Source organism: Acinetobacter sp. R933-2 (assembly GCF_030325485.1).
Taxonomy (GTDB): Bacteria; Pseudomonadota; Gammaproteobacteria; order Pseudomonadales; family Moraxellaceae; genus Acinetobacter; species Acinetobacter sichuanensis.
The window spans coordinates 1-57,671 of the sequence record NZ_JACAIJ010000006.1; the positions used below are offsets into that span (position 1 = coordinate 1).

At 36.8% G+C, this 57,671-nt stretch carries 60 protein-coding genes and 1 pseudogene (1 of these 61 running past the window's edge); 38 read left to right on the plus strand and 23 right to left on the minus strand.

All coding sequences use genetic code 11. The features are described 5' to 3' along the window. The first annotated feature begins 170 nt into the window (after positions 1–170). On the plus strand, positions 171–725 hold the full coding sequence (locus tag HX005_RS08250) for a lysozyme (protein WP_286376990.1): 555 nt from the start codon (positions 171–173) through the stop codon (positions 723–725). A gap of 18 nt (positions 726–743) precedes the next feature. Here the strand turns inward: HX005_RS08250 and HX005_RS08255 are convergent, their stop codons facing one another. After that, positions 744–1,595 (minus strand): hypothetical protein, encoded by an 852-nt coding sequence (locus HX005_RS08255; protein WP_286376991.1) that lies wholly within the window; start codon positions 1,593–1,595, stop codon positions 744–746. Between the two features lie 326 nt (positions 1,596–1,921). On the opposite strand from HX005_RS08255, the pseudogene HX005_RS08260 reads away from it, so the two are divergent. Beyond that, positions 1,922–2,029: pseudogene (locus HX005_RS08260) on the plus strand (tyrosine-type recombinase/integrase); the annotation flags it as partial. A gap of 29 nt (positions 2,030–2,058) precedes the next feature. Beyond that, the gene (locus HX005_RS08265; RefSeq protein WP_286376992.1) at positions 2,059–2,688 is read left to right on the plus strand and encodes a hypothetical protein; all 630 of its coding nucleotides are present in this window, start codon (positions 2,059–2,061) and stop codon (positions 2,686–2,688) included. Positions 2,689–2,867: 179 nt separating this feature from the next. Here HX005_RS08265 and HX005_RS08270 read toward each other — a convergent pair whose 3' ends face one another. Continuing rightward, the gene (locus HX005_RS08270) at positions 2,868–3,992 is read right to left on the minus strand and encodes an NAD(P)-dependent alcohol dehydrogenase (protein WP_286376993.1); all 1,125 of its coding nucleotides are present in this window, start codon (positions 3,990–3,992) and stop codon (positions 2,868–2,870) included. A 426-nt stretch (positions 3,993–4,418) separates the two neighbouring features. On the opposite strand from HX005_RS08270, the gene HX005_RS08275 reads away from it, so the two are divergent. From HX005_RS08275 to HX005_RS08295, 5 genes are all read left to right on the plus strand, one after another. After that, positions 4,419–6,176, plus strand: coding sequence for a sigma-54-dependent Fis family transcriptional regulator (locus HX005_RS08275; protein WP_286376994.1), 1,758 nt, complete (start codon positions 4,419–4,421; stop codon positions 6,174–6,176). A gap of 239 nt (positions 6,177–6,415) precedes the next feature. Continuing rightward, positions 6,416–7,882, plus strand: a complete 1,467-nt coding sequence (locus HX005_RS08280) for a benzaldehyde dehydrogenase (protein WP_286376995.1) — start codon at positions 6,416–6,418, stop codon at positions 7,880–7,882. Between the two features lie 34 nt (positions 7,883–7,916). Next, the gene (locus tag HX005_RS08285; protein WP_286376996.1) at positions 7,917–8,276 is read left to right on the plus strand and encodes a cupin domain-containing protein; all 360 of its coding nucleotides are present in this window, start codon (positions 7,917–7,919) and stop codon (positions 8,274–8,276) included. A gap of 459 nt (positions 8,277–8,735) precedes the next feature. Further along, a complete protein-coding gene (locus HX005_RS08290; protein ID WP_107007357.1) occupies positions 8,736–10,838 on the plus strand; it encodes a carbon starvation CstA family protein in 2,103 nt (700 codons plus the stop codon). A 22-nt stretch (positions 10,839–10,860) separates the two neighbouring features. Then, positions 10,861–11,163, plus strand: a complete 303-nt coding sequence (locus HX005_RS08295) for a YbdD/YjiX family protein (protein WP_286376997.1) — start codon at positions 10,861–10,863, stop codon at positions 11,161–11,163. A 148-nt stretch (positions 11,164–11,311) separates the two neighbouring features. Here the strand turns inward: HX005_RS08295 and HX005_RS08300 are convergent, their stop codons facing one another. Further along, positions 11,312–11,734 (minus strand): hypothetical protein, encoded by a 423-nt coding sequence (locus HX005_RS08300; protein WP_107007355.1) that lies wholly within the window; start codon positions 11,732–11,734, stop codon positions 11,312–11,314. A 382-nt stretch (positions 11,735–12,116) separates the two neighbouring features. On the opposite strand from HX005_RS08300, the gene prfA reads away from it, so the two are divergent. Then, positions 12,117–13,205 carry a peptide chain release factor 1 gene (prfA, locus tag HX005_RS08305; RefSeq protein WP_286376998.1) on the plus strand — a complete coding sequence of 363 codons (1,089 nt, stop codon included), beginning with the start codon at positions 12,117–12,119 and terminating at the stop codon, positions 13,203–13,205. After that, the gene (gene prmC / locus HX005_RS08310; protein WP_286376999.1) at positions 13,205–14,023 is read left to right on the plus strand and encodes a peptide chain release factor N(5)-glutamine methyltransferase; all 819 of its coding nucleotides are present in this window, start codon (positions 13,205–13,207) and stop codon (positions 14,021–14,023) included. The genes prfA and prmC overlap by 1 nt, the downstream gene beginning before the upstream one ends. A gap of 66 nt (positions 14,024–14,089) precedes the next feature. Here the strand turns inward: prmC and HX005_RS08315 are convergent, their stop codons facing one another. Next, complete coding sequence (locus HX005_RS08315; protein ID WP_107007426.1) at positions 14,090–14,437, minus strand: hypothetical protein; 348 nt, start codon at positions 14,435–14,437, stop codon at positions 14,090–14,092. A gap of 204 nt (positions 14,438–14,641) precedes the next feature. Continuing rightward, complete coding sequence (locus HX005_RS08320) at positions 14,642–15,658, minus strand: AraC family transcriptional regulator (protein WP_213069629.1); 1,017 nt, start codon at positions 15,656–15,658, stop codon at positions 14,642–14,644. 147 nt (positions 15,659–15,805) lie between these two features. Here HX005_RS08320 and HX005_RS08325 point away from each other — a divergent pair, with 147 nt between their 5' ends. Continuing rightward, on the plus strand, positions 15,806–16,576 hold the full coding sequence (locus tag HX005_RS08325; RefSeq protein ID WP_107007351.1) for a 3-hydroxyacyl-CoA dehydrogenase: 771 nt from the start codon (positions 15,806–15,808) through the stop codon (positions 16,574–16,576). Positions 16,577–16,756: 180 nt separating this feature from the next. Further along, positions 16,757–17,893: an acyl-CoA dehydrogenase family protein gene (locus HX005_RS08330; RefSeq protein WP_286377000.1), complete on the plus strand. Its 1,137-nt coding sequence runs from the start codon at positions 16,757–16,759 to the stop codon at positions 17,891–17,893. A 57-nt stretch (positions 17,894–17,950) separates the two neighbouring features. On the opposite strand, the gene HX005_RS08335 is transcribed toward HX005_RS08330, so the two are convergent. After that, on the minus strand, positions 17,951–19,000 hold the full coding sequence (locus tag HX005_RS08335) for an NADP(H)-dependent aldo-keto reductase (RefSeq protein ID WP_286377001.1): 1,050 nt from the start codon (positions 18,998–19,000) through the stop codon (positions 17,951–17,953). 150 nt (positions 19,001–19,150) lie between these two features. Next, positions 19,151–19,855, minus strand: coding sequence for a cAMP-activated global transcriptional regulator CRP (crp, locus tag HX005_RS08340; RefSeq protein ID WP_107007348.1), 705 nt, complete (start codon positions 19,853–19,855; stop codon positions 19,151–19,153). A 150-nt stretch (positions 19,856–20,005) separates the two neighbouring features. On the opposite strand from crp, the gene HX005_RS08345 reads away from it, so the two are divergent. Then, positions 20,006–20,428, plus strand: coding sequence for an OsmC family protein (locus HX005_RS08345; RefSeq protein ID WP_107007347.1), 423 nt, complete (start codon positions 20,006–20,008; stop codon positions 20,426–20,428). Positions 20,429–20,643: 215 nt separating this feature from the next. Here HX005_RS08345 and HX005_RS08350 read toward each other — a convergent pair whose 3' ends face one another. The 4 genes from HX005_RS08350 to HX005_RS08365 all read right to left on the minus strand — a co-directional run bounded on the left by HX005_RS08350 (position 20,644) and on the right by HX005_RS08365 (position 25,235). Continuing rightward, positions 20,644–21,444 carry a peptidoglycan DD-metalloendopeptidase family protein gene (locus HX005_RS08350; protein ID WP_286377002.1) on the minus strand — a complete coding sequence of 267 codons (801 nt, stop codon included), beginning with the start codon at positions 21,442–21,444 and terminating at the stop codon, positions 20,644–20,646. Between the two features lie 208 nt (positions 21,445–21,652). Continuing rightward, positions 21,653–23,593, minus strand: coding sequence for a family 2A encapsulin nanocompartment cargo protein cysteine desulfurase (locus HX005_RS08355; protein WP_286377003.1), 1,941 nt, complete (start codon positions 23,591–23,593; stop codon positions 21,653–21,655). Next, entirely contained in the window at positions 23,568–24,500 is a 933-nt protein-coding gene (locus tag HX005_RS08360; RefSeq protein WP_107007344.1) for a family 2A encapsulin nanocompartment shell protein, read from the minus strand. Before HX005_RS08360 ends, HX005_RS08355 begins: the two co-directional genes overlap by 26 nt. A 246-nt stretch (positions 24,501–24,746) precedes the next feature. After that, positions 24,747–25,235, minus strand: coding sequence for a rhodanese-like domain-containing protein (locus tag HX005_RS08365; RefSeq protein WP_107007343.1), 489 nt, complete (start codon positions 25,233–25,235; stop codon positions 24,747–24,749). Between the two features lie 303 nt (positions 25,236–25,538). Here HX005_RS08365 and epsC point away from each other — a divergent pair, with 303 nt between their 5' ends. Further along, a complete protein-coding gene (epsC, locus tag HX005_RS08370) occupies positions 25,539–26,447 on the plus strand; it encodes a serine O-acetyltransferase EpsC (protein WP_286377163.1) in 909 nt (302 codons plus the stop codon). Positions 26,448–26,547: 100 nt separating this feature from the next. On the opposite strand, the gene HX005_RS08375 is transcribed toward epsC, so the two are convergent. After that, a complete protein-coding gene (locus HX005_RS08375) occupies positions 26,548–27,336 on the minus strand; it encodes a hypothetical protein (protein ID WP_286377004.1) in 789 nt (262 codons plus the stop codon). A 331-nt stretch (positions 27,337–27,667) separates the two neighbouring features. Here HX005_RS08375 and clpB point away from each other — a divergent pair, with 331 nt between their 5' ends. The 4 genes from clpB to HX005_RS08395 all read left to right on the plus strand — a co-directional run bounded on the left by clpB (position 27,668) and on the right by HX005_RS08395 (position 32,257). Then, entirely contained in the window at positions 27,668–30,247 is a 2,580-nt protein-coding gene (gene clpB, locus HX005_RS08380) for an ATP-dependent chaperone ClpB (RefSeq protein ID WP_286377005.1), read from the plus strand. 294 nt (positions 30,248–30,541) lie between these two features. After that, entirely contained in the window at positions 30,542–31,153 is a 612-nt protein-coding gene (locus tag HX005_RS08385; RefSeq protein WP_286377006.1) for a glutathione binding-like protein, read from the plus strand. A gap of 166 nt (positions 31,154–31,319) precedes the next feature. Further along, positions 31,320–31,943 carry an NAD(P)H-dependent oxidoreductase gene (locus tag HX005_RS08390; RefSeq protein ID WP_286377007.1) on the plus strand — a complete coding sequence of 208 codons (624 nt, stop codon included), beginning with the start codon at positions 31,320–31,322 and terminating at the stop codon, positions 31,941–31,943. Then, complete coding sequence (locus HX005_RS08395; RefSeq protein WP_286377008.1) at positions 31,937–32,257, plus strand: putative quinol monooxygenase; 321 nt, start codon at positions 31,937–31,939, stop codon at positions 32,255–32,257. The genes HX005_RS08390 and HX005_RS08395 overlap by 7 nt, the downstream gene beginning before the upstream one ends. 78 nt (positions 32,258–32,335) lie before the next feature. On the opposite strand, the gene HX005_RS08400 is transcribed toward HX005_RS08395, so the two are convergent. The 6 genes from HX005_RS08400 to HX005_RS08425 form a co-directional block, all read right to left on the minus strand. Continuing rightward, complete coding sequence (locus HX005_RS08400; protein ID WP_286377009.1) at positions 32,336–32,992, minus strand: hypothetical protein; 657 nt, start codon at positions 32,990–32,992, stop codon at positions 32,336–32,338. 94 nt (positions 32,993–33,086) lie between these two features. After that, on the minus strand, positions 33,087–33,887 hold the full coding sequence (locus tag HX005_RS08405; protein WP_286377010.1) for a thiazole synthase: 801 nt from the start codon (positions 33,885–33,887) through the stop codon (positions 33,087–33,089). 26 nt (positions 33,888–33,913) lie between these two features. Next, entirely contained in the window at positions 33,914–34,111 is a 198-nt protein-coding gene (thiS, locus tag HX005_RS08410) for a sulfur carrier protein ThiS (protein WP_107007335.1), read from the minus strand. Positions 34,112–34,153: 42 nt separating this feature from the next. Continuing rightward, entirely contained in the window at positions 34,154–34,519 is a 366-nt protein-coding gene (locus tag HX005_RS08415) for a DUF423 domain-containing protein (protein WP_286377011.1), read from the minus strand. A gap of 142 nt (positions 34,520–34,661) precedes the next feature. Further along, positions 34,662–35,531, minus strand: a complete 870-nt coding sequence (rpoH, locus tag HX005_RS08420; RefSeq protein WP_286377012.1) for an RNA polymerase sigma factor RpoH — start codon at positions 35,529–35,531, stop codon at positions 34,662–34,664. A gap of 161 nt (positions 35,532–35,692) precedes the next feature. Next, positions 35,693–35,932, minus strand: coding sequence for a sulfurtransferase TusA family protein (locus HX005_RS08425; RefSeq protein ID WP_107007332.1), 240 nt, complete (start codon positions 35,930–35,932; stop codon positions 35,693–35,695). Positions 35,933–36,321: 389 nt separating this feature from the next. Here HX005_RS08425 and HX005_RS08430 point away from each other — a divergent pair, with 389 nt between their 5' ends. Both HX005_RS08430 and rhlB read left to right on the plus strand, forming a co-directional pair. Further along, a complete protein-coding gene (locus HX005_RS08430; protein WP_004822370.1) occupies positions 36,322–36,534 on the plus strand; it encodes a cold-shock protein in 213 nt (70 codons plus the stop codon). 123 nt (positions 36,535–36,657) lie between these two features. Continuing rightward, a complete protein-coding gene (rhlB, locus tag HX005_RS08435) occupies positions 36,658–37,809 on the plus strand; it encodes an ATP-dependent RNA helicase RhlB (RefSeq protein WP_286377013.1) in 1,152 nt (383 codons plus the stop codon). 61 nt (positions 37,810–37,870) lie between these two features. Here rhlB and HX005_RS08440 read toward each other — a convergent pair whose 3' ends face one another. After that, a complete protein-coding gene (locus HX005_RS08440; RefSeq protein WP_286377014.1) occupies positions 37,871–38,251 on the minus strand; it encodes a hypothetical protein in 381 nt (126 codons plus the stop codon). A gap of 202 nt (positions 38,252–38,453) precedes the next feature. Here HX005_RS08440 and HX005_RS08445 point away from each other — a divergent pair, with 202 nt between their 5' ends. The 13 genes from HX005_RS08445 (at position 38,454) to HX005_RS08505 (ending at position 51,467) form a co-directional block, all read left to right on the plus strand. Continuing rightward, positions 38,454–39,032 carry a nitroreductase family protein gene (locus HX005_RS08445; protein ID WP_286377015.1) on the plus strand — a complete coding sequence of 193 codons (579 nt, stop codon included), beginning with the start codon at positions 38,454–38,456 and terminating at the stop codon, positions 39,030–39,032. 58 nt (positions 39,033–39,090) lie between these two features. Continuing rightward, positions 39,091–40,164: an NAD(P)H-dependent glycerol-3-phosphate dehydrogenase gene (locus HX005_RS08450; protein WP_107007328.1), complete on the plus strand. Its 1,074-nt coding sequence runs from the start codon at positions 39,091–39,093 to the stop codon at positions 40,162–40,164. 72 nt (positions 40,165–40,236) lie between these two features. Continuing rightward, positions 40,237–40,692 carry a phosphohistidine phosphatase SixA gene (gene sixA / locus HX005_RS08455; RefSeq protein ID WP_286377016.1) on the plus strand — a complete coding sequence of 152 codons (456 nt, stop codon included), beginning with the start codon at positions 40,237–40,239 and terminating at the stop codon, positions 40,690–40,692. 38 nt (positions 40,693–40,730) lie between these two features. Further along, on the plus strand, positions 40,731–41,873 hold the full coding sequence (gene gspL / locus HX005_RS08460; protein ID WP_286377017.1) for a type II secretion system protein GspL: 1,143 nt from the start codon (positions 40,731–40,733) through the stop codon (positions 41,871–41,873). Then, positions 41,873–42,352: a type II secretion system protein M gene (locus HX005_RS08465; protein WP_107007325.1), complete on the plus strand. Its 480-nt coding sequence runs from the start codon at positions 41,873–41,875 to the stop codon at positions 42,350–42,352. The genes gspL and HX005_RS08465 overlap by 1 nt, the downstream gene beginning before the upstream one ends. A gap of 90 nt (positions 42,353–42,442) precedes the next feature. Beyond that, the gene (locus HX005_RS08470; protein WP_107007324.1) at positions 42,443–43,447 is read left to right on the plus strand and encodes a quinone-dependent dihydroorotate dehydrogenase; all 1,005 of its coding nucleotides are present in this window, start codon (positions 42,443–42,445) and stop codon (positions 43,445–43,447) included. Between the two features lies 1 nt (position 43,448). Next, positions 43,449–44,039, plus strand: a complete 591-nt coding sequence (locus tag HX005_RS08475; RefSeq protein ID WP_286377018.1) for a CvpA family protein — start codon at positions 43,449–43,451, stop codon at positions 44,037–44,039. A gap of 24 nt (positions 44,040–44,063) precedes the next feature. Next, a complete protein-coding gene (gene purF, locus HX005_RS08480; RefSeq protein ID WP_286377019.1) occupies positions 44,064–45,608 on the plus strand; it encodes an amidophosphoribosyltransferase in 1,545 nt (514 codons plus the stop codon). A gap of 130 nt (positions 45,609–45,738) precedes the next feature. Beyond that, positions 45,739–47,628: a M48 family metalloprotease gene (locus tag HX005_RS08485; RefSeq protein ID WP_107007425.1), complete on the plus strand. Its 1,890-nt coding sequence runs from the start codon at positions 45,739–45,741 to the stop codon at positions 47,626–47,628. 169 nt (positions 47,629–47,797) lie between these two features. Next, positions 47,798–48,481: a hypothetical protein gene (locus HX005_RS08490; protein WP_286377020.1), complete on the plus strand. Its 684-nt coding sequence runs from the start codon at positions 47,798–47,800 to the stop codon at positions 48,479–48,481. 15 nt (positions 48,482–48,496) lie between these two features. After that, a complete protein-coding gene (locus HX005_RS08495) occupies positions 48,497–49,468 on the plus strand; it encodes a 2-hydroxyacid dehydrogenase (RefSeq protein ID WP_286377021.1) in 972 nt (323 codons plus the stop codon). Between the two features lie 88 nt (positions 49,469–49,556). After that, a complete protein-coding gene (locus HX005_RS08500; protein ID WP_286377164.1) occupies positions 49,557–50,996 on the plus strand; it encodes a M48 family metalloprotease in 1,440 nt (479 codons plus the stop codon). 111 nt (positions 50,997–51,107) lie between these two features. Next, a complete protein-coding gene (locus tag HX005_RS08505; RefSeq protein WP_107007318.1) occupies positions 51,108–51,467 on the plus strand; it encodes a hypothetical protein in 360 nt (119 codons plus the stop codon). A 121-nt stretch (positions 51,468–51,588) separates the two neighbouring features. Here the strand turns inward: HX005_RS08505 and HX005_RS08510 are convergent, their stop codons facing one another. Beyond that, a complete protein-coding gene (locus HX005_RS08510; protein ID WP_107007317.1) occupies positions 51,589–52,035 on the minus strand; it encodes a GatB/YqeY domain-containing protein in 447 nt (148 codons plus the stop codon). A gap of 38 nt (positions 52,036–52,073) precedes the next feature. Then, positions 52,074–52,289 (minus strand): 30S ribosomal protein S21, encoded by a 216-nt coding sequence (rpsU, locus tag HX005_RS08515; RefSeq protein WP_001136722.1) that lies wholly within the window; start codon positions 52,287–52,289, stop codon positions 52,074–52,076. 146 nt (positions 52,290–52,435) lie between these two features. On the opposite strand from rpsU, the gene tsaD reads away from it, so the two are divergent. From tsaD to HX005_RS08535, 4 genes are all read left to right on the plus strand, one after another. Beyond that, the gene (tsaD, locus tag HX005_RS08520) at positions 52,436–53,461 is read left to right on the plus strand and encodes a tRNA (adenosine(37)-N6)-threonylcarbamoyltransferase complex transferase subunit TsaD (RefSeq protein WP_286377022.1); all 1,026 of its coding nucleotides are present in this window, start codon (positions 52,436–52,438) and stop codon (positions 53,459–53,461) included. A gap of 205 nt (positions 53,462–53,666) precedes the next feature. After that, complete coding sequence (locus HX005_RS08525; protein ID WP_286377023.1) at positions 53,667–54,410, plus strand: MFS transporter; 744 nt, start codon at positions 53,667–53,669, stop codon at positions 54,408–54,410. Between the two features lie 3 nt (positions 54,411–54,413). After that, a complete protein-coding gene (locus HX005_RS08530) occupies positions 54,414–55,091 on the plus strand; it encodes a hypothetical protein (protein WP_286377024.1) in 678 nt (225 codons plus the stop codon). A gap of 200 nt (positions 55,092–55,291) precedes the next feature. Beyond that, entirely contained in the window at positions 55,292–55,669 is a 378-nt protein-coding gene (locus HX005_RS08535; protein WP_286377025.1) for a winged helix-turn-helix transcriptional regulator, read from the plus strand. 211 nt (positions 55,670–55,880) lie between these two features. Here the strand turns inward: HX005_RS08535 and HX005_RS08540 are convergent, their stop codons facing one another. After that, positions 55,881–56,066: a hypothetical protein gene (locus HX005_RS08540; protein WP_286377026.1), complete on the minus strand. Its 186-nt coding sequence runs from the start codon at positions 56,064–56,066 to the stop codon at positions 55,881–55,883. Positions 56,067–56,086: 20 nt separating this feature from the next. Continuing rightward, entirely contained in the window at positions 56,087–56,677 is a 591-nt protein-coding gene (prfH, locus tag HX005_RS08545) for a peptide chain release factor H (protein WP_286377027.1), read from the minus strand. Between the two features lie 301 nt (positions 56,678–56,978). Between prfH and cgtA the strand changes: the two genes are divergently transcribed. Continuing rightward, on the plus strand, positions 56,979–57,671 hold the 5' portion of the coding sequence (gene cgtA / locus HX005_RS08550) for an Obg family GTPase CgtA (protein WP_286377028.1). Its footprint extends 522 nt past the window's final position; the window shows 693 of its 1,215 coding nt (coding positions 1–693); its start codon is at positions 56,979–56,981; its stop codon lies off the right edge, out of view.

The following is a 57,671-nucleotide window of genomic DNA, read 5'->3' on the forward strand; positions in this document are numbered from 1 at the left end:
ATGTACCAAGGTTTTATCATGTTTATCTTTGCTGTTTTTGGTTTGCTTGCAATTGGCATCGTGTATCAGTCAATTGCTCTCTTAAAAGGCAAGCCCTTATCTGAAGTTATTTCCGAAATTAAAGCTGCATTTATTTCAATCATTGGAAATGGCAAGGGAGGTCAAAGCTAATGAATAAACCATTCTTTGATGAAGCACGAAAAATCGCAGGTGGCAAACTTACTCAGTCGCAAGTTGATGAACTCAATGTGGTAGTTGATAGGTTATCACCAAAAATAATACAAACAACTAGCACCTCAGGCATTGACCTGATCTGTAGTTTCGAAGGTCTACACTTGAATGCTTATGACGACGGTGTGGGTGTATGGACCATTGGTTACGGTACAACGGTGATCAATGGTGTGGAAGTCAAAAAAGGCGACACGTGCACACTTGAACAAGCCAAATCCTACATGGCATCTGATCTTAAAAAATTTGAAGCTGCTGTAAATAAGGTTACTGTTGCTTTGAGTCACAATCAGTTCGATGCCTTGGTTTCATTGACCTATAACATCGGAATAGGTACTTTTGCAGATTCAACCTTGCTCAAAAAATTGAATGCAGGTGATTACAAAGGTGCGGCTGCTCAATTTGGTGTATGGGTGAAAGCAGGTGGTAAACAAATGAAAGGCTTAGTAAATCGAAGAGCTATTGAAAGAAAGTTGTTTGAAAAGGCAGTCTATTAAGACTGCCTTTTCATTATACTATTTATGTTGATTAATGAAGTTTACAACTGATTTAAAAGAACCTTTAGTTGTATCAAATACTGCAGGCATTTTATCGTCAGCATTTCTAGATGAGCCACTTTCCCAAAGTACTATTCCATTAGCACCTTGGGATTTTAATGAATAAAGAACCGTATTCATTTTCTCTTCAGTTACAGGAGTAACAAAAAACTTTTTATTTTGCATATCCCAATTACTTAGTGCAACAAACGGATAAATTTTTAATTGATAGCGATCAGCATATTTTTTAGCTTCTTGCATACTAAATTGTGCTTTTTTATTCCAAATATTCATGTCTTTTATTGAATAAAAATATATAGATGGTGCAAGAAAGTCTACTTTGTGTGCAATTTCTTCATACTTTTTATTGAGTGATACATAGTCAGCTTTTTGTTTCTCTGATATTAGTTTGTTAGGGGTTGATTGAGGTAATACTCCATAAACGCCTATAGGAGCTTTGCCTCCGAATTTATGATACATATTTAATGCATCAAGAATCACTGGTAAATTAGTTTCAGGTTGACTAGCAGTTCCTATTTCAATATCAAAACAAACTGGTGTGGTTGGATCTGTTTTTGTAGCGTCAGCAATTTTTTTAATTTTTTCAGGGTCAGCCTGACCATCAGTAAGAAGATATAAGGAATATATAACATTCATTTTCTTCAAACCTATAGATGCTAAAATATTATCATAGCCATCTATTTCTTTAGAATATTTCATTTCTCCATCTGGTGTTTTTAAGTAATGCCAATGTATAAACTGGTAAACATCAAAAGAATAAGTGGAAGTTGTTGTTACGCATAACAGCGTAAAAATAATTTTTTTAAGCATTTTGATGACTACTAAGTGGGGGTTTTATAAAATAATATCGCTTTACTGTGATATTAATAATGAATAAACTGTTACCTTTTTGTTTTTTGTAACAAAATAAAGGGCGAAACTTGGGCGCCAATAATATTTAACTAATTGATTTTTAAGGTTGTACTGTTCTTTGACATCGTAGAGGTCACCAGTTCGAATCTGGTTAAACCTACCAAGATACAAGCCTTACGGCATAAGGGTTTTAAGTTTAAATGATAACTTAAAGCCCTTTTTTAATGCCTACGATTTATCGGCACTTTTTGCTTATTTTTCAGGTTAATTTACTCAAATTTATATCAGAGATATTGGCGCAGGTGACAGGGCATAAAACCCTTAGTGTATTGGTGAATACTTATTACAATCCAACAGCTTCCGAGATAGCAAAAATGCTGAATGCTGCTTAAACTATGCCCCATTGAATGGGGCTTTTTATATGAATATAAAATTTTTAGTTTTGGTATTTATAGGGATATTTTTTAGTTGCTTGGGTTTGTCGAAATTAGCAAATTTTTACTTTGATATAAGCTCTGATTATTTAACAGCTACAGCGACTTTTTTCGCTGCATTTGTAGCTTTGTATTTATATAGCGATTGGAAAGATGTACATAAAATTAACACTTTAGAGAAGTATCATCAGGAACTAAAGATAGAATTTCTGAAGTTAAATTCATCTTATTTAATTGTCTCTGAAAAAGCTAGAGAAATACATGGATCAAGTTCATCTAGAGTTGATATGATTGTTTTAGAGATAAACAAGGTTTATGGCTTAAATTTTTATAATGATGTAAAAAAAATGATAATTACTATCACAGAGTATGAAATATTTATCTCAAGATTAACTAGAGTAAGTATTGTAGAACAGTATTTAAAAAATACTAAAGTTTTTAAAAATAATCTCTTAAAGACTTTAAAAGCTCTTAATTCAATACCAGTTACAGCTAATTTAGAGACTTTGGCACCAATTTATAACAATACTTTTTTAAATGGAGTAGTACCAAAAAGTATTGATGAAGGTAAAAAATTGTTGATGAAGATAATCCAGTGTTTCGTTCAGAGTTTTTAAATACTCTTTAATAAAGGACAATAATTCCTTTTTTAATTCTTACGTCCAGTACCACGCTTGGCAGCAATATTATTCCAAACATTCTATAAAAGGAAAATGTTGTTGCAAATCATCAATATTTTTGCAGATGTAATAAAAAAGCACGACTGTATGATTAAAAACAGTCGTGCCCGAAAGATTTAGTTTGAATTGGCAATACGAATAATAGGTTTTAGTGTTATGCCGTTTTGACTGTCCAATGCCGCCTGATTCATATCAGCAAAATCATAAAACTTCACTAACTTATCAAATGGAAATAAACCTTTCTGATAGAGTGTAACTAATTCAGGAATAAATGTTTTTGGAACACTACTGCCTTCAACAACACCTACAATAGTTTTTCCACCAAGTAAAAGATCATTGACATCAAACTGTGCCAACGTACCTAAAGGTGGCGCGCCAACAATTGCAATTTTTCCTAATATGCCAAGCGCATCTATACCTTGTTTTAAAATTTCAGTTCGACCTGTAGACTCAAGTGCAAAAGCTACACCACCTTGCGTAATTTCTTTAATGGCTTCGACTGGATCCGTTTCTTTACTGTTAATGACATGTGTTGCACCTAGTTCTTTGGCAAGTTCAAGTCGACTTTCAACAATATCAACTGCAATAATTGTGGTGGCACCACAAATTTTTGCAGCCAATAACGCGCTTAAACCGACTGCACCAGCACCAAAGGTGACAAAACTACTCGCTGGATTCACTTTAAGTGTATTCATCACTGCACCAGCACCCGTTTGAATACCACAACCTAATGGACCCAGTAATTCTAAAGGTACATTTGCATCGACTTTAACGGCATTATTTTCTAAACTTAAAGCGTAAGTTGCAAATGAAGACTGTGTAAAAAAGTGATCATGAACGGCTTCATGATTATGTCGGCAAATGGCGTTATGTCCCTGTGGATCTGCACCACTAAAATTACGCCCAAAAAAGTCAACACAATAGGCTGGATTACCTGAATTACATTGTTTACATGAACCGCAATAACCATAACTGAGCACGACATGATCACCGACAGCCAAGTCTTTGACTGCATCACCAATCGCAGTAATAACACCTGCACCTTCATGACCTAAAACCGCAGGCAGTGGAACAGGATAATATTGATCACGAACAATCAAGTCGGTATGACACATGCCTGTCGCAACAATTTTAACCAGTACTTCATTGTTTTTCGGAGCACGAATTTTTAACTGTTCTAATTTAAAATCGGCGCCTTTACCTGCAGTAACCGCCGCTTGAATATCGATTAAATCTGTCATTGTAATATCCTTAATTTAATAAATTCCATGTTGATCGGTGAGTGAATGTTGAAAAATAATCAGCTTCAATCACGTGTTATACACTTAATACTTTCAAAAAGTATGCCAGATTTTAACTATTTGATTTTTAATGATAATAGGCACTTTTATTGTTTTAAAAGTGTCTTGTTTATAGACGAGTGTCCAATAACTAGACACTTTAATCATGATGATATGCTATTTTCAAGTGACATCATTTTTAAAGTATAAAGTTATGATTTTATTGTTGGTTTGTTTTTACTGAGTTGCAAGGTAGAATTTTTATGATTGGCTATTTGCAAGAATAGCGAATATTTTGTTTAAGCTAAAATTGTATTTTTGTTGAAAATTACGGCATAAATATAAAATACTAAAGGCAGTTAGGCTGATATTCTTAAAGGGATTTTTATGAATAATGTAATTGAATTAAGTGCATGGGAAAGTATTAAACATCAATTTTTTGAGTCAGGTATTCGTCCTGATTTAGATCATCATCACATGCCCATCTTGGATTCATGGCAAAAGTCGAAAGATGCAGGTTTAACCCCTTATAATTCAGCAGTAAAAAATAAAAACTTTTCAATCAATGAATTAAGTGATGATGATGAGCGCTTTGCTCAGATGACTCGACCTTATTTAGAAGATATTTTTAATTTATATAAACAACAAAATATTAGTGTTTTTTTGATCAATAATGCAGGACTGATCGTTCAAGAGTTACATGATGATCGTTTTGATGATTTATATCATTTTTTACAACGTGGGCGATCTGTTGCAGAGGAAAACTTCGGAACGATTGCACCTGTGTGTAGTGTTCATGCCAGTTTACCCATGACTTTAAATGGTCATCAGCACTATTTAACGGAGTTTTCTTCATTTTCATGTGCTTCAGTGCCTATTTTTAATGGTCAAGGCGATGTCTTAGGCGCGCTCGATATTACCTCAAAAACCAAAATGGCAACGGGAAATTGGTTATATCATTTGCTTTATCAGTCTTATAAATTTGAAAATGAGTACATTCGAAAAACAGAAAGCATTACCCATTTTTTATATTTTCAAAATACGCCTGATTTAATTGAAAGTGCTTATTCGGGTCTGATCGGGATGGATCAAGAAGGGCGAATTACACATATGAATCAAGTGGCGAGTCAATTGATTGGTTGTGATGTAAAAGAAATATTAGGGCAGACCATCACAGAAGTTTTTGAAAATATTGACCATTTGATGCAAAAAGCAGATGCAATACATCTATTAAAACGAAATGATCATTCTTTTTGTTATGCCAAAGTGATTCATCAAAAGAAACCAAATAAAACCACAGATCTTAAACTACAAAAATGTATCCGAGCAATTCAAGCCAATATTCCGATTTTGATTACAGGGGAAACAGGGACAGGCAAAGAATATTTAGCCCAACAAATCCATGAAAATTTCAAAAATCTGCCTTTTATTTCAATTAACTGTGGAGCGATTCCAGAAAATTTGCTTGAGGCTGAGTTATTTGGTTATGAAGGTGGTGCATTTACAGGGGCAAAGAGCAAAGGGCAAGTCGGTTTAGTTGAACTTGCAAATGGTGGTTTTTTATTTTTAGATGAATTGGGCGACTTACCGATTCATTTACAAGTCAAAATTTTAAGAGTTTTACAAGACAATACTTTTTATCGTGTCGGTGGACGGACCGCGTTAAAATCGAACTTTAAACTGATTTGTGCGACCAATCGAAATCTAAAAGAGATGGTCGAACAAGGGCTGTTTAGAAGCGATTTATATTATCGGATTCGTGGTTATGAAATCGAACTTAGTCCTTTACGTGACCGTGATGACAAGCTATTGATTGCCAATGCGATTTTGGCTGATTTAGGACAATATCGTTATTCTGAAAAAGTGAAAGAACAAATTTTAAATTATAAATGGTCAGGAAATATTAGAGAGCTTATCAATGTATTGAAACTTTCGGCAGTTTTTTCTGATGATGAAATGATTACAGAATTAATGTTACAAGACGAAGTTAAACCGACAACTCAGACACTTACAAATATTACCAATTTGGATGATGTGACGCGCGAAACCATTAAGCGTGTTTATCAAGAGGAAAATATGAATGTATCTAAAGTGGCGAAAAGGCTGAAAATCTCACGTTCAACTGTTTATAAATATTTAAACTAAGATTGTGAAATGGCTGCAATAAAAGTGTCGTTTTATTGGACATAGAGATGGATTGATTTGACCTAAATACCGACACTTTTTTAGATTTATTTTTTATCTTTTTGAATTTTAAATATTTTATTTTTGGCATGTTAAATGCTCTATAGAAGAATCAAATTATTTTATTGAGCAATAGCTTGTTAAAGATGATTTGCACATGGTTTTGAATGGATCAATTTATAATTCGAGAGGATAAGCAAATGAGCATGTTGACAGCAGATATTTGGGAAAATCAGTTTTTTACAGGTCAATGGACAAAAGCAGAACAAACATATCAAGCCACTGAAGTTGCGACTGGAGAAGCTTTAGGTACATTTGGTTATGCTCAACCAAAAGATATTCAAACTTCAGCAGCACAAGCAAAACAAGCTCAAGCAGCATGGTGGGCATTAAGTTATCAGGAGCGTGCTCAAGTTTTTGAAAATGCGGTGCAAATTACTCAAAACCATAAAGCTGAAATCATTGAGTGGTTAGTCAAAGAAAGTGGCTCAATCTTCATGAAAGCGAGTTTTGAAGTTGAATTATGCATTCAGGCATTAAAAAATGCAGCAGCATTACCATCAAGTGAGCAAGGTTCTATTTTACCTTCACAAAATGGCAAATTAAGCCTCGCAAAACGTGTTCCTTTGGGTGTGGTTGGGGTGATTTCACCATTTAATTTTCCACTTTATTTAGCAATTCGAGCAGTGGCACCTGCTTTGGCATTGGGAAATGCTGTTGTGCTCAAACCCGATGAGCGTACTGCGGTATGTAGTGGTTTTGCAATTGCACGTATTTTTGAATTGGCAGGTTTACCGACGGGCTTATTACATGTGTTACCGGGTGGCGCTGAAGCAGGCGAAGCCTTGGTGAATGACCCTAATATTGCCAGTATTCAGTTTACAGGGTCGACTGAAGTTGGACGAATTATTGGTGCTGGTGCAGGTAGAACGCTGAAAAAAGTTTCATTAGAGTTGGGTGGTAAGAACTCATTACTGATTTTAAATGACGCAGATATTGAACTGGCGGCGCAGAATATTGCATGGGGCGTATTCTTACACTCAGGGCAAATTTGTATGACTTCGGGTAAAGTGCTGATTCATGAGTCTATTTTTGAACAAGTCAAGAACCGTTTAATTGAAAAAGTGAAACAGTTCAAAGTTGGCAACCCAATGGATCAACAGGTCAATATCGGACCTTTAATCAATCAAAAACAATGTCAGCGTGTTGAACAACTTGTACAAAATGCCATTGCTGCTGGGGCAAAGTTAGAGGTCGGTGGGCTTGCCAATGGCGTATTCTTTGAACCCACTGTGTTATCGCAAGTGAATCAAGACAACCCAATTTTCCAACAAGAAATTTTTGGTCCAGTTGCGGTGCTTATTCCATTTGCCTCAGATGAAGAAGCAATTGAACTGGCAAATGCAGGCGATTATGGACTGTCAGCAGGTATTATCACCTCAAATGTGAGTCACGGAATGCAAGTCGCACAGTCACTCAAAGTGGGTTTGTTACATATCAACGATCAAACCGTAAATGATGAAACGCTAAATCCATTTGGTGGTTTTGGTGCTTCGGGTAATGGTACACGTATTGGTGGTCCTGCCAATGCAGATGAATTTACCCAATGGCAATGGATGACAATTCAAGCACAAGCACCGAATTATCCTTTTCAAGCTTATGTTTAGTTATTTGTCTTGAATGAATAATGTAGCGTTAATTATGGAAAATACTCAAGAAGTCATCACTATAGACAGTCATCGTATGCCGTGGCAAGAACTGCCAATTCCAGAGTTGGATGCCAGTATTTTGATGAAGCCATTGTTTTTAGACAACACATCTGGAATGTCGATTTCTAAATGTTGTTATAAAGCTGGGTTTATGAATAAATCACATACACATCATTGTGCACATGGCATGTATGTGCTTGACGGCATTTTAGTTACTTCTAAAGGTTCATTTGGACCAGGGAATTTTATTTGGTTTCCTGAGGGTGAAGTAATGTTTCATGGCGCACAAGAAGACAATGATGTTACTTTTTTATTTATCACAGATAAAACCTTTGATATTCACTATAAATAAATGACAGCAATTTTATTTTTTAAAATGAAATTGTGAAAAAGGTAAAGATTGATTTGATCTTTGCCTTTTTTATTTTATTGAAGATATATTCTCAATATTTTTACCCCATTGATGGTGTGTTATTTACGGTATTTTTCAATAAGAATAAAAAATTTAAAATAGATAAAAAAGAAATAAATTTAAGACCTTTCTAAGACTAAAGTCTTAGATCGGCTGCGAAAAATAAAGAGTAGATTCAAAAGAGTTGGCAAAATTGTCACAATAAAAATAATAATCAAAATATTCTGGTCATCTTTATGTCGTGTTAATTGGTGATATTAACAACACATTTAAATCAAAAGTCTTAGATGAAAACAAAAAAATGAGGAGTAGAGTCACTAAGGAAAGAGACAAAACCGAAATGAATTATGGCAAATAACAACAATGGAACTGCTCGTTTAATCGAAATGTGAGGTATTCATGGAAAATATTGAAAAGAAATCATCGCCCTTATCCAAACTGATTTGGGTGATTGTTGCCATTATTGGTGCGGTATCGTTTGGAATTTTAGCTGTCAGTCGAGGTGAGCATGTCAATGCTGTTTGGCTCGTACTTGCTGCAATTTGCGTATATAGCATTGCTTATCGTTTTTATAGTTTATTTATTGCCAATAAAGTTTTTGAACTCAACCCACGTAGATTAACACCTGCACATCGTCTTGCAGATGGGTTGGACTATGTACCTACTAATAAGTATGTATTGTTTGGGCATCACTTTGCTGCGATTGCAGGTGCAGGACCTTTAGTTGGTCCTATTTTGGCAGCACAAATGGGATATCTCCCTGGCACGATTTGGTTATTGGTCGGTGTTGTGATTGCAGGTGCAGTACAAGATTTTTTAGTCTTGTTCATTTCAACACGACGAGATGGTCGATCTCTGGGCGAAATGGCAAAACAGGAACTTGGATCTTTTGCGGGTGTCATTGTGATGCTAGGTGCATTAGGTGTCATGATTATTATCTTGGCAGTTTTAGCACTTGTTGTCGTGAAAGCATTAACCAACAGCCCATGGGGTGTATTTAGTATTGCAGCAACAATACCAATTGCACTATTTATGGGAATTTACATGCGTTATCTGCGCCCTGGAAAAATTGCAGAAGTTTCTATCATTGGTTTTGTGTTAATGATGGCTGCCATTATTTTTGGTGGAGATATTGCAGCACATCCATATTGGGGACCATTATTTACTTTGACAGGCACTCAATTGACATGGGCATTGATTATTTATGGATTTATTGCGTCAGTTCTACCTGTCTGGTTGTTATTAGCACCACGTGATTATTTATCTACTTTCTTAAAAATTGGTGTGATTGCAGGTCTTGCTGTCGGTATTATGGTTGCAATGCCAATGCTTAAAATGCCTTCTGTTACGCATTTTGTTGATGGCACGGGTCCTGTATTTTCTGGTTCAATGTTCCCATTTTTATTTATTACTATTGCTTGTGGTGCAATTTCAGGCTTCCATGCGTTGGTTTCTTCAGGAACTACACCGAAACTTGTTGATAACGAAGTCAATATTCGTGTCATTGGCTATGGTGGTATGTTAATGGAGTCTTTTGTTGCCATTATGGCAATGATCTGTGCAACTGTACTTGAGCCAGGCGTATATTTTGCGATTAACGCACCCGCAGCCGTATTGGGTACAACTGTAGAAAGTGCAGCAGAAGCCGTGCGTAATTTAGGCTTTGTTGTGACACCAGAAGCTTTAACTTTACTGGCAAAAGAAGTTGGTGAAAGTACCATTCTGTCACGTACAGGTGGGGCGCCAACTTTTGCTATTGGTATGGCACATATTATTACAGAAATTTTCAATAATCGTTCAATGATGGCATTTTGGTATCACTTTGCGATTTTATTTGAAGCTTTATTTATTTTAACTGCGGTGGATGCGGGTACTCGTGCTTGTCGTTTTATGGTGCAGGATACTGTAGGTATTGTTGTACCTGCTTTAAAAAACTCACATAACTTTGTCGGAAACTTGATTGGTACGGCTGTGGCAGTTGCAGGTTGGGGCTTCTTCGTTTATCAAGGGGTGATTGATCCATTGGGTGGTATTAATAGTCTATGGCCACTATTTGGTATTGGTAACCAGATGTTAGCAGCAATGGCACTGACCTTGGGTACAGTGATTCTATTTAAAATGAAGAAAGAAAAATATGTTTGGGTCACTATTGTTCCAACCGTATTTTTGATCATTACGTGTATGACTGCGGGTTGGCAAAAAATCTTTCATGAAAATCCAAAAATTGGTTTCTTGGCACAGGCAGATCGTTTTTCCGCTGCGATTGCTAAAGGTGAGATTTTAAAACCTGCAAAAACACTTGAAGAGATGCAAACGATTGTATTGTCAAATCAAATTAATGCAGCTTTATGTGCATTCTTTATGATTGTGGCGATTGTGATGATTATTGCTGCGATTGGCGTGATTCGTCGTGCATTGGCAAGCCCTGTTCCAACTGTAAATGAAGCACCTGCTGTATATGCAGAGCCAGAAGATACAGTGGTAACATCAGCCAAACATTAAATCTAAAGAAGAGGTGAGTGAGATGAATTTGAAATTCGCCAAAAGTGGCAAAACGGTGATTTATAAAATCATCAAAATGACTGTGATGTCACAAAAAGATTTAATTTTTAATCCTAAAAATTGGTCAAGAATTGCAACTTTGTGGACACGCCTACAGCAAAGTTTTCGTTTAATGGTGGGTGTTCCAGATTATCAAAACTACTTGGAACATATGAAGAAGCATCATCCTGATCTAGAGGCAATGGATGAAAAAACCTTTCATCGTTATTGTGTTGATGCACGTTATCCAAGTGCAGGGGGGGCATTAAAAAAATGTCCTTGCTAATGGTGTAAATCATTTTAAGTCATAAAAAACGGTACTTAAGTGCCGTTTTTTAGTATGTATTCAAACTGAGATATCAGCGATATTTTGATAAAAAGATAGCTGTAATAAAAAAAAGCACCTAAAAATAGGTGCTTTTAATCATGATCAATTAATGGCGGTGTTTACGATATTTTCGGTTATATTTACGATCATCATAATGGCGGTCTTCAGATACTTTTTTACCTAAAACTGAACCACCTGCTGCACCTAAAGCTGAACCAATATAACCACCCGTTGACCCACCTACATTTTTACCAACAGAGTAGCCACCAACACCACCTAAGCCACCACCAATTGCAGCAGCAGTACGATCACGTTTGTTTGTTGCTACAGCAGCACCACCTGCGCCACCTAATGCTGAACCAATCATTGCACCTGTATTACCGCCCATTTGTTTACCAATAGCAGTTCCTGCAACACTACCTAAAGCTGAGGTTGCTGCAATACGGGTTGAGTTATCAGCATGGGCACTTACTGTAAAAATTGAAGTAATTGCTAAAGCAGAACTTAATAACATCGCATTTAATTTCATGTCTTGCTCCATGTCCTGATTCGGACAGCTTTCTATATCTCTATTTGATGAGCTAAATGTAACAAAAGGCGTCATCAAAAATATGGAGAAGATTTCCCTTTATTAAGGTGTTTAGTATCTGAATGTATGCTTTCTATTAAAATTGTGCTTTAAAGCAGCAAACTTATGTCAATCATGTAGGTATTGTGAATAACTGATATTGAGTTTAAAAAACTTCAGTCAGGCATCACACAAAAATCTAGTGTGAAATCTAAGGAGAAACAGATATAGCGGTGTTATTTAAAAGTCATAATCGTTAAACTAGGCACAATTTTTAAAATGTCTTGCTGTCTTTATTTTAATCTATAAATGATGGTGAGCTTGAGATTGAGATTTTATTTAAATGAAAGAATCGTTACGTTTACGATTAGACCAATTGTGTGATCGACACGAAGAACTAGAAGCACTACTTGCTGATGTAGAAGTGATTTCAGATAACAAGCGCTTTCGTAATTTGTCACGTGAGCACAGTGATTTGAGCGAAATCACCGACGTTTGGAAAAAATATAAGCAAGCTGAAGAAGATATCGTGACTGCTGAAGAAATGTCTTCTGATCCAGATTTTAAAGACATGGCGATTGAAGAAATAAAAGAAAATAAAGCCTTGCTCGAAACTTTAGAAGCTGACCTCAATATTCTGATGATTCCTAAAGATCCCAATGATGCTAACTCTGCATATTTGGAAATCCGTGCAGGAACAGGCGGCGATGAAGCAGCTATTTTCTCAGGTGATTTATTTCGTATGTATTCTAAGTACGCTGAAACACAAAATTGGCGTATTGAAATATTGTCGGAAAATGAAGGTGAACATGGTGGCTATAAAGAGATCATTTGCCTGATTAATGGTGAAGGCGTTTATGGTCGCTTAAAATTTGAAAGTGGTGCACATCGTGTGCAACGTGTTCCTGCAACAGAATCCCAAGGTCGAGTACATACTTCTGCATGTACAGTCGCAATTTTACCTGAGATTGATGTTGATACCACGGTTGAAATCAATCCATCCGAATTACGTATCGATACTTATCGTGCATCAGGTGCGGGTGGTCAGCATATTAACAAAACCGATTCTGCGGTACGTATTACACACATTCCAACAGGTACAGTGGTGGAATGTCAGGATGAACGTTCACAGCATAAAAATAAAGCCAAAGCGATGGCTTTATTAGTTTCACGTTTGGAAAATGCAAAACGTGCGGCTGCAGATGCTGCAACTTCAGAAATGCGTCGAGACTTGGTCGGTTCTGGTGACCGTTCTGAGCGTATTCGTACTTATAATTACCCACAAGGTCGTATGACCGATCATCGAATTAACCTCACTTTATATAAGTTAGATGCCGTGATGGAAGGTGATTTAACAGAGTTACTTGATAGCTTACATCGTGAATATCAAGCAGATCAGTTGGCTCTTCTTGCTCAGCAGAATGGTGGCTAATGAATATTGCACAAGCGCTTGCCTTACGTGGTGAGCCTGAAAGTTATGAGCGTCAAGAAAATGCTTGGTTGCTTGAGCATATTACCAAAATTGATGCTTTTGACTTGGTGATGAAAAAAGATCAGGAGCTGACCGCTGAGCAAGAACAACAATATGTTGAGGGTTTGGCGCGTATCCAAGCAGGTGAGCCTTTAGCTTATGTTACAGGTTCGCAGCCATTTTGGACTTTAGACTTAACAGTGACCCAAGATACTTTGGTGCCGCGTCCCGACACAGAAGTCTTGGTGGAAACAGTATTACATCTTGATGTACCTGTAGATGCGCGCATTGTTGACTTAGGAACAGGAACTGGGGCGATTGCTTTATCTTTAGCGAGTGAACGACCTGAGTGGTCTGTAACTGCAACAGATATTTACGAACCAACTTTAGAGGTTGCATTATCAAATGCGAAAAAACATGATTTAAATCATGTAAAATTTTATTTAGGTAATTGGTTTGAAGCGCTTAATCGTCAATATTTTGATGTGATTGTATCTAATCCACCTTATATTGATGTTGAAGATGTGCATATGCGTGATTTAGCATCAGAACCTGAGCGTGCTCTGGTGGCAGCGAACCAAGGCTTAGCAGATATAGAACTCATCATTAAACAGGGCAAAAATTGGTTAACCCATCAAGGGTGGATTGCTTTAGAACATGGCTATGATCAAGCTGAGGCTGTACAAGGAATTTTCCAAAAATATGGATTTAAAGAAATCCGTACAGTCAAAGACTATGGTGGAAATGACCGTGTCACTTTAGCGCAGTGGCAAAGTTAATTGTACTTAATTAAAATGTTAAAAAGGTTGCTTTAAAGCAACCTTTTTAATGCATCAAATTTCATTTTACATAGGAAAATCTTTTAAAGACTCAGCGACTTCAAGTTGAGTAAGTATATTTGTTTCTAAAGCTAAGCATAATGCAACAATTTTTGCTGTATCTGCTAAATGCTCTTTTTGCAAAGCCAGTCCATCTTGGATGGCTTGAAGATTTTCTTTTTGAATATCTAAGGCTTGTGCAAAGTTGGGTGTATCTTGATCAGCAACAAAAGATGAAATTGCCTGATGAAAATCTTGTTGTGGGGCATTTAATATGCCATCAATTAACTCATCAAGATGTTCTGTTTGAGCAGATAAAGAGTGAACAAATTTTTGTACCAGTGAATGCTCAAGCACGTCTGACATTTTATTCATGGAAGAACCTGTAACAATAAAAGCAATTTTGGAAGATAAAATAGCTAAAAATGATATAGCTGAATTTGGTTGAAAAGTAACCCAATCTTGTATTTTTAGCAAACAGATTCAGACGAATGAACAATGCAAAGTTATATAAAATGACACTATTTTTTGCTCTAAATGCAAAGTGATTTTTTACACTATTGTGACTCGTTCATAGAATTATGATTGTTCACGATAAGAACCCGGACTGACCCCCGTCCATTTTTTAAAGGCACGATGAAAAGCACTTGGGTCTTGAAAATATAATTCATCACTAATTTCTTGTAAGGTTTTTTGGCTGGTGCTCAGTAGTTCAATTGCAGTATCTCGACGGATTTCATTTTTTAATTGTTGATAGCTCGTTCCCTCACTTTTTAAACGACGTTGGATTGTGGCTTCAGACATGTTGAGCTGTTGGGCTAAAATATTGAGTTCTAACCATTTTTCAGGTGACTGTTGCATGAGAGATTTACGAATAATCGAACTGAGTGCATAAGGATTTTTAAAACGTACCAATAAGTTTTCGGGTGTCTGACGGATAAATTTATACCAAGATTGTTGATCTTGTTTGATGGGGATTTTTAAATAATTAGCATCAAATTGTAGATAGTTTTCATTGCTATCATATTGAATATTTTCACAAAATCTAACTTTATAATCATGATCATCAAGAGGTGCTGCACATTTTAGTTGAATTTTATTGATGATTAAACGTTGACCACTGAGCCAGCAAATTAAACCATGAATTAACATGAAATAAGTGGCATAAGCAAACATATTTTTAGTACTTTTACGCTCATAAATCACAATATAAGCATAATTTTCTTCAATAAATAATGTACTTTGAAAGTCATCAAGGATTGCATTTAAAAACTGTAACATTTGATTGAGTGCAACTTTGACTGTTTCAGCTTGCATCAGCATTTTAGATAATAATTGAAAACTGCCTCTTCGCATTCCATGACTGTCCATGCCAAAAAATTCATCATTCATCTGATTGGCAATTTCTGTCCAAAGTTGAGCAAAAGCACTGACTGAGACACGGCTTTTAGGAGAATGTAGCATTTCTATTGAAATACCTGCGTTATGAAGTAGCTGGGTTAAATTTAGCTCTTTTTGTTGTGCAGTTGCTAAGGCTTCATGTACCAATGCGATAGAAATTGTTCCTTTGCTATACTGAGGCGGTTGATTATTCATGAGCAATTCCATTATTTTGTAGCACGAAACAATTGTCCAAATACATCAGCAAAGATGCACGTTTTGGAAATTGTACTCAAGCTTAACTATGTTTACTCTGCTGCTTAAGTCGAGTGCATATATTCAAAAAATGAATAGGAAAATAATATGAAAATCGAAGGAAAAGTGTTTGTTGTGACTGGTGGTGCATCAGGTTTAGGTGCAGCAACAGCAAAATTTTTAGTTGAGCGTCAAGCAAAAGTCATTATTGTGGATATGAATAGTGAGCTAGGTCAAGAAACCCAAAAACAATTGGGTGAAAATGCTAAATTTGTCCAACTTGATGTGACAGATGAGACCACAGTTGAACAGTTTTTTAATGATGTTGAACAAGAATATGGACAGCTTAATGGCTTAGTGAATTGTGCTGGTATTGGCCCTTCGGCAAAAGTTTTAGGTAAAAAAGGCATTCATGCATTAACTGATTTTCAACGTGTATTAAATATCAATGTGTCAGGCACATTTAACATGCTTCGCTTTGCAGCAAATTTAATTGCAAAATATGAGTTACAAGCAGGTGAGGAAGACCGCGGGGTGATTATCAATACCGCTTCTGTGGCTGCTTTTGATGGTCAAATTGGTCAAACTGCGTATTCAGCATCAAAAGGTGCAGTTGTGGCGATGACTTTACCTTTAGCACGTGAACTAGCACAGCATGCGATCCGTGTGATGACGATTGCACCAGGCATTATGGAAACACCAATGTTAAAAGCGCTACCACAAAATGTCCAAGATGCTTTAGGGCAAATGGTGCCATTTCCGCCACGCTTAGCAAAACCAGAAGAGTTTGCTTCATTGGTTGGGCAAATTTGTGAAAATAGTTATTTAAATGGTGAAACCATTCGTCTTGATGGTGCAATTCGTATGCAACCTAAGTAGTGCATTAAAATAAGATTTTTCTAAATTTAATCATCTATTTTATTCATATACTTCTTTGGATTCAATGAAGAAGTATATGAATTTCTCACTAAAAATTTAATTTACCTTTGATTCTCTTGGTTTTTTATAGACCAAGTCAGTCAGTTTTTGCCTAAAAAAGTATATAGAAAGGATGCTGTGATGATTTTAAACGAAGAACAAAAAATGATTCAGGACATGATGCGTGATTATTCACAAAGCAAATTAAAACCCACAGCAGCAGAACGTGATCAAACCTCTCATTTTCCTGCACAAGAGCTCAAAGAATTAGGCGCATTAGGTGCATTGGGAATGACTGTAGCGGAACAATATGGCGGTGCAGGCTTAGATTATATTTCTTTGGTTTTAGCACTTGAGGAAATTGCCGCAGGGGATGGTGCTATTTCAACTATTGTTAGTGTACAAAACTCATTACCATGCGGTATTACACAGCGTTATGGTACAGAAGAACAAAAACAGAAATATTTAACCAAACTCGCAACAGGGGAATGGCTTGGCTGTTTTTGTTTGACTGAACCGCAAGCAGGCTCAGATGCAGGCGCTTTACAATGTAAAGCTGTGCGTGATGGAGATGAATGGGTAATCAACGGAACAAAGCAATTCATTACCACAGGACAACATGCACAGCTCGCAGTCGTTTTTGCAGTCACGGATAAAGAAGCAGGTAAACGCGGTATTTCATGCTTCCTCGTACCGACAGACACGCAAGGTTATATTGTGTCTCGTATTGAAAATAAAATGGGACAACATTGCTCTGATACTGCCACTATTGTTTTTGAAAATTGTCGCATTCCTGCTGAAAACTTATTAGGCAAAGAAGGTGAAGGTTATAAAATTGCATTATCAAACTTAGAATCTGGTCGAATTGGCATTGCATCACAGTGTGTCGGTATGGCACGTGCAGCTTTAGATGCCGCAGTCGAATATGCAAATGAGCGTAAAGCTTTTGGAGTTGAATTAGTGCAACATCAGGCAGTTGCTTTTCGTTTAGCGGATATGGCTACACAAATTGAAGCAGCACGACAGTTGATTTTGCATGCTGCGAGTTTAAAAGATGCAAATTTACCCTGTTTAAAAGAAGCGTCTATGGCAAAACTTTTTGCTTCTGAAATAGCAGAAAAAGTTTGCTCTGATGCCATTCAAATTCATGGTGGTTATGGTTATGTATCCGATTTTCCAGTAGAGCGTATTTATCGAGATGTTCGAGTCAGCCAAATTTATGAAGGTGCTTCAGATATTCAACGTTTGGTTATTGCTCGTGAAGTGACTCGGATTTGATTACTTATTTTAGAGAGTGCCCCAAATTCAATGATTAGGGGCAATGTTGGCTTTCAGTTAAGGCGCAGGATTAGGTTGTTGACGGTGAATATCTTCAATACCTTGTAAAATTTCATCAGATAAAATCAGATCAAAAGCTGCAATATTTTCTTTCAGTTGGTTTAAGTTTGTTGCTCCAATAATGGTACTGGTCACAAAAAATTGTTGCTTAATAAAAGCCAATGCTAATTGTGTCAGACTTAAACCATGCTTTTCAGCAAGCAATGCATATTGCTCAATTGCCCATTCACTTTCAGGGTTACTATAACGGCTAAAGCGACTAAATAAAGTAATACGGGCATCAGCAGGACGGGCACCATGACGGAACTTACCTGTTAGATATCCAAAAGCCAAAGGTGAATAAGCCAATAAGCCAATATTTTCATGCTGTGCAATTTCCGACATACCAACTTCATAAGTACGGTTGAGCAAGCTATACGGATTTTGCACACTGACAATCTTTTCTAAACCTAATTTTTCAGCTAAATGTAAAAATTTTAAGGTTCCCCAAGGGGTTTCGTTTGACAAGCCAATATGACGAATACGACCTTTTTGGACTTCTTTACTGAGCGCTTCTAATGTTTGCTCTAAAGGCGTAATGTCAATATTTTGTTGTGCTTGTTTATTGCCATAACCTAATGTGCCAAAGAAATTCGTTGCACGTTGTGGCCAATGCAACTGATATAAGTCAATATAATCTGTTTGTAAACGCTTTAAAGAGCCATCTATAGCCGATGCAATTTCACTTTCAATAAACTTCGTATGCCCATCTCGGATATGGCTGCCACCTTGTTGTGGACCTGCAATTTTTGAAGCAATAAACAGCTTATCTCGTTGCCCATTTTGTGCAATCCATTGTCCAATAATTTCTTCAGTTGCACCTTGTGTTTCAGGTTTGGGCGGTACAGGATACATTTCTGCGGTGTCCCAAAAATACAAACCTTGATCTAAAGCATAAGCGAGCTGCTCAAAAGCTTCAGCTTGGGTATTTTGTTCACCAAAGGTCATGGTACCTAAACAAATTTCAGGAACTTCAATACCTGATTGACCTAGTGGATTATATTTCATTGAGATGATCCTTAAGTATTATCGTTAAAGTATGAGTGTTACATTTCTATCTTGAATCAATTATTTTTATAGCTCAACGGAGAGTCACAAGAGTTACACATAAAAAAGCAAATCCGAAGATTTGCTTTTAAAATGAAAAATATAAATTAATTATTCATCATCATGTTCATCTTCATTATATGAAGATTCTTCTAAAGATACATCAAAAATCAGAATGGCTTTACCATCTGTTTCAATCATGCCTTGTTCTTCAAGTGTTTTTAGAACACGACCGACCATTTCACGTGAGCAACCCACAATACGACCAATTTCTTGACGTGTAATGCGGATCTGACGACCATTTGGTAAAATCATGGCTTCAGGCTGCGCTGAAAGATCAATTAAACAACGTGCAATACGACCAGAAACATCAATAAATGCCAGATCTGTTACTTTGCGCGTGGTATTTTTTAAACGTCTGACCAATTGTGCAAACACAGCATAACTTAAGTCAGGATATTGTTTGCTGATTTCATGGAAATTCTCATATGAGATTTCAGCAATTTCACAAACATCACGAGTTCTTACTTCAGCAGTACGTTGAGGATTTTGTTCAAATAACCCCATTTCCCCGAAGAAATCTCCTGGATTAAGGTAAGCAACTACAATTTCACGGTCATCGTCTTCACGTAAAATGATTGATACCGATCCCTTTAAAATTAAATACAGTGATTTTGACTCTGAACCCGCATCAACAATAGTCGTACGTTTCGGAAAACGATTGATGTGAGCACGCTTGAGTAATGCTTTGACAGATTCTGGCAGTTGCCCAGGAGACAAAGCATCTGTACTAAGTTGTGCTAAATTAGAAGACATGCTAAAAAATTCCAAATTGGATAATAACTAGATCATAAATCTAAATTGAACTCGTCACATAGAAGCGTAAGAGATGAAATTCCTTATCAACTCATTTTATGCTAGTGTACAGGTACACTGTAAATTTATAGCTTTTTTTAGGTAGTTGCAATGCAAACTAGCGTACATTGGTTAGAGAATGTTGCTTTTGAAGCAAAATCGGAAAGTGGACATCAGGTTGTTATGGATGGTTCTGCTGAATATGGCGGAGAAAACCGTGGACCACGTCCCATGGAACTGATATTAATGGGACTTGGTGGCTGTGCTTCTTTTGATATTGTGACTATATTAAAGAAATCTCGCCAAGATGTGACAGGTGTTGTATGTCAGCTCAAGGCTGATCGTGCAGATACAATCCCAGCAGTTTTTACTAAAATTCATTTACATTTTGTGGTGACTGGACGTGATGTAAAGGAAAAGCAAGTAGCTAAAGCAGTTGAACTTTCTGCTGAAAAGTACTGTTCTGCAAGTAAAATGCTATCAGATGGTGGTGTTGTGATCAGCCATGATTTTGAAATTATTGCAGCAGAATAAAATACAATAAAAAAAAGCCAAAAACATTTTGGCTTTTTTTTTGTTCGAAATTGATAAATTTTAAGTTTAATTCCGAGTGTATACATCAACATTTAATCTTAAAAAATTGATGAAAATCACTAAATTTATTTAAATTGAAAAAATATCAATTAAAATTATTACAAAATGTGTCTGATCTTCAGTTTTCCCTTAAATATGCGCAAATAGCTTAAGTTTTATTGATTTAAAAATAATTGCGGATCAACTCGAGCGTTATTCAAACTCATTCCCCAGTGTAAATGTGGACCTGTTACACGACCTGTTTTACCGACTAAGCCTAAAACCTGGCCTTGCGTTAATTTCTGTCCTTTTACAACATTAATTTTACTTAAGTGGCAAAACATACTGATCAAGCCTTGCCCATGATCAACTAAAACAGTTTGACCATTAAAGAAATAGTCACCAACCCCGACAACAACACCAGATGCTGGAGCAACCACTTTCTGTCCTACAGGTGCAGGAATGTCTAAGCCTGAATGTGGTGCGCGTTCTTCACCATTAAAGAAACGTTTGCGCCCAAAAGAGTTACTAAATTTTCCAGCAGTTGGACGTATAAAGTTTGGAAAATCAGAAAATTGTGCAGGGCTGAATGAGGTATAAATGTCATTTTGTTCTTTGGCTTCTATCGCATAACGGTCAAGTTGTTCTTGCTGCGGATTGACATAATCTTGATTTTTAACATTCAAGCGTTGTTCTGCATATTTATAAGGCTTCACTTCAATTTGAATGGGTTGAGCATTGGTTTGTAGTTCTAATGAGCCTACAGGGGTAGAAAGTGGTATACCAAAAATTGCATAACGTTGAGTATTCGGTTGCGTGATTAAAATCGGTTGATCTTTATATTTTACTTCAGAAATATTTTGTGAAAGTGGGATCACCGCGATGCCACCTGCACGGCGCGAGTCTTGTGGTAGAGCAAAAATTTGCGCGCTTGTTAGTAATCCACAAAGAATTAAGATTGTTTTGATTGAAAACATAAGCTTTTAAAATGTGATAAATTTTTATCAAGTGTAACTTTTGAAAGTGTAAACTCAAGCGTTTGATTGTTAATATGAAATAGCCTAAGTGTGTTTTAGTGACTAGGAAAGTTGTGACAAAAGCGTTGTTATAAAAGATTTTATAAAAAAGAAATGACAAAATCACATGCCTAATGAATTAAGCATGTGATGATGATTGGATAAAAAATTAAGATTTATACGGTTTTGCTCGTCTAAGTTGATGCAAGACTGAAACCAATAAATCAATTTCCTCAGTGGTGTTATAAAACGCTAGAGAAGGGCGTACCGTACGTTCTACACCAAAACGGCGCAAGATTGGCTGCGCACAGTGATGCCCTGTACGAACTGCAATTCCGTATTGATTTAAAACTTTACCCACTTCTTCAGTTTCATAACCTGCTAAGGTAAATGACATGACACTGGCTTTGTTCAAAGCTGTACCAATTAATCTTAAACCTGAAACGCTTTGTAGCGCATGTTGACCATATTCAAGCAAGTCATGTTCATAACGTGCAATATTATGGATACCAATGCTTTCTACATATTCAAGTGCTGCACCCAGACCAACTGCGTCTGCAATATTTCCAGTTCCTGCTTCAAACTTATTCGGTGCAGGTTGGTAGATTACATTTTCAAAAGTCACGTCTTGAATCATATTACCGCCACCTTCCCAAACAGGCATAGTGTCAAGTAATTCAGATTTGGCATAAACAGCACCAATACCTGTAGGACCAAAGACTTTATGTCCCGAGAACACAAAGAAGTCAGCATCTAAAGCAGTCACATTGGTTGGCATATGCGAAACAGATTGCGCACCATCAATCAATACACGAACACCTGCCGCATGTGCAAGTGCAATGATTTCTTGAGTCGGTGTTACGGTACCCAAAGCATTAGAAACTTGTGTAATTGCCACCAGTTTGGTTCTTGGGTTGAGTAACTTCACAAACTCATCAATGCGAATTTGACCTGTATCATCTACTGGAATAACGCGAAGTTTAGCGCCTGTTTCTTTGGTCAACTGAAACCATGGCACGATATTGGCATGATGTTCAAGATTTGAAACGATGATTTCATCTCCAGCACCAATATTTTGTTTGCCCCATGATTTTGCAATTAAGTTAATGCCTTCTGTTGTCCCTCGAACAAACACAATATTTTGTGCAGAAGGAGAGCCAATAAAACGGGCAACAACATCACGTGCATGTTCATAAGCATCACTTGCACGTGCAGCTAACTCATGCGCAGCACGGTGAATGTTCGAGTTTTCATGTTGATAAAAATATGAAATACGATCAATCACAGCTTGTGGTTTATGTGTTGTTGCAGCATTGTCTAGCCAAATCAACTGTTTGCCATTTACACGTTCTTGTAAGATAGGAAAATCACGTCGGATTTGCAAAATATCAATGGGTTGATAATTTTGTGCTGTCGTTGGGATTTGTAAATCTTGATCACGTTTAAATTGAGATTGATCTAACTGAGGCGTTGCTGTGAAGTAATAGCCCGATTCAGTTGTTACGGGTTTATCATTACGATCTTTGAGTAAACCTTGAAGTTGATGGTCATCAACAACATGATAATCATCAAAAGCAAAAGGGTTACGCAAAACATCACCAGACTGACTCGTTTGTAATGAATCAGGTTTTGGAATGTCTAAAAAGTAATAAGCTGATGGTCCTGATACATCGTTTGCAAGCGTGGGTGATGCTTGCGGTACTTCACTTGCGCCTGAAGGTAAATGAATACGATTGAATAATGCTGAAGGATCAGGATTATGCGCGCCACCAATCACAGGTGATGAAGACAAAATACGACGTTCAGGATGATCTGTGGTTGGATCAGCCAAGCGTTGAGTAGAATTAGGGTTAAGACTACTTTGTTGCACTACAGCAGGGATGCGCCCACTCAAAGCCGCAATTGGATCCTTTGGCTGTGGCGGATGACTAATACTTGGTGCTGCATGCTCAGGTAAATCTAAGTTTAAACCATGTGCGTTTTGCTTTGGCAAAGCAGAGAAAAACTCTGCTGCCAATTGTGCAATAACCGATTCACTAATCGGTGCATCTGCGGTTGCAGATGCAGCATCAGTAGAAGGTAAATTACTTGTAAGTTGTTGGATAGTCATGGTATTTATCAACCTCCACATCTTCAAGTACAGCCAAAGCATCTTCTGTTAATACAGCTAAAGAGCAATATAGAGAAATGAGATAAGAGGCAATAGCATTACGATTGATGCCCATAAAACGCACAGATAAGCCAGGCGCTTGTTCACCTGCTAGACCTGGTTGGAATAGACCAACTACACCTTGACGTTTTTCACCTACACGCAGCAAGATGATTTTAGTTTTACCATCTTCTACAGGAATTTTATTTGAAGGGATCAGTGGAATACCACGCCAAGTGATGAATTGAGAACCAAAAAGACTTACAGTTGGAGGTGGAACACCACGACGCGTACATTCACGACCAAAAGCAGCAATTGCATCTGGGTGCGCTAAGAAAAAGCCAGGTTCTTTCCATACTTTACGTAGTAGATCATCCAAGTCATCTGGTGTAGGTGCGCCTGTAAGCGTTGAAATACGTTGTCCATCGGCAACACTTGCTAATAAGCCATACTCAGGATTATTGATCAGCTCACTTTCTTGACGTTCTTTGATGGTTTCAATGGTTAAGCGTAGTTGTTCTTTAATTTGGTCATGTGGGCTGCTATATAAGTCAGAAACACGAGTATGAATATCTAAAACAGTTGAAACACCATTTAAAAAATATTCACGTGGGTTAACTTCATAGTCTACAAAAGTTTGTGGCAATGTTGCTTCATCACGTTGTGTACATGCCACTTGAATATCATCGGTATTACTAACTTTATTTACTCGGTAAATACCAGCTTCTACAGGTGTCCATTGTAATAGATGTGTCAACCATCGCGGCGTAATTGTTGATAGTTGTGGGACAGTTTTTGTTGCATTGGCAAGTTGACGAGCTGCTAGGTCATTTAATGCTTGGCGTGGTGTATCTTGGTTTTTAGCCATGGTAAATCCTGATGTATTTGTAAATGTGTTTGTTTTTTAATAAGTATGAATATGTTAGATAAAATGTCCCTGTGTTCTCCTTTGTATCAGTTTTAATTTGAATCAATCTTTTATTTTTTTCATTTTAAAGCTGTCATGCTGAATGACTAATCTAGTAGATTTACTTCACAAAATCTTCTAATTTTTTATGATTAAAAAATGAACTTTTGTGAAGTAAAATGCTAAGCTTATTCCAAAAAGTGCAAATTATTCTTGTCTCCAAGGTAGGTCATGAAAACGCCAACCATTGAAAGCACCACGATGATTATTTTCATCGAGATCGCCTTCAAAACCTTGTTCAATATTGTAAATATTTTCAAATCCTGCATTAAATGCGACATTTGCAGCAGCAGCTGAGCGCTTTCCACTACGGCAAAGTAGTAGAATAATTTTATCTTTCCCGACTTTATTTTCGAGTTCTTTGGCAAAACGTGGATTACGATTTAATGCTGTACCTGTTGCCCAAGGAATGTGTATGGTGTCCTCAACATAACCTACAAATTTGCGTTCTTCATTTGTACGAACATCAACAATAACAGCAAGATCTGATTGAAATAATGCCCAAGCTTCGTGTGGTAAAACAGTGCCAGTAAACTCTAGATAATGATCTTCTGCGCGCTGTTTAGCTTCAGTCAAAATTTGTTTGACTTTTTGTTCATCTAATTGGATGGTATTAATTTGAGTTGCGCTAGTCATGGTTCACCTTGATCAAATTCTTAAAATGTTATTTCAGAATTTATTGAAAATATTTAGGCTCAATATAATGCTTTTTTATATTCTTAAAATGAATAAAAAATGGATTGTATATTCTTTTTTTAGAAAAGTGATTTTTAAAATTTAGCTTCATTTATATACAAATCTGCTATAGATATACGAATAATTATTATATAAAAACAGATGATTAAAATACCATTTACATAGAAGAACTGAACAATCGAGTGAAACATATTTTGTTATTAAAACAATAATGAAATGAGCAAAGACATAGCAGGTAGACGTATGACCCAATGGAATATTCAAAATATCGTGACAGAATTACAGCAGGCACGCAGTGAATGGCGAACCAAGCAAAAAAGCTTAAAAGTTTTTGGAGGTAGGGAGCTGCCTTCCAAAGAAGAAATCAAAAAGATCATGAATGATCTATGTGGAATCTTGTTTCCCATGCGTTTGGGACCACACGATTTAAGACAACAAAGTGAAAATTTCTATATCGCACATACTTTAGAAAAAAACTTGTATGCCCTACAAGAGCAAGTCAAACTGAACTTGAGTTATGATGCTAAGTATAAAAAGCAACAAGAACATCTGAGTGAAATTGATGAAATTGCACAAAATATTGTGACTGAATTTGCACAAAAATTGCCTGAATTACGTCGTCTGCTCGATACTGATGTCATCGCTGCTTATCACGGTGACCCAGCCGCTCGTAGTGTCGATGAAGTATTACTTTGCTATCCTGGGATTATGGCGATTATTTATCATCGTATTGCCCATGAGTTTTATAAAAAAGATTTGTCTTTGTTAGCACGTTTGATTGCTGAAATTTCACATTCCAAAACAGGGATTGATATTCATCCTGGTGCAGAAATCGATGAAGGTTTCTTTATTGATCATGGAACAGGTGTGGTGATTGGTGAAACTTGTATTATCGGTAAAAATGTTCGTATTTATCAGGCGGTTACATTGGGAGCGAAGCGTTTTGAAGTCGATGGTGAAGGGCGTTTACAAAAGGAATATGCGCGTCATCCTATCGTTGAAGATAATGTGGTGATTTATGCAGGTGCGACCATTTTAGGGCGTATTACCATTGGTCAGGGTGCTGTTATTGGTGGGAATGTCTGGATTACACAAAGTGTGCCTGCAAATAGTGCGGTATCGCAAAGTTCAGCAACCAAGTCGAAAGTTTAGTTTGCATCAAAAATTCCAATGTCAATTGTGGCATTGGAACATTTACTCTTATGTAATTGATTTTTTAATCATATATATAAGAGTAAAATTTGATTTATATTTAATTATCAAAATTTAAATATAATTTGTTTATTCGATTCCAGTGAAAATCATTTTTTAATTTTAGATTGTGTTTTCCTAAGAAATAGTAATTTAGGTTTAATGTTGTATCTTCATCAAAACTAAAACAATCTGAGTATTTTATTAAATTAATAAAAACGGATGGATTTAATGTCTGAACCATTAATTTTTCATAGTAGTAAAAATTTTTTTGATATAACTCTTCATATTTTTTGCTAATCAAACCGTTATTTGATTGCATAAATTCTTTTGCATAAAGTAGATAGTTTTTTTTGTCATTTATATAAAAAAAATAACTTCTTAGTAAATTATATATGTCACTCGTAATGACCTGAAATAGAACATATTTATTTAAAGAAATATCAAAATAAAAAAATATATCAAATTGCATCAAAGTTTGTTTATTTATCTTATTTTTTAAAATTTCTATGGGGTTATTTTCATCAATAAAAAATCTAAAATATTCGTAAAACTCAACCTCTAATTTATAGTGAGTTAGATCAGAATCAGATATATTTTCGTAAGGATATCCTAAGCTGATTGAATTCTCAAAATCATAAATATAATTTTGATATTTATTAATAAATTCTTCAGAGTAGAAATAAGGGTATTCATTAATGAAATATAACCTATACGGTCTTGCGTTGGTATAAAAATTTTTTTCTAAAATTTTAATTTGATAGGTGTTTACTAATATATTGATAAATTTAGAAATATGGCTCTCATTGCTAAATAAAGCGATAGTTATATGTTGTGTCTGTTCTCCCATAATTTATCCTATTTTAAACTCGTTGTGAAATTGCTATATACATTCATCTTTTACCAAAAATCAACATTGTTTTTATTCTAAAAATTCTCATTTCAGCTTACTTTAAAACATTATCATGCAAATACAAATATTTTAAATTAGCCCTTATATTTTTCTAAAACACTGACTTGAAAAAGAAACATTCAGGACGCATATTAATACTGAAATATATCCTGAGTATTTTAGTAAGTTTTTGAAAAATATATTAAATATTTAAAAATTTAAGTTGAAAATTCACAAAGTGTTCCCATTTATTATTCAAGTACAGAATTTGTTGTGAGGAATAACAAGAATGCGATTTGAAAAATTTACCAACCGCCTGCAACAAGCGTTATCCGATGCCCAATCTTTAGCGATGGGTAAAGACCATACAGCGATTGAGGGTATTCATATTCTTTCGGCTTTATTGGAAGAACCTTCAAACCTCAGTTTATTGCAGCAATCAGGTGCAAATTTACCTGAACTGAAAAATAAACTGCAACAAGCCCTCAATGATGCTGCAACACTTAGCAATCCGACAGGTGATATTAACTTAAACCCTGAGGCTGTGCGTGCACTCAACTTGGCTGACAGTTTTGCACAAAAGGCAGGGGATGAATTTCTATCAACCGATTGGGTGATTTTGGCGCTCGCTGAAACAGGTGCAACCAAAACATTATTAAGTAGCGTGGGTGTGACGACTGACAAACTACGCAAAGCAATTGAAAATATTCGAGGTGGCGAACAAGTTATGGCAAATAACCATGAAGATCAACGTGATTCGTTAAATAAATACACCATTGACCTGACTGAGCGTGCGTTGTCAGGCAAGTTAGATCCTGTGATTGGTCGTGATGAAGAAATTCGTCGTACCATTCAGGTCTTGTCACGCCGCACTAAAAACAACCCTGTGTTGATTGGTGAACCAGGGGTGGGTAAAACAGCCATTGTAGAAGGTTTAGCACAACGTATTGTCAATGGTGAAGTACCTGAAAGCCTCAAAGGTAAACGTGTTTTATCATTGGACTTAGGTTCTTTATTGGCAGGTGCAAAATACCGTGGTGAATTTGAAGAACGCCTAAAAGCCGTGCTGAAAGATTTAGCAAAATACGATGGTGAAATCATCTTATTTATCGACGAATTACATACGCTTGTAGGCGCAGGTAAAGGCGATGGTGCGATGGATGCGGGCAATATGCTCAAACCTGCATTAGCACGTGGTGAGTTGCGTTGTGTTGGTGCAACCACACTGGATGAATATCGTCAGTACATTGAAAAAGATGCAGCGTTAGAGCGTCGTTTCCAAAAAGTATTGGTTGATGAGCCAAGTGTTGAAGATACCATTGCAATTTTACGTGGCTTAAAAGACAAGTATGCAACGCATCATGGTGTGCAAATTCTTGACTCAGCAATTATTGCTGCAGCGAAAATGTCACATCGTTACATTACAGACCGTCAGTTGCCCGATAAAGCGATTGACCTGATTGATGAAGCAGCATCACGCATCAAAATGGAAATTGACTCAAAACCTGAGCCATTAGACCGTTTGGATCGCCGCTTAATCCAATTGAAAATGCAGTTGGAAGCAGTGAAAAAAGATGCTGATTCTGTGAGTAAAGCTGAAGTTGAGCATCTGGAAAAACAAATCGCTGAAGTTCAGAAAGAATACAGCGATATGGAAGAGGTGTGGATTGCTGAAAAACGTTTGGTTGATGGCACAAATCAAGCCCAGATTGAACTTGACAAAGCCCGTACAGCGTTTGAAAAAGCACAACGTGAAGGTGATTTGGCAGAAGCAAGTCGTTTGCAATATGGTGTGATTCCTGAGTTGCAAAAACGTTTGAATGAAGAAGAAGTGGCGGAAGTCAATGAAGAACCGAAACTGATTCGTACCAAAGTGACTGAAAATGAAATTGCTGAAGTAGTCAGTGCTGCAACAGGTATTCCTGTATCGAAAATGCTACAAGGTGAACGTGAGAAACTGCTTCATATGGAAGAATTCTTACATAACCGTGTGGTGGGTCAGGAAGAAGCTGTGGTTGCGGTATCGAATGCAGTGCGTCGTTCACGTGCAGGATTGTCCGATCCGAACCGTCCAAGTGGTTCGTTCCTATTCCTTGGACCAACAGGGGTGGGTAAAACTGAATTGACCAAAGCATTGGGTAATTTCTTATTTGATAGTGATGATGCGATTATTCGTATCGATATGTCTGAATTTATGGAAAAACACTCGGTCAGTCGCTTGGTTGGTGCGCCTCCGGGCTATGTGGGTTATGAAGAAGGTGGTGTGCTTACAGAAGCTGTTCGTCGTAAACCATACAGTATTGTGTTGTTTGACGAAGTTGAAAAAGCGCATCCAGATGTGTTCAATATCTTGCTACAGGTATTGGATGATGGTCGTTTAACGGATTCACAAGGTCGTTTGATTGACTTTAAAAATACTGTGATTGTGATGACCTCGAACTTGGGCTCAAGTGATGTCCGTGAATTGGGTGAAAATGCCAGCGATGAAGATGTTCGTGAAACTGTGTTGAATGCGGTATCACAACATTTCCGTCCCGAGTTTATTAACCGTATTGATGAATTGGTGGTATTCCATTCATTGAAAAAATCACAGATTCGTGGCATTGCCGATATTCAGTTGGATCGTTTACGTGCTCGTTTAAATGAACGTGACATCGGTTTGAAAGTTGATGATCAAGCTTTTGATATTCTGATTGATGCTGGTTTTGATCCTGTTTATGGTGCGCGTCCATTAAAACGTGCGATTCAGCAACAGATTGAAAACCCATTGGCTCAAAAAATCTTAGCAGGAGATTTTATCTTAGGTGATACGATCTTGATCGGTGCTGAAGACGGTCAGTTGAGTTTTAGTAAACTAAAATTGAGTTAATTCAATCTATTGTATTAACTTTGTGTTACAAATAACAAAAAAGCCAGTCATGTATAAATGACTGGCTTTTTTGTTTTTCATTTCTAAAAATTCATCATTTTTAAAAATGTGTATGATAAAACATCTTTTGATTTTACATAGTGAATTTTCACTTGAAAAATTTATGGTTTTACTGAATATTCAAAGTACTACTTATTTATAAATTTACGCTTATTTGCAAATTTCACCTGATTCAACTTGAAATTGGTAAAGAAGCCCTTTAAAACTGAAATAGCCATATAACAAGGATTAGATATGAAGCTGTATTATTCACCAGGTGCATGTTCCCTCGCTGCCCATATTTTACTTAATGAAATTAATGTTGATTTTGACTTAGTACGTGTTGATTTAAAAACGCACACGACTGAAAAAGGGGCAGATTATTACGAAATTAATCCTAAAGGTTATGTGCCAGCCTTGGAAATCAACCCAGGCTTGATTTTGACTGAGAATGTTGCAGTCCTTCCTTTTATTGCGCAACATGATGCAGGACAAGATTTAATTCCACCTTCGGGTTTGGGACGTGCGAAAGTTTTAGAATGGTTAGGATATTTAAACTCAGAATTACATGATGAATATGCAGTGTTTTTTAATCCAGCCGTTTCTGACGAAGAAAAACAACGTGGTTATGTAACCATTGATAAAATGTTGAAATATATTGATGATTATTTAGGTGAGTCTGAATACGATTATTTAGTGAATGACCGTTTTGGACCTGCGGATGCTTATTTATTTGTCCTGACCAATTGGTCGAATGTGATTCATCATGACTTAACACCATTTAAAAATATTGTTGCACTACGCAACTTGGTTGCAGAACGTCAATCTGTACAGATTGCCATGCGTGATGAAGGTTTGATTCCTTAATTTTCAGTGCAATACAATTTTTTTTTGAAAAGCACCTTCGGGTGCTTTTTTATGCTTATTGATATGATTGTTGATTTTTAGTCAATAATATTTTGCTTAATCTTGTATTTTTCGCAATAACGTAAATCTTTATAGTGCTGTCATCGATTAAGATTTAGAGTTAAATATGAGCAACATTCTGATTATCAATGGCGCGAAAACTTTTGCACATTCCAATGGTGAATTGAACAATACTTTAACTGAGCTTGCAGTATCCGTGTTAAGCGAGTTGGGACATGCGGTAAAGGTGAGTCGTGCAGACTGTGATTATGATGTAAAACAAGAAGTTCAGAAATATCTGTGGGCGGATGTGGTGATTTATCAAATGCCAGGTTGGTGGATGGGTGCGCCTTGGACGGTAAAAAAATATATGGATGATGTCTTTACCGAAGGTCATGGAACTTTGTATGCCAATGATGGACGTAGCCGTTCTGATGCCTCTAAAAAGTATGGTTCAGGTGGTTTGCTGCATGACAAAAAATATATGTTGTCTTTGACCTGGAATGCGCCGATGCAAGCCTTTACCGATCCTGAGCAATTTTTCCATGGCGTGGGCGTCGATGGCGTTTATTTACCCTTTCATAAAGCCAATCAGTTTTTAGGTATGCAAGCACTTGCCACTTATATTGCCAACGATGTGATTAAAGCACCCAATATTACAGATTGTGAACAGCAATATCGTGAGCATTTACATCAGGTTTTTGCAGCATTGGCAGTTGGCTCATTGAATCAGGACGCCGCAACATGTTGATTGTGATAGCGGAAATCCATACACGAGAGGGCATAGAGCATAAAAGTAAAGTGATAGATGCTTTTCGGAAAATCACAGCAACGGTTTTGGCAGAGTCGGGTTGTCATGGTTATGAATTATTGCTGGATGCACAAGTAGAGGCTGATTTTCAGCATAAAAATCCCAATGTGATTACCATGCTTGAATATTGGGAAAGTATGCAGCACTTACAAACACATCTGGAAACAGCTCATATGCAGGCATATCAGGCAGAAGTTCAGGATGATGTATTGGAGGTCAAAATTCGGATTCTTGAAAAAGATCTGATGCTTTAAGGTCAATCAGGATCAGTTTTGATGATGATTGGGGTTTGAACAGTTATTGGGATTTGAACAGTGAGTATATGGCTGAGTTTATTTAATCATCTGTTTTAAGAAACCAGGATTGTCTTTAAATTGAATGTGTTCAAGTTGATCTGGTCGTATCGGGATTAATTTTTTCCATGAAATTTGAGGTTGAATCTGATCATCAAACTCATTCGCAAAAGTGTTTTTCAATTTTTGTGTTAAAAAATTTCCACTATAGCGTTTGGATTTACCATCAGTTTTATAGATGAACCAGTATTCAAAACCAATTAATTTCAAGTGTTTATTACGCCACTGAAAGCGATATGTCCAACCTTCGCCGTACCAATTGGAACAACTGTTCATGGCATTAAAACCGATATCCAATATGCCATGTTTTATTGCCAGACCTGCTCCTGAAATGGCATCGTTGATACAGTTTTCTTCATCAGGATAAGTCCATGCAGGAATTTTTTTATTCAAATACAGTGTATAACTTTGATTGTTTTTGAATAAAATCAGTAGTTTTCGATCCTGTATTTGGGTATTTTCTGGCTGAATCAACAGTGCGACATCACTTTGACCATCGGCATTTAAATCACCATTTGCTTTAGAAATCACTTCCCATTGAGCTGGAATAAATTTTTGTAAGTCTACAGGCGTGGCATAGCTTATATGAATGGATAAATAACTGAGTAAAAACAAAGGGCTGATTATTTTTATCATGGTATGACCTCATTTTTCTAATGATTCATTATAAATAAAAAAGGATTCCGAGGAATCCTTTTTCAATATTAAGTCATAAAAGGCTTGGTACTGATTATTTAAAGAAATAACCCGTTTCAGGTGAGCTTGCATTTGCCATGCGCTTCCGAGGCATACGACCTGCCAAATATGCTTCACGACCTGCTTCAACCGCTTTTTTCATTGCTGATGCCATTAAGATCGGATTTTGCGCCGCCGCAATTGCAGTATTCATCAGCACGCCATCACAACCCAGTTCCATAGCAATCGCTGCATCACTGGCAGTACCCACACCTGCATCAACCAAAACTGGTACTTTGGCATTTTCTTTAATAATGGAAATGGTATGCGGATTTAAAATGCCCAAGCCTGAACCAATCAGACTGCCTAAAGGCATAATGGCAACACAGCCTATGCTTTCAAGTTCTTGTGCCACAATCGGATCATCAGAAGTATAGACCATGACTTCAAAACCATCTTCAACCAACGTGCGGGCCGCTTCAAGTGTTGCCGTCACATTCGGATAAAGGGTTTTTTCATCGCCCAAAACTTCAAGTTTAACCAGGTTGTGACCATCGAGCAGTTCACGTGCAAGCATACAGGTACGCACAGCACTGTTGGCATCGAAGCAACCTGCGGTATTGGGTAAAAGGGTATATTTTTCAGGGGGAATCACTGAAAGCAAATTGGGTTGATCAGGATTTTGCCCAATATTGACACGACGAATTGCAACCGTGACAATTTCAGCACCACTGGCTTGAATCGCCAGATCAGTTTCCTGCATGTCTTTGTACTTGCCTGTGCCAACCAGTAAACGTGATTGAAAGCGACGTGAGCCAATAATTAAAGGACTGTCTGAATGATTAAAATTTTGCATGGGATGATTCAATCTCTCTATACCCATCAGCCGCCACCAACCGCATGAATAATTTCAATGCGATCCTGTGCTGCAATGGGTGTTTGCTCAAGTTTACTTTTGGAAATGATCATTTCGTTCATTTCAACGGCAAAACGTTTGCCTTCAAGGGATAATTCCTGAATGAGTTGCAAGAGGTTTTGACAAGTCGTATCTTGAGGCTCGCCATTTAAGAAAATTTGCATAAAAAATCCATTCCTTTCAAGCAAAACATAAATTTAAACGCTTTATTTTGCGTACTTCAGTGCATTCCATGCCAACAGCAACCAGCCTGCAATCATGAGTGCACCACCAATGGGGGTAATCGCACCGAGACCTCGGGGTAAACCCAATGCCATGATATAAAGTGAACCGCAGAAAAATAAAATACCGACCTGAAGCAGTAGAAAACTGGTTTTAATTGGAAGCTGCGGAATCACTTTGCTTAAAATACCCAGCGCCAATAGACCTAAGGCATGGTAGAAAAAATAATCTGTTGCTGTTTGCCACCATGCTAATTGTTCAGGTGATGCAATCTTTTTTAAACCGTGTGCGCCAAAAGCACCCAGGATCACGGCAAAAGCTAAATTCAGGGCTGAAATTGCAATCCACATAAGCCTGTCATCTACATCAATTTTCGCATCACCTTAGCACAATTTTAAGTTGAGGTTAAGGCGGAAAAACACTGTAAAAGTTAATACTTAAATAAAAAATAAAAGGGCAGATCGCCCTTTTATGAAGATAGAAATAAAGTTTTTAGTTGGATGACATCGCCACTTTGATTTTATCCATTGCATTTTTTTCCAACTGACGGATACGCTCGGCAGAAACGTTATATTCAGCAGCCAACTCATGCAATGTAGATTTATCATCATCTAGCCAACGACGCTGTAAAATATTACGAGAGCGATCATCGAGCTGTTCCATGGCATCGTGCAGGGCAGAAGTACTTTGCGCTTCATAATCTTCCTCTTCAACCAGTCGTGCAGGGTCATAACGGTTATCTTCGAGATAAAGCGCAGGTGCAACATGGGTTGAACCTTCATCGTCATCATCGCCTTGTGCCTCAAAAGCAGCATCATATGCAGTTAAACGTCCTTCCATTTCAAGGACTTGTTCAGCAGTCACATTTAAGTCATTGGCAATGGACTGTGCTTCTTCCAAAGTCAGTTTCTTGCTTGATTTTTTTAAACTACGTAAATTAAAGAACAATTTACGTTGCGCTTTGGTGGTCGCAATTTTCACAATACGCCAGTTACGAATGACATATTCGTGAATTTCAGCTTTGATCCAATGCACCGCAAATGAAACTAAACGCACACCCATGTTGGGGTCAAAACGTTTAACAGCTTTCATTAAACCAAGGTTACCTTCTTGGATTAAATCACCTTGAGGTAAGCCATAACCTGCATAACTACGTGCGATATGAACAACAAAACGTAAGTGAGACATCACTAACATTTTTGCCGCATCTAAATCTTGATCATAGAAATAGCGATCAGCCAACACTTTTTCTTGTTCGGCTGTCAAAATGGGGATTTGGTTCACAGTGCTGATATAAGCACCCAGATTAACACCTGGCGCAGATAAGGACAGGGGCATCAATTGATTGCTGCTGTCACTCATGAGTTCTCCTTATAGGATAATAGTGGTAATACCATAGCTTCATCTTAATTGTATTGGCATTCATAATTAAGGAAAATTGGGTATAGAAATGTAAACTTTTATTCAATTATACAAGCATTAACATAAAATACTGAATCTTTGTTAATTTAAAATTGAAACACTTAAGATTTTATTAAAAAATGTAGCTCATGATCTGAAATTTGTGTGAATTGGCAAATGAGTTGATGAAGTTCACAATAACGCAAAATGTCAATTTCACTATGTGGATCTGAAGCTTTTAGCAAAATATTTTGCGGCGTTGGTAACTTTTTCAATTGCTTTTTTAAAAGTAAAAGTGGCAGAGGGCAAGGTTTGCCTATGGCATCAATGGTGATGTAATCAGGAGTTAAACTTTCAGTCATTTTATGAGCAATAACATTTATCTATCAAACAATGTTTAGTCTAACAAAGAAAATAACTCAGCCCAATCTTTTTGCGTTAAAGACTTTGTGAAAAAGCATTTCAGCTAAAAGTTAGAGAAAATATTGATGAAATGAAAATATTTATCTCATAATTATCTAAAAAAATTCTATTAATTGTGATTCACCCATGTTAAGCTCCTTGCGTGTTTTAGGAATGGTGCAGTAACAACTGCTCATTTATCTGAATTACAAGTGGATGTAACCGGGATTTTGTTAATAGTCTTACAGAATGATTACAAGCTTTGAAATAAAAAATATTTTAAACTTTGTTTGCTCTGCTGTTTGCAACACCGGGTGGTCCTTTTTTCTAAATAACTGAGGATTAACTTATGACAGCTCGTGAACAAGGCGTTGTTAAATGGTTCAATGATACTAAAGGTTTTGGCTTTATTCAACGCGCTGGCGGTGACGATGTATTCGTTCACTTCCGTGCTATTCAAGGCGACGGACACCGTTCACTTCGTGACGGTCAACGCGTAGAATTCAGCGTTGTTCAAGGTCAAAAAGGTTTTCAAGCTGAAGAAGTTCAGCCTTTAGACTAATTCTTAAGTTTGTAAAAGCTTAAGTGACGCTCCAATTTTAATGAATTGGGGCGTTTTTGTTTTTTAGCTGTGTTTGTTTATAATACTTCATATTTTTATATTTTACCGTTAGAGCACGTATATATGTCATCAGGTTTCGAAACCCTAAATTTACATCCGCAACTTAAGCAAGCGATTGATGCTCTAGGGTTTAAAGAAATGACCCCCATTCAGCAGAAAGTATTGAAATATACGTTGGCTGGGCATGATGCGATTGGTCGCGCTCAAACAGGAACAGGTAAAACTGCGGCTTTTTTAGTCAGTATTATTAATGATTTATTGCAAAATCCTGTGAAAGGTCAACGTTTTCGTGGTGAGCCACGTGCTTTAATTTTAGCGCCAACACGTGAATTAGCCATTCAGATTGAAAGTGATGCACGCGAGTTAACTAAGTTTTCAGATTTAAATGTTTTAACTTTAGTGGGTGGTGTTGACTTTGATAAACAAAAAAAGCAATTAGATAAAAATTTTGTTGATATTTTGGTGGCTACTCCCGGTCGTTTAATTGATTTTACTGAGCAAAAAGAAGTTTGGTTAGATCAAATTGAGTTTTTAGTGATTGATGAAGCCGACCGTTTGTTGGATATGGGCTTTATTCCATCGGTAAAACGGATTGTGCGTTATTCACCACGTAAAGAACAGCGTCAAACGCTCATGTTCTCTGCAACATTCAGCTATGACGTTTTAAACCTTGCTCAACAATGGTTGTTTAATCCTGTAACTGTTGAAATTGAACCTGAAAAGAAAACCAATCAGGATGTTGAGCAACGTGTTTATGTTGTTGAAAAGAAAGATAAGTATCGTTTGTTGCGAGAAATATTGTCTGATGAGCCGATTGAAAAAGTCATGATTTTTGCAAATCGACGAGATCAAGTTCGAAAGCTTTATGATCATTTAAAATCAGATGGTTATAAAGTCGTGATGCTTTCAGGTGAAATCGCGCAAGATAAGCGTTTGAAAATGTTAGATCAATTTAAAAATGGTCAGCACAATATCATGATTGCTACAGATGTTGCAGGGCGTGGTATTCATGTAGATGGCGTTTCTCATGTGGTGAATTTTACGCTTCCTGAGCAGTCAGATGATTATGTGCATCGTATTGGTCGTACAGGTCGCGCAGGTACTCAAGGTGTAAGTATTAGCTTTTTATCTGAAGATGATGCTTTTTATTTACCAGAAATTGAAAAAGCGATTGGACAAAAATTGCCTTTAACACGCTTGGATGGTTATTGCTAAGCAGTTTTAAGGCGCTAAAAATAAAAGAACCTCTCGATTTTGAGAGGTTTTTTTATAGGAATTAAGCATTCGCCTGACAAGTAAAAGTCAATGTTGTTTGATAATCTGTATCTTTTTCAATACCACCTTTACCAATTACTGAACTTAATACACCTGCCGCAGCCGTAATCATTTTCCCTGTTTGTTCGTCAAATACACCTTTTAGCGCGCCATTAAATTCAACTTTTTCATCTATAACAATAGGCGTCGCCTTTTTACCACACGCATTATTTGCTGCGCTGATCGCATTATTTTTGGAAATGATCTGACTTTTGCCTAAACCAGTCACTTCATATTGGTTGTTTGGTTTTTGAATCGCTTGAGTTTGAGTCGGGTTGGAGCTACAAGCCGTAAATAAGAAAGCACTAGACAGCATAGATGCGATAATAAGCGTTTTTTTCATAGGTTCGCTCTAAATAATAAATGATCCTGATATTGCAGCACAGGAATAGAGATAAAAATGCCAAAATATGTATTAAATATGATGTTTTATATGGCAGTCCTGTGAAATAGTCAGAATTGTGTTGAGTAAATTCAGCAAATATCACGCTTTTTTAAAAGTTTATGCTAATCTTGATTCAAAAGGTTTTTATAGAACATGGTCAATGGCAGATTCAAATCTTCAAATTGTGCAGCAAAATATTCATCAACGTCAGTCTGTTGGGCATTTAATTGAGCCTGCACCCAATGCAGAACAATTAGAACTCGCATTTCAAGCTGCTTTAACTGCGCCTGACCATCATCGTTTAAAGCCAACTCATTTTATTGTTGTATCTGCCGATCAGCGTGCAGCTTTTGGTGAGTTATTGGCGGAGGCAGTTCAAAATTTAGGAGAAATGGATCCTATTCAAGTTGAACGTGTAAAAACCCATCCTTTTAGAGCGCCACTTTTAGTTTTGGCGGTGACACGTTTTGTCGAGCATCCTAAAGTTCCTACATTTGAACAAACATTAAGTTCAGGTGCTGCTATTCAAAACTTTTTACTTTCGTTACAAGCGCAAGGTTTTGCAAGTATGTGGCGTAGTGGTGCAGTTGTTGAGTCAAAATTATTAAAACAAAAGTTAGGACTACAACCTGACGATCTTATTTCAGGGATTATTTATATTGGAACTGCGGCAAAAGCGATCGCTCCACGTGCTGAACAAAGTACAGAAGCTCATGTTTCAGTTTGGCAAGCATTTTAAAATTTAAATAAGAATGAACCCTTAATATCAACATCAGTTATGTTTTAGGATAACAATAATGTCAGAGTTAAAATTTTCAGATTTGGTTGAGCCTGTAGTATTAAATCAAAAAACTGCGTTAAGAGTCACTGTGTTAGGGGGCGGTAGTTTTGGTACAGCAATGGCAAATACAGCAGCACGAAATGGTTGTGATACCATGATTTGGATTCGTGATGAAGCTGTTGCTGAGGAAATGAATGCTACACATTTAAATAAACGCTATTTGCCTGATTATCCTTTAGAGCTTGGCTTAAAAGCAGAGTCAGATTTAGAAAAAGCTGTTCGTGATCGTGATATTATTTTAGTGGCAATCCCAAGCCATTCATTTCGTGACGTTTTAAAGAAAATTAAGCCTTTTATCAGTGCTCAGGCGGTTGTGTCATTAACCAAAGGGATTGAGGCGAAAAGCTTTAATTTTATGAGCGATATTATTCGTGATGAGTTGCCAGAAGTACCTTATGGTGTTTTATCGGGTCCTAATCTTGCAAAAGAAATCATGGCAGGTCAGCCTGCGGGTACAGTGATTGCAAGTGACTCTGAACTTGTACGTTATGCCGTACAACAAGCCTTACATAGTGCTTTATTTCGTGTGTTTGGTAGTGATGATGTGCATGGGGTAGAACTTGGAGGCGCATTAAAAAATATTTATGCTGTCGCAATGGGAATGGCGGCTGCATATCAAGTAGGCGAAAATACCAAAAGTATGATTTTGACACGTGCTTTAGCAGAAATGAGTCGTTTTGCAGTGAAGCTAGGTGCAAACCCTTTAACTTTTCTTGGTTTATCTGGTGTTGGTGACTTATTTGCCACTTGTAATAGTCCTTTGAGTCGTAATTATCAAGTGGGTTTTGCATTGGGTTCAGGTAAATCCTTAGAGCAGGCGACCAAAGAACTTGGGCAAACGGCTGAAGGTATTAATACCATCGTTCAGGTCAATACTCGTTCAAAAGAACTAGATGTATATATGCCCATTACTGCTGCATTGCATGAAGTGATCTTTGAAGGTGCGCCGCCTTTAAATATTGCGGTATCATTAATGAAAAATGGACATCGTAGTGATGTAGAGTTTGTTTTACCCCATCATGAAGTCTAAATTTTTGTCAAACTGAGATAGTGTTGTCATAAAGAATCGGTATAATTCAAAACAAATCAATAAGGAAATTTTATGCAACTGACTTTAGTTCGTCATGGTGAGGCAGTTCCTGCTGTCAATGGAAATGACCATAAGCGCCCATTAACAGCACGTGGTCATGAGCAGGCAGAACAAACAGCACAGTATTTAAAAGATTTGGATAAACCAGATGTGTTTATTGTGAGTCCATTATTACGTGCTCAAGAAACATTAGCGCATCTACAACAATATTTTTCAGATGTCAGTGTGTTGATCTGCGATAAAATTAAACCTGATGACGATGCAAAAGATGCAATAGATTGGTTGTCACAATTGCCATTTGAAAATATTATTGTGGTTTGTCACATGAATGTTGTTGCACATATTGCTGAACAATTAACAGGTGAGAATTTTCATCCTTTTGCGCTTGCAGAAGCTCGTATTTATGAGCAAAGTGTGATTACTCAAGGTTTATCTACACAACAAAAAGCCTTTATTCCAACAGCGTAAAAGCATTTTAGAACAAATAACACGGCAGAACAAAATTAATGTTGTATTTATGGATGCCAGAAGCCGATGGGGTTTGGCAGTGGTCTCAGGGTGATGCATGGCATAGTGCTGTAAGTCTTGAGCAATTGATTCAAGAGTTGAAGCTTCATCAAGGTGAAGAAGCCGTTGTTTATTTTCCAAGTCGTGAAGTGCAAATTTTGCAACAAAGCTTGACGAAAGAACAATATAAAAAACTGGGTCCAGATGGACTAAAATACTTACTTGAAGAATATGTCATTTTACCTATTGATCAGATGAAGGTATTTTCACACTTTCAAGCTCCAGATCAGGTAACAATTTTAGGTATACATCAATATGCTGTAACCACGATGCAGCATTCATTGTCTTTATTGCCTGTAAAAGTGGTTTCTTTATTACCCGATTTTCTTATTTTGCCTGTGCCTGAGGTGAAACAAACCGTGCTTGCTAGTTTGAATGGGCATTTGTTGGTTCGTGAAAATGAGTGGATGGGAAATTCTGTTGATGATTTAGCGTTATATCTTGAGTTTTCTGAAAAAGAGCGACGATATAAATATGCTCAATTAACTGCTGAACAACTAGATTGTCTTTTTGCTATAACGACAACTGAATATCTTGAGCAGTTTAATTATCAATTCTTAGCAGCGAAAAAATTAAAAAATCATCCCTTTAATGTACTACCTAAAGCCAAAGAGCAAAGTGGTTCGGTTTCTGGTTATTGGAAAGCTTGTGCAGTATTATGTTTGGCTTTAATTTTAGTACAGTTAAGTTTTGATGCCTTACGTTGGGTGAAACTACGAAAAGTGGCAGATCAAACAGCATTGATTGCGATTGACCAATACAAATCTTGGTTTGGTGCAAATAGTCGAGTCACTGAGCAAAATATTAAAAGCCAATTTGAAAGTAACTTGCGTTTGAGCCAAAGTGCGAATACACAAGCATTGCAACTTTTGAGTCGAGTCGGACCTATTTTAATGCAGCATCAAATTGTGGCAAATAAAGTCAATTATGATAATACGATTTTGAATATGGATTTGATTGCGACGAGTTCAGATAAATTACAGACGCTAGTACAACAGCTTAATCAGCAAGGTTTTAAAGCAGAACTTGGGACGATACAGACAGAAGGTGCTTCTGTTGTAGGACTGGTGAAAATACAATAATGAAAGCAATAGACAATATTCAACATCGCTTTGATGCTTGGGCAGAAAAAATTACAGATCAGCTTGATAAAATGTCAATGCGTGAACGAGTAATGGTTATTTTTACCACGATTTTTGTGGTGGTTGCTATCGTGGGTTCAGCATTGTGGTCAACTCATAAAGCAGCAGAAAATCAACAAAAGCGGCTGAATGAACTTAAAGATCTTGTTGTGTGGATGCAGAGTAATGTCGTGACAATGAAACCTGCTGATGATTTATCTTTGACCGTGCCTGATAAAATTCAACGTGTCGCACAACAACAAGGTTTATCAATCGCAAGTCAACAAGTGGGTGAGCAGTTTCAAATTGTTGGGCAACATGAAAATTATGCTGTATTGGCAAACTTTTTAACACAAATTGCACAAATGGGTGTAAGCATTGAAAAAATGGAACTCATAAAAGTCGATTCACAGATTAAATTAACAGCGACAGTGCATTAAGCGGTGAAAATAAAGCAGTAGTAAGCATAGCCTTTTTGCCATACTGTGCCTATAATACGGCAACTTAAAAAGCAGTAGACTTTTCTAGCTATGATGTATTCACTTGCTCGCCCATTGTTGTTTTCTTTAGCACCGGAGCGTGCACATGAACTGACATTATCGCTGTTAAAATCAGCGCATAAAGTCGGAGCAATGCGTCAAAAGATTGCGCCTAAACCTGTTACATGCATGGGAATCCAATTTCCTAACCCCGTTGGTTTAGCGGCAGGTTTAGATAAAAATGGTGCGTATATTGATGCCTTAGCTGCGCTCGGCTTTGGTTTTATTGAAATTGGTACAATTACGCCTAAGCCTCAAGCAGGTAATCCAAAACCTCGTTTATTCCGTATTCCAGAAGCAAAAGCCATTATTAACCGTATGGGATTTAATAATGATGGCGTTGATCAGCTCGTTGAAAATGTAAAAGCTGCAAAATTCAAAGGTGTTTTAGGGATTAATATCGGTAAAAATGCCACAACACCTGTTGAAGATGCGGTTTCAGATTATTTGATTTGCCTTGAAAAAGTATATGCTTATGCATCATACATTACGGTAAATATTTCATCACCTAACACTCAAAATTTGCGCTCATTGCAAAGTGGGCATGCCTTAACTGAATTACTTGAAACTTTAAAGAAACGTCAACTTGAACTTGCTGAAGAATATCAGCATTATGTACCTTTAGTATTAAAAGTTGCACCAGATTTAGAGCAAAGTGATATTCAGTTTATTGCTTCACAGTTATTAGAATTTAAAATTGATGGCTTGATTGTGACCAATACGACCTTGTCACGTGAAGGTGTTGAAGGCTTAGCTTTTGGTGATGAAGCAGGCGGTTTATCTGGTGCCCCAGTTTTTGAAAAAAGTACAGCATGTTTGGCGGCTTTTTCAAAATTATTAAAAGATGAAATTCCACTGATTGGTGTGGGTGGGATCTTATCTGGTGATCAAGCAGTAGCAAAGCAACAAGCAGGTGCAAGTTTAGTACAAATTTATAGTGGTATGATTTACACAGGTCCGACTTTAATTAAGGACTGTGTTGACGCTATGATCTAAAATGAACACCATAGATATTGTTATACTTATACTACTGCTCATTGGAGGGCTAAACGGTTTGCGAAAAGGATTTATAAATGCCTTTGCGAACTTAGTGGGTTGGGTTTTTGCACTGATTATTGCAGCAAAATATTCAGCTATTTTCGCGCCCTCCATGGCGATATTAAGTCAAGATCCTGTGGTGCAAAAAATTGCTGCCTTTGCTTTTGTTGTATTAATTATTGTTGTTCTTACATGGATTGTAACAGCGCTACTCAACCGAATTTTAAAGACTTTTAAGCTTGGACCGCTCAATCGTTTAGCAGGTGGGACACTGGGCAGCTTGAAAGGTTTGTTCATCGTCCTCATAACTATGCAAGGCGTGGGACCATGGGTGGAAATTTCACCCCTATGGAAACAATCCAAAATGATTCAATTTCTTTTGCCTTATGCACCTTTAGCAACAGAGCTTTCTAAAGAAGCGGCAAATGAAGCACTTAGTCATATTCATTCTGAGGCACATTCTGATGATGCTTCAAAAACTGAGTCTAAGAATGGATCTTCAGCACAAGAAGATCGTTCAGCACACTCAACTAAGAACCCATTTTATTAATCCTAGCTGGTCTGCGAGGTAGCTATGTGTGGAGTCGTTGGTATAGCCGGTAAATCACCTGTTAACCAAATGTTATTTGATGCGTTAACGATGTTACAACATCGGGGACAGGATGCAGCTGGGATTGTAACTTGTCATAACGGTCGATTATTTTTAAGAAAAGATAACGGTATGGTACGCGATGTTTTCCATACTCGTCACATGCGTGCGTTGTTAGGTAATTACGGGATTGGTCATGTCCGTTACCCAACTGCTGGTTCTTCAAGCAGTGCAGAAGCACAACCATTTTATGTAAACTCACCTTATGGTATTACGCTTGCACACAATGGTAACTTAACCAATGCTGCTGATATTCATGATGATTTATTCAAAACTGACTTACGTCATATGAATACTGATTCAGATTCAGAGGTATTGTTAAACGTTTTTGCACACGAATTGCAAAAATGTGGCACTTTAGAGCCAAAAGCGGAAGATATTTTCCATACTGTTAAACGTGTCCATGAGCGTTGTAAAGGTGCTTATGGTGTTGTTGCGATGATCACAGGGCATGGTATTGTTGGTTTTCGTGATCCAAATGGTATTCGTCCATTAATTTACGGTTCACGTTTAACTGAAAATGGCGAAAAAGAATATATTATTGCTTCTGAATCTGTTGCGATTACTGCGCTTGGCTTTAAAGTTGAGCGTGATATTGCACCAGGCGAAGCAATTTTTATCAATTCGCAAGGTGAATTTTTCTCACAACAATGTGCTGAAGATTCTCGCTATCGCCCATGTATTTTTGAATATGTTTATTTTGCACGTCCAGATGCGACCATTGATGGCATTTCTGTGTATAAAGCACGTTTAAAAATGGGTGAAACCTTAGCGAAGAAAATTTTGCGTGATTGGGGTGAAGAGCACGATATTGATGTGGTGATCCCAATTCCAGATACAAGTCGTACGTCTGCGCTTGAATTGGCAAATGCTTTAGGTGTGAAATTCCGTGAAGGTTTTATGAAAAACCGTTATATCGGTCGTACCTTTATCATGCCAGGTCAACAGCAACGTAAAAAGTCTGTTCGTCAAAAATTAAACCCTGTAGAGCTTGAATTTAAAGGCAAAAACGTGTTGCTGGTTGATGATTCTATTGTGCGTGGTACAACGTGTAATGAAATTATTCAAATGGCACGTGACGCAGGTGCAAGTAAGGTTTATTTTGCTTCAGCAGCACCGATGGTGAAATATCCAAATGTGTATGGTATTGATATGCCTGCTAAAGCTGAATTGATTGCATCACATCGTACTGTTGAGGAAATTCAAGAAATTATTGGTGCTGACCGTTTGATTTTCCAAGATTTGGATGATCTTAAAGCAGCAGTAAAAACCCATAAAGTTCCTGAAGTTCAAGAGTTTGATTGTTCAGTATTTGATGGTATTTATGTGACAGGTGATATTGATGAACAATATCTGACTGACTTAGAAAATAGCCGTAGTGATATGGCGAAAAAGCAAAAAGATGGTTATATCGATGTTAATATCGATGCAGCATCTGTTGATCTAAGTGGAATTAAAGAAGGAGCTTAATGCTGAATCTAGCGTTAAACTTTTAAAAAGCGGGTAATTCCCGCTTTTTTACTTTATGATGTTTGAGCAATCAGCTTAGTGTAATGCTTATTGAGATCCATAGCCTAACAATGTAATGAGGATGTTTACATTGAAAGATGTCAGTCATTATTTAATAAAAAACAAAAATATACTGTGGTCTGCCAGTATTTGTTCAGTTGCTGTACTGATTACAATTTTTATTTTAAATACTGTACTCGGTTTATTGGTTCATTATATTAACCCTTTAGAGTCTATTTTTTGGCATACATTTAGTCCATTGTGTGTTGGGGCTTTATTGGTTGTTATTTTAGGGTCAATTATTTATGAATTTTATGTGTTTCGAGAAGGTGGGCATTCTCTTGCTAAACAATTAAAAGCACGCCGTTTAAGTTTGATTGAAAGTACGCCTGAAGAAAATGTGGCGTTAAAAATTACAGAAAAATTAGCACAAAATTTTGATATTGATTTGCCCAGTATTTATGTCTTACCTGATGAGGTGGGAGTCAATGCTTTAACAGCAGGTTTGCATCCACGAGATACGGTGATTATTTTAACGTGGGGAGCTTTACAAAACTTAGATGAGCTAGAGCTTTATGGCTTGTTAGGACATGAATTTAATCAAATTTTATCGGGTGAAGCGAAGGAAAATACCCGTTTGAAAATTTTGTATAGTGGTTTAACTTCTTTTAGTCAATTAGGAAGTAAAATTGCGAAGCAAGGGTTTAGTGTTTACGAAAAAGGACGACGTCATAAATTTGAGACCAGTTTCGTTGCGATTGGCGGTGTGATTTGGCTGATTGGCAGTATGGGGATTTTAATTTCTCGTTTAATTAAATATTTTACGCTGGGCGGACGTACTTTTTATAATGATTATAAAGCAAAACGTTTGATGTTAAATAATGCCAATATACAAACTTTATTGCGGATTTATGTGCATCATGCGGGTTCTCAGATTCATAGTGAATATTCTGAGTCCATTGCTCATATGTGTTTTGCTAACTCATTAAGCCCACAAAGTTGGTTGAATATTCATCCAAGTATTGAAGATCGTATTTATGAGTTAAATCCAACATTATTACAAGATTTACAAATAGAAAATTTAAAAAAATTACGCAGTCAGCCTCTTTTTGTATTAATGCGTCCTTTAGAAGAGTTGAGCGCAGAAAGTTATACACCGTGGATTTCGCCGCAACCTTTACCTTTGATGCGTTTATCACCGATTAGTTTTGCATTAAACGACGCAATCAAGCCACTAAATTCAGAAGTTAGGCGACAAATGCAACGCCCTGATTTATTACAGCGAGCGATGCAAACTTCGACAGGGTCTCGTGAGGTCATGGTTGCGATTCTCATGATTCGCCAATATCGAGAGTTTATTCCTTCAACGGCAGAGGTGAGTCGTGCGATTGTAGACTCATTATTAAACTTAGATGGGCGTGTTCATATTCAAATTTTTCACGATGCTTGTGCAAATTTGGGCAATATGCCTGCCACAAGCGCACGTCAGTTTGTCACTAAATTGGCTAAAATTATTCAAGAAGATGGTGAAATAGGTTTGCTAGATGCTTTGCTGATTGAGCGTGTAAAAGCTGAATTGCATTTATTGCCAATGCATACGCCATCTTCTTTAGAAACAGTAAAGCCGCAAATTGTGCGTTTAATTGATGCTTTACTACATGTGCAGCAAATTAATAGTGAAAATCAATTAGAAGTTCGATATGACATTTTACAACGTGTTTTAACTCGGGAAGAATTGGAATTATTTCGTGAAATTTCAGATGAACCAATTGATTTAAGTGAAATTTTAAATGATATTGCAGGCTTATTATTAAGAGATCGTTTGAGTATTTTGGGTGTTGCGGAAGTTTGTTTGTGGCATGATCGCATCATTACTCAAGATGAGTTAGATGTTTTAGAGTTATTGTATTGGCGTTTAGGTTTTGAAACTGAAGAAATTGTGGATCAAATGCAAAAGAAAAATAGCATCATGATTATTTAGAATGTATCTAAAATCAATCTAGATTTGATATGGTTTATTTTCACTTAATAATACATTGAATTCTATGGGTAAAATGCTTTGTTGTTTTAATGAGCGGACGAAGAGAAATCACAGCAAAAATATGCAAAGCTCGGTAGAATATGTGCTGAATTAAAGATTGAATAATGTGATGAATGTAAACGTGCAGGAACATCAGCGAAATATTTTAGCTGCTCTTGGAATAGATCTGTGGATTCCAAAGCACGGTGTGCCTGTGCGCCAATATCCAAAGACTTTATATCGAGACACTGCTGCAAAAGAAATCATTTCAGATGTGCAGTTTAAAATTGAGCCAGAGCACATTGAGCAAGTTAAGCAAAAAGAGCCAGTTCAAAATAAAATTTTAAATGTTCCAGAACATAGCGTTTCACGAGCGATTACACCTGAAGTCGCTGAGTCTGTGCTTGTACCACAACAAGACACGATTGTAGAAAGTAAAGTTGAGCCTTTCCAATTACAAGCTTTTTGTTTAGAAAGCTGTGTAATTGTCGTAGATGCTACTCATATACAAGCAGAACAACAGCAACTTTGGATGAATATTCAAAATGCGATGAGTGGGGAATACTTTGAATTAAAATGGCCATTTCCACTGACACAATTTCAAGATGGACGCGGCGCGCAAATTTATATACAAGGTTTTTTAGCTGCTTTGAAACAAGATAAAGTGATTTTAACACTTGGCTCTATTGGCTATTTACAGAGTGATGAGAGTATCCAATTAGCCAGTTTAGCGGAAATGTTAGCACAACCTTTGTTAAAACGCCGTTTGTGGGGTTTTATGCAAAGTAAGACAAAGATGAATAATATTGACTAGGCGCAGGGAAGTACGATGCAAAAAAAAGTTGTGGTATTTAGTAAAATTGATGCAGATATTTTAAGTAAGTTAGAAGCGCAATATCAAGTTGTTGTCATTAATCCTAAGATGGGCGATGTCAATGAGCAAATTCGTCAACATGTCGTCGATGCCGATGCAATGATTGGTGCAGGGCGTTTGTTAAATGAAAGCAATTTAGCACCTGCACAACAATTAAAAATTATTTCATCGGTCAGTGTGGGATATGATAATTATGATCTTAACTATTTAAATCAAAAGAAAATTTGGCTGAGTAATACACCCCATGTGTTAACAGAAACAACAGCAGATTTTGCATTTACATTATTAATGAGTGCAGCACGTAAAGTGCCTAGTTTAGATCAATGGACAAAACAAGGTCAGTGGACACGTACAGTGGGTTCGGCTCAATTTGGGCAAGATATTTTTGGTAAAACACTGGGAATTATTGGCTTAGGGAATATTGGTGCGGCAATTGCCCGTCGTGGTTTTTATGGTTTTAATATGAATATTTTATACCATAATCGTCGTGAAAAACTAGAATTGGCTCAGCCGTTAAATGCACAATACCGCAGTTTAAAAGATTTATTGCAACAATCTGATTTTGTGATCGTTGCTGTGGATTTAAATGCACAATCAAAAGCGCTTATTGGTGTAGAAGAGTTTGATTTAATGCAAAAACATGCTGTATTTGTCAATATTTCACGTGGTTCAGTTGTAGATGAAAATGCCTTGATCACAGCCTTAAAGCAACAGAAAATTTTTGCAGCAGGTTTAGATGTTTATCAAAAAGAACCTTTACAAAGCTCTGAATTATTTGAATTAGATAATGTTGTGACAATGCCACATGTTGGATCGGCAACAGAAGAAACCCGTCAAAAAATGGTTCATTTAGCCTATCAAAATCTAGTTGAGGCTTTAGAAGGACGAGTACCACATTATGTTGTTAATGAGAAATTTGGACTTTAGAAAGTAGTTTAAAAACTGCTACATTTTGTCTCGAATTTGTTCAAGATCCAATGCTATAGTGATGAAAAGTATTGATTAGAGCATGGTATTGAAAAAGATTTTGTTGATATTAGGGATAAGTATCAGTTGTCTTGTGCAGGCAACTGAAAACTTTTATCCCAGCACTGCGCCAAAGTTTGAAGTTCCTGAAATTGGTAGTGGTGTGGGCTTAATTGATCAACAAAAAGAAAAGATGATTGGTGAAAAAGTTTATCGCCAAGTTCAACATCAAATGCCAATCGTGCAAGATCCGTGGCTTGAAGACCAATTTATGTTGGTATTTTCTAAAATTTTAAGCCAAACACAAGTAGGAACGCCTATAGGGCTTGTCATTGTAAAAGATCCACAAATTAATGCGTTTGCTGTACCTGGTGGGTTATTTGCACTGAATACAGGAATGGTAACATCCTCAAAAAGTATGGATGAGGTTGTTGGTGTCATGGCACATGAGATTGCACATGTGACTCAACGTCATTATAGTCGTTCTCAAGAGGCTTTTAAGGGTCAAGGTCTACTGGCTCTAGCAGGCATTATTGTGGGTGCAGCAATTGCATCTCAGGCTGATGGTGATGTTGGTACGGCGGTGATGTTAGGTACACAAGCTGCATTACTTGACAAGCAACTCAGTTATAGCCGAAATCAAGAACGTGAAGCAGACCGTATAGGAATGCAATTTATGTATGGTGCTGGCTATAATCCTGAGAGTATGGCTGACTTTTTTGAAACAATGCATCGTTCAACAAGTCGTTTAAGTTTTCTACCAGATTTTTGGTTTACGCATCCACTCACAACTGAACGTATGAGCGAAGCTCGTTTACGTGCTCAACAATTTCCACGTGTACCATTTAATCAGCATCAACAGGACTTTGAGATTATTAAATGGTATACCGCAGCAATTTCAGATCAAGCCACGCAGCAACAACTTGATAATTTAGTACAGCAAAAAAGTTATGCAGGCTTATTGGCTGCGAGCGCCTATCATTTAAAACTAGGAGATTATGGAAAGTCGCAAAATTATTTAAATGCAGCAAGTGCTATGGATGCTGATCATAGCTTATTACATTTACTTCAAGCAGATATTTATTTAGGTCAAAATAAATTAGAAGATGCATATAATGCTGTTATTAGCAAACAACGGATCATGCCTGAAAACCGTGCTTTGGGTTATAAACTTGCTGAAGTGTATATTCGCCAGAACAAAGGTAAAGAGGCAGAAAGCTTGATCAATCGTTTTGTCAGTAAAAATAAAATGGATGTTTTAGGTTGGCAACTTTTACAACAAGCCGCAAATCTTGATAAAAATAATCCAATGCGCACAGTCAATGTTTTACGTTACCGTTCTGAAGCGCAATATTGGTCAGGTGATGAGGAAAATGCGATTAAATCTCTTTTGCATGCACAGCGTTTGGCTAAAGAAAATAATGCGATGAGTTCACGTATTGAAGCGCGTTTAAAAGTCATGCAGGATGAGCAAAAAATGCGTATATAATGCTATATAATTTTATTGAATATTCACTTTGTAACAAATATAAATATCTATTTTCAATAGAAAAAGTTAGGCTTAGCACTAATGTAATCTTTCAAATTTTGAAGTATGTTTATGAAAAAAATAATGACTGTAATTGTATTACTAGGTTGTATACAAAATGCAGTTGCAGCTGCAACAGACCGTTATGTACGAGATGTGGAAAAAATATCAACACAATATACGAGTCAAATGAAGTCTTTTTTAAGAAGTTTAGATCCGCAAATTACCGCATTTAATGCACAACAACAAGTTCAGTATTGCGCTATAGTCAAACAATATGTAGACGATATGTATAAAACAACAGATGAAAACCGTGCGAATTTACCACCATCATATATGTCTATCACAAAACAAGATATTATTTCTAAGGTAAATACTTCACCAGAAATGCAAATTGTGAAAAAGTATAATATTCAGTGTGATTTAAAATAGAAAATGATTGCTAGAAGGTTTTGGGCTATTTAATTGCTAATATTATTTCATTGCAAAATAACGATTTTGAAGTGAATTAAATAGACCAAATCAAACAAAAAAGATTTTTAAATATAAGTACTTAAGCCAGTTTCGCTTTAATTTTCGCAGAAACTTGTGCAGGATCGGCACGTCCGGCTATGATCGGACGTAGAGAATTCATCACCTTACCCATATCTTTCATGCTAGTAGCACCTTGCGCTTCAATTGTTTGCGCAATGAGAGAATCAAGCTCGTCCTCTGACATAGCTTCAGGTAGAAACTGAGATAAAACCTCAATTTCGGCTTGTTCTTTACTAGCTAAATCTTCGCGATTAGCGCCCAAAAAGGCTTTAATCGACTCTTTGCGTTGTTTGATTTGCTTTTCAATGACCGCAAGAACCTGAGTATCATCAAGCTCAATGCGCTCATCGACTTCGATTTGCTTGATTGCTGCCTGTAGACCACGAATTACCGTTAACTTATCCATTTCTTTAGCGCGCATAGCGGCTTTTAAAACGTCAGTGATTTGGTTTTTTAAAGTAGTCATTAATTTTGTCCAGTCAGTCAATCATTCACAAATAAATCTTAGTAAAGGCGAGTAGTACGTACTGATTCACGCGCCAATTTCTTTTGGTAACGCTTAACAGCAGCAGCTTTTTTACGTTTACGTTCTTGAGTAGGTTTTTCGTAGAATTCACGTTTACGAACATCAGCAAGAACACCTGCTTTTTCGCATGAACGTTTGAAACGACGGATAGCTACGTCTACTGGTTCGCCTTCTTTCAATTTAACTTGTGGCATGAAGAATCCTCATTGGTTTATGGATAAGATCTAGGGCTAAATTACCCTTGATCACAAGTGAAGGTCAGTATTTTACTCATTTACATCTCATATCACAAGTCTATAATAGCTTCAGCAATATTTTGATACGGGTAAAAGGCAGTTTAATGATCGTTCTTGGCTTAGAAACTTCCTGTGATGAAACAGGATTGGCGCTGTATGACAGTGAAGTTGGCTTAAGAGGACAGGTACTTTATAGTCAAATTAAACTGCATGCAGAATATGGCGGTGTTGTACCTGAACTTGCTTCTCGTGATCATGTACGTAAACTCATTCCATTGATTAATCAATTGCTTGAACAAAGCGATGTGAAAAAGTCTGAGATTGATGCAATCGCATATACACGTGGTCCAGGTCTAATGGGTGCGCTGATGACAGGGGCTTTATTTGGGCGAACTTTAGCTTTTGCTTTAAATAAACCTGCAATTGGTGTGCATCATATGGAAGGTCATATGTTGGCGCCATTATTATCAGCACAGCCACCAAAATTTCCTTTCGTCGCTTTGTTGGTTTCAGGTGGTCATACCCAACTCATGGCTGCGCATAGCATTGGTGAGTATGAAATTTTAGGCGAGTCTATTGATGATGCAGCTGGTGAAGCTTTTGATAAAGTTGCAAAAATGTTGAAACTTCCTTATCCAGGCGGTCCAAATATTTCTAAATTGGCAGAACAGGGAAATAAAGATGCTTTTGCATTTCCGCGTCCCATGTTGCATCAAGGTTTAGAATTTTCTTTTAGCGGTTTAAAAACAGCAGTATCTGTGCAGTTAAAAAAATTAGAAACGGAGCTAGAGCAAGGTGAAAACCGCGATGCTGATATCGCAGCTTCATTTCAAGAAGCATTAGTAGATACTTTAGTGAAAAAATCAGTCAAAGCATTAAAGCAAACTGGTTTGAAGACACTTGTCATTGCAGGTGGTGTAAGTGCAAATAATCGTTTACGCGAGCGTTTAGAAGCTGATTTGGCGAAAATTAAAGCCACGGTTTATTATGCTGAACCTGCTTTATGTACTGATAATGGCGCAATGATTGCATTTGCGGGTTATCAGCGTTTAAAAGCAGGGCAACAGGATGGATTGTCTGTGACGACAACACCTCGTTGGCCGATGACAGAATTGACAAAACCTGAATAAATTCAGACTCATAAAGAAGAGGCTTTTGCCTCTTTTTTTATGCTTGATAAAAATAAGAACGGTATTTTATTATCGCTGAATTAAAAATGATGAAAAATAGCATGATTTGTGAACAAATGGACATTTACCACACATAAAAAAACGTTAAAAGCATCACATAAACGCTAGAATGTTGGAAAACAAATATTAAGTTTAAGGAAGAATTTTGCAAACGAAACATGTATTGGGTGGATTACTCTTTATTATTTTTGCTGCGTTATGTGGTGTATTGATTGCGATTTGGGTATTTAAGCATTTTAATATCTATATTCCACTTGAAAATCAATCTGTAAATATTGATTTAAAAGAACCTTTGCAAGCAAAAGTTAAAATCCATGATGCTTTAAATGTGGATGTTTCTGGTCGTGTAAATGCTGAAATTCCAATCAATGAAAAACTAAACTTACCTGTCACTCAAACTTTAACACCACATGTTTATTTTGATAACCAAGTCCCTATTCAAACGGTTATTCCTGTAAAAGAAGTGTTAAAAGTCGACCAAAATATGCCAATCGATACGAAAGTACAGGTGAGGGTCTTAGGGAAAGATATTACTTTGCCATTAAAGGGGATTATTCCAATAAAAATAGATGTTCCGATTGATTTGCAAGTACCGTTAAATCAAAGGGTACATTTGAAATTTGATGCGCCTGTACGTACAGTTTTAAAACAAAATTTAAATATCCCTTTAAATGCAACATTGAAAACGAATATTCCAATCCAAGGTCATTTAAATGTACCAATCAAATCGACTTTGGATGCAACAGTAGATGTAAAAAACACTTTACCTGTTAAAATTCAAAAGGGTGATTTGAAAATTCCTTTAAATAGCATTCGTTTATCTAAAAATGAACAGACCCCTGAACTGCATTCAGACGCTTCTAAACCTGTATCACAGGCGCAGGAGTAATGTATGATTTTTAATTCTGTACGTACACTGATCTTGAGCTTTATTCTGGTTGTGTTGTTGGTTGCAGTATTGTTTTGGTTATATTTGAATGTTCAAGCTTCTTTGCAAGTTTCAGCACACAATGCCGAAATTCAGTTATCTGATTCATTGCCAACACAAATTCATGTTGGGAATTATTTAGAAACTCAAGCAATAGGGAGGTTGGATACAGAGTTAAATATTGATCGTCAGCTTAATTTGCCTTTAGAAGGGCGTTATTTGGCAGATTTAAGTTTTGTGGTGGAAACACCAGTTTCTGTAGATATTGACTATGATACCGTGGTAAAAATTAATACGGTGATGCCTTTAGATGCAAGTACAGATTTAATTTATCAGAGTAAATTGTTGCCCAAATTTCCGATAAAAGTTGATATTCCTGTGTCTTTAGAGGTGCCATTTAAGTTAAAGAGAACCTATCAATTGCCTATTAAAATTATGTTTAGTGGTACGGTTATCTTTGAGTTTAATGAAATGTTAAATTTATATGTAAAACATAAGTTTAAGCCTGTATTAAATATCAATGACCCGATCACAATGAAGAAAATTGCGAAGTTTAATGCCACGATGTATAACGATAAGCGTCAGTCATTGGCTGATTTAGACTTGCAAATTGATTTACCAATAAAAAATATTCATCCTTAAATATTAGAAAAGTCATCATTAAAAGCGTAGATTTTAATATTTTGATGATGGCTTTTTTATTTTTTAAGATGACATACTCAAAAGATAATATGTTTAATCATGGTGATTTTTTAAACTTGATGTTACTATTATCATGATTAAACTTACTTAATGTAAGTAGATGCATAAAAGTAAGCTATTTACGATAAAGAGAAAATTCAATGAGCACTTATGCACTCACGCATCTGATTGGTCACGTTTTATCAAGTGAATGTCCTTCACGTGAAATTTTGGAACATTTGACAAGTAAATGGTCGGTTTTAGTGCTGCGTTGCTTAAGTACAGGTGTCCATCGTTTTAGTGAGATTCGAAAAAAAATTGAAGGAGTCAGTGAGAAAATGCTCGCTCAAACTTTGAAAACGTTAGAGCGAGATGGTTTTATTTTAAGAACGGTTTATCCTGAAGTACCGCCCAGAGTGGAATATCAACTGACTTTTTTAGGGGCACAAGCAGCAGAAAAATTAAACTACTTATTGGACTGGATTGAGAGAAATTTACCTGAAATTTTAGCCAATAAACAAGCTCTAGATAAGTCTTAATTACAACAATAATCAATCATTTAGAAAATAAGGTATTTGAGTTAGGTGTAGAATTTATTGAAGTTAATCAACGTAATTTTAATATATGAAAGCAAAAATACTTCAAAGATGAATTTTTTAATAATGTGTTTCAATGACTGTTTTACTTTGAAAAGTGCATAGACTCCGTCGTTTTAGATGATGCTTTTGCGGCAAAGTATTAGGGAATTGCTTAATTGCTTTTATTGAGCGGTGGAAGTTGAATGTGGGAAATTTTAGTTAAGCTTTGTTTGATAAGAGAAAATCTATAAAGAATTCCAAGTTGGGTTGAAATTAAAATGTCATCTAAGTTTTGAATAGGTGCAATGGCTAAAATTTCACTCTCTAAACTTTCAAGATAATATTGTTTTTGTTGCATGTATTTCCTAAATGAGTATTTTACTTTTTAAAGCTTCGAACGGCATTTCCTCGTTCTACTAAAGCGTGTTGTAAATGCTGCGCTTGTTTATGATTTGCTTGTTGATTTTCTAATTGTTGCTGTAACTTTAAGGCAATTAATTCTTTTGCTAAGCGTTTATTGGCGTGTTGACTGCGTTCAGACATAACTTTGACACTGATACCTGAGGCAATATGTGTGGCATGAATGGCAGAATCTGTTGTATTCACATGTTGTCCGCCTGCACCAGAAGCACGGCAAGCTTGGAAAATAATCGTATCATCGGTAGGAAGTTGTTGTGGTGTGGCAAATTGGCTAATGCCAACAAACCAGTTTTTACGTTTATGATTGGGACGAATTTTACTCTGAAACGTCCATTGAATCGTTCCTAACCACGTGTTAAGCCAAGGTTGTGTACTGTCATCAATATTGATTAATACAGAAGAATAGCCATATTTGGTTTCATTGAATTCAATAATTTCAAACTTAATATTCTGATTTTTCGATTCTTTTAGCATTTTTTGCAGGGTGTATTTTACTGCGAGTTCACATTCTGCGGGTCCAAGCGCAGCACTGATTTGGACAATAGACAATAGAGAGTTCCTTTGAAATAGCATATTCATTGTTAAAGTTTTGCAGATTCTATAATTTAACTTTATAAACTACAAATGATGGAATGAAACAAAATGTTGATGAAAAGAAATAATCGGTAAAATTTGTATAGCCTGATTTTAGATTGATATAAAAGTCTTATTTTTCATGAAAATTTATACATGGTTTTTAGAAAATCAACAAAATAAAGCAAATTTCATGTAATGCTGAAGAATACTATTCGAGAATTTTTTCAAAATATGGCAGAATATGCGGTTTTAAAGTATTTAGAGGATTGGCAGCATGCGCTTTGTTGATGAAGCAGTCATTACCGTAGAGGCTGGCGACGGTGGCAATGGCGTAGCCAGTTTTCGCCGTGAAAAGTTTGTACCCTTTGGTGGTCCAGACGGTGGTGATGGTGGTCGTGGTGGTAGTGTATTAATCGAAGCCGACGACAATACCAGTACCTTAGTAGATTACCGTTATACCCGTAAATTTCGTGCTGAGCGTGGTAAAAATGGTGCTGGCGCAAACTGTGCTGGTCGTGGCGGTGAAACCGTTATTTTAAAAGTTCCTGTAGGTACCACAGTTGTAGATACCGAGTCAGGCGATATTATTGGTGACCTTATTGAAAGTGGTCAAAAAGTCCTTGTTGCTCAAGGTGGTGATGGTGGTTTAGGAAATACACATTTCAAATCATCAACGAACCGCTCTCCACGTAAATGCACACATGGCATCAAAGGCGAATTTCGTGAAATTCGTTTAGAGCTTAAAGTGCTTGCTGATGTTGGCTTACTGGGTATGCCAAATGCGGGTAAATCAACCTTTATTCGTGCTGTTTCAGCGGCAAAACCAAAAGTTGCAGATTATCCATTTACCACGATGGTGCCAAATTTGGGTGTGGTAGATGCTGACAGTCATCGTTCATTTGTCATGGCAGATATTCCAGGATTAATTGAAGGTGCTGCAGAAGGTGCAGGTTTAGGAATTCGTTTC

Coding starts and splice junctions, on each gene's coding strand:
- HX005_RS08250 (WP_286376990.1), top strand. CDS start 171: ATGAATAAACCATTCTTTGATGAAGCACGAAAAATCGCAGGTGGCAAA.
- HX005_RS08255 (WP_286376991.1), bottom strand. CDS start 1,595: ATGCTTAAAAAAATTATTTTTACGCTGTTATGCGTAACAACAACTTCC.
- HX005_RS08265 (WP_286376992.1), top strand. CDS start 2,059: ATGAATATAAAATTTTTAGTTTTGGTATTTATAGGGATATTTTTTAGT.
- HX005_RS08270 (WP_286376993.1), bottom strand. CDS start 3,992: ATGACAGATTTAATCGATATTCAAGCGGCGGTTACTGCAGGTAAAGGC.
- HX005_RS08275 (WP_286376994.1), top strand. CDS start 4,419: ATGAATAATGTAATTGAATTAAGTGCATGGGAAAGTATTAAACATCAA.
- HX005_RS08280 (WP_286376995.1), top strand. CDS start 6,416: ATGAGCATGTTGACAGCAGATATTTGGGAAAATCAGTTTTTTACAGGT.
- HX005_RS08285 (WP_286376996.1), top strand. CDS start 7,917: ATGGAAAATACTCAAGAAGTCATCACTATAGACAGTCATCGTATGCCG.
- HX005_RS08290 (WP_107007357.1), top strand. CDS start 8,736: ATGGAAAATATTGAAAAGAAATCATCGCCCTTATCCAAACTGATTTGG.
- HX005_RS08295 (WP_286376997.1), top strand. CDS start 10,861: ATGAATTTGAAATTCGCCAAAAGTGGCAAAACGGTGATTTATAAAATC.
- HX005_RS08300 (WP_107007355.1), bottom strand. CDS start 11,734: ATGAAATTAAATGCGATGTTATTAAGTTCTGCTTTAGCAATTACTTCA.
- prfA (WP_286376998.1), top strand. CDS start 12,117: ATGAAAGAATCGTTACGTTTACGATTAGACCAATTGTGTGATCGACAC.
- prmC (WP_286376999.1), top strand. CDS start 13,205: ATGAATATTGCACAAGCGCTTGCCTTACGTGGTGAGCCTGAAAGTTAT.
- HX005_RS08315 (WP_107007426.1), bottom strand. CDS start 14,437: ATGAATAAAATGTCAGACGTGCTTGAGCATTCACTGGTACAAAAATTT.
- HX005_RS08320 (WP_213069629.1), bottom strand. CDS start 15,658: ATGAATAATCAACCGCCTCAGTATAGCAAAGGAACAATTTCTATCGCA.
- HX005_RS08325 (WP_107007351.1), top strand. CDS start 15,806: ATGAAAATCGAAGGAAAAGTGTTTGTTGTGACTGGTGGTGCATCAGGT.
- HX005_RS08330 (WP_286377000.1), top strand. CDS start 16,757: ATGATTTTAAACGAAGAACAAAAAATGATTCAGGACATGATGCGTGAT.
- HX005_RS08335 (WP_286377001.1), bottom strand. CDS start 19,000: ATGAAATATAATCCACTAGGTCAATCAGGTATTGAAGTTCCTGAAATT.
- crp (WP_107007348.1), bottom strand. CDS start 19,855: ATGTCTTCTAATTTAGCACAACTTAGTACAGATGCTTTGTCTCCTGGG.
- HX005_RS08345 (WP_107007347.1), top strand. CDS start 20,006: ATGCAAACTAGCGTACATTGGTTAGAGAATGTTGCTTTTGAAGCAAAA.
- HX005_RS08350 (WP_286377002.1), bottom strand. CDS start 21,444: ATGTTTTCAATCAAAACAATCTTAATTCTTTGTGGATTACTAACAAGC.
- HX005_RS08355 (WP_286377003.1), bottom strand. CDS start 23,593: ATGACTATCCAACAACTTACAAGTAATTTACCTTCTACTGATGCTGCA.
- HX005_RS08360 (WP_107007344.1), bottom strand. CDS start 24,500: ATGGCTAAAAACCAAGATACACCACGCCAAGCATTAAATGACCTAGCA.
- HX005_RS08365 (WP_107007343.1), bottom strand. CDS start 25,235: ATGACTAGCGCAACTCAAATTAATACCATCCAATTAGATGAACAAAAA.
- epsC (WP_286377163.1), top strand. CDS start 25,539: ATGACCCAATGGAATATTCAAAATATCGTGACAGAATTACAGCAGGCA.
- HX005_RS08375 (WP_286377004.1), bottom strand. CDS start 27,336: ATGGGAGAACAGACACAACATATAACTATCGCTTTATTTAGCAATGAG.
- clpB (WP_286377005.1), top strand. CDS start 27,668: ATGCGATTTGAAAAATTTACCAACCGCCTGCAACAAGCGTTATCCGAT.
- HX005_RS08385 (WP_286377006.1), top strand. CDS start 30,542: ATGAAGCTGTATTATTCACCAGGTGCATGTTCCCTCGCTGCCCATATT.
- HX005_RS08390 (WP_286377007.1), top strand. CDS start 31,320: ATGAGCAACATTCTGATTATCAATGGCGCGAAAACTTTTGCACATTCC.
- HX005_RS08395 (WP_286377008.1), top strand. CDS start 31,937: ATGTTGATTGTGATAGCGGAAATCCATACACGAGAGGGCATAGAGCAT.
- HX005_RS08400 (WP_286377009.1), bottom strand. CDS start 32,992: ATGATAAAAATAATCAGCCCTTTGTTTTTACTCAGTTATTTATCCATT.
- HX005_RS08405 (WP_286377010.1), bottom strand. CDS start 33,887: ATGCAAAATTTTAATCATTCAGACAGTCCTTTAATTATTGGCTCACGT.
- thiS (WP_107007335.1), bottom strand. CDS start 34,111: ATGCAAATTTTCTTAAATGGCGAGCCTCAAGATACGACTTGTCAAAAC.
- HX005_RS08415 (WP_286377011.1), bottom strand. CDS start 34,519: ATGTGGATTGCAATTTCAGCCCTGAATTTAGCTTTTGCCGTGATCCTG.
- rpoH (WP_286377012.1), bottom strand. CDS start 35,531: ATGAGTGACAGCAGCAATCAATTGATGCCCCTGTCCTTATCTGCGCCA.
- HX005_RS08425 (WP_107007332.1), bottom strand. CDS start 35,932: ATGACTGAAAGTTTAACTCCTGATTACATCACCATTGATGCCATAGGC.
- HX005_RS08430 (WP_004822370.1), top strand. CDS start 36,322: ATGACAGCTCGTGAACAAGGCGTTGTTAAATGGTTCAATGATACTAAA.
- rhlB (WP_286377013.1), top strand. CDS start 36,658: ATGTCATCAGGTTTCGAAACCCTAAATTTACATCCGCAACTTAAGCAA.
- HX005_RS08440 (WP_286377014.1), bottom strand. CDS start 38,251: ATGAAAAAAACGCTTATTATCGCATCTATGCTGTCTAGTGCTTTCTTA.
- HX005_RS08445 (WP_286377015.1), top strand. CDS start 38,454: ATGGCAGATTCAAATCTTCAAATTGTGCAGCAAAATATTCATCAACGT.
- HX005_RS08450 (WP_107007328.1), top strand. CDS start 39,091: ATGTCAGAGTTAAAATTTTCAGATTTGGTTGAGCCTGTAGTATTAAAT.
- sixA (WP_286377016.1), top strand. CDS start 40,237: ATGCAACTGACTTTAGTTCGTCATGGTGAGGCAGTTCCTGCTGTCAAT.
- gspL (WP_286377017.1), top strand. CDS start 40,731: ATGTTGTATTTATGGATGCCAGAAGCCGATGGGGTTTGGCAGTGGTCT.
- HX005_RS08465 (WP_107007325.1), top strand. CDS start 41,873: ATGAAAGCAATAGACAATATTCAACATCGCTTTGATGCTTGGGCAGAA.
- HX005_RS08470 (WP_107007324.1), top strand. CDS start 42,443: ATGATGTATTCACTTGCTCGCCCATTGTTGTTTTCTTTAGCACCGGAG.
- HX005_RS08475 (WP_286377018.1), top strand. CDS start 43,449: ATGAACACCATAGATATTGTTATACTTATACTACTGCTCATTGGAGGG.
- purF (WP_286377019.1), top strand. CDS start 44,064: ATGTGTGGAGTCGTTGGTATAGCCGGTAAATCACCTGTTAACCAAATG.
- HX005_RS08490 (WP_286377020.1), top strand. CDS start 47,798: ATGAATGTAAACGTGCAGGAACATCAGCGAAATATTTTAGCTGCTCTT.
- HX005_RS08495 (WP_286377021.1), top strand. CDS start 48,497: ATGCAAAAAAAAGTTGTGGTATTTAGTAAAATTGATGCAGATATTTTA.
- HX005_RS08505 (WP_107007318.1), top strand. CDS start 51,108: ATGAAAAAAATAATGACTGTAATTGTATTACTAGGTTGTATACAAAAT.
- HX005_RS08510 (WP_107007317.1), bottom strand. CDS start 52,035: ATGACTACTTTAAAAAACCAAATCACTGACGTTTTAAAAGCCGCTATG.
- rpsU (WP_001136722.1), bottom strand. CDS start 52,289: ATGCCACAAGTTAAATTGAAAGAAGGCGAACCAGTAGACGTAGCTATC.
- tsaD (WP_286377022.1), top strand. CDS start 52,436: ATGATCGTTCTTGGCTTAGAAACTTCCTGTGATGAAACAGGATTGGCG.
- HX005_RS08530 (WP_286377024.1), top strand. CDS start 54,414: ATGATTTTTAATTCTGTACGTACACTGATCTTGAGCTTTATTCTGGTT.
- HX005_RS08535 (WP_286377025.1), top strand. CDS start 55,292: ATGAGCACTTATGCACTCACGCATCTGATTGGTCACGTTTTATCAAGT.
- HX005_RS08540 (WP_286377026.1), bottom strand. CDS start 56,066: ATGCAACAAAAACAATATTATCTTGAAAGTTTAGAGAGTGAAATTTTA.